A 57,671-nucleotide genomic window follows, 5' to 3' on the forward strand; every position below is an offset into this window, starting at 1 on the left:
ACAGGATAAATTTGAAATGGGCTACAAAACAAATGATTTCCGCGTGGGTGTAGCTTATAAATTTTAATTTTTTGCAGAATTAAACAATTCAAAAGTCTCATTTTCGAATGAGGCTTTTATTTTTCAGATATGCGCTGGAAAATATTCTTCACTCAAAAGAGCTACTATTTTATTCGAACAATACGTTGATTTATAAATATAATTTACTTTTTGTCATGTTGAGTGAGAGATCCAAGGATCATAAGATTTTCTCATTTTAAACCTATACCATGTTGACCAATCAAAACCGCGTCTTTTGTACGTCAAAAGGAGGGAGAGCAGTGAGATAAACAACATTAAAGAAAGAATAAAAATGCCTCTTATGAATCATCTTAAGTGCCAAAAGCTGTCGCTACATTGGGGATTGGCAAAGTCTGAGATTTGATACTAGCTTGCTTTTCCATAAACGTAAAGATGGTGATGCTAAATGGACTTATCATTACATCATTCATAGGTGCCGTCGGGAAATGAGTTTGGGTGCTGTAAAAGATGCTTTTTTAAACCAACACATAAATTGGCAACTTAATGGTGTTTTGTTTTATTTGAAAGACCTCTGATACAATCGACTTTTCTGTTTTGCGTTATCGTAAAATATTTTATTTAATAACAAAAAGATCGCAAAAAAATTCTAAAGCACATAAAACTACATCCGCAATATAACTCAATAATAATAAAAATTCATATTATAATTTTTATTATTAGATATTTTATGTGATATTATAAATAATAATTTATAATAATAAAATAATTATAAAGAGTATTATAAATTTATTTATAGGAAAAAATAGATAGCAAATTAGGAATTTATCGAGACATAAAAAACATTATTACCTATATCTGTTATCGAAATATAATCTATTATTTTTTATATTTTTTTTAAATGTACGATAATAAATATCGAGTGAAATAGTAAGGGATTATTTCAAATCTATTTACGATAAATCAATCAACATTATTTGTTTATAAATCACAAGTAGGTTGGGTTATTTAAATTATATACTTTAGTTATTATTTGGCTTTTTTAGTCATCTATTTTCAGGTATAGAAGCTGAATGAGCTTCTCTATTATTCTATAAAATATCATCATTGTAATATTATAAGGATTTTACGCATTAGATGCTTTTGGAGGAGTGTATGATGAAATTTAAAGCAGGGTTTATGTGTAGAGCTTTGTGAAGTAAATCACATGCGCAATTAGCAACTGGAACCCGTGCGACAAGAATCCGGATTATTTATAAATCAGATGGGGTAGAATTTTCGTCCTTTAGGGCGGGAAGGAAGAAAACCAATAAGCTTGTAAAAAGCTCGTTACATAAGTGGGGCAGCAGATGGAATCCTCTGAGAAAAATTGATCTATTAACAGAGAAGGTGAAACTTTGTCTTTTAAGGAGAAAAAGGGAAATAAGAATTATGATTTCCAAAGGGATATGAAATAAAAATATTTTCGTTTTTGGTTGTTTTGGCAACTATGAAGGTGTTTAAAGATTAATTGTTTCAGTACATGCAATCTCGTTTTTGGGGTTGATAATGCTATAACGTTGTAATTGGCAATGCCATTGATTTTGTAAGCGTTCAATGGAAAATAAATTAAAGCCTGCGGGTGGTTTTTTATCACCAAAAGCTTGTGATGCGGAAGGAACACCAACAATAGGAATTTTTTTAATTGGTCCTTCAATGTAATTCAATGTGGGTAAATGAGTATGTCCGTGAAGAATAAGTTCACAACCGTGATATTTGATAACGTTTAGAAAACGTTTTATATCCCGTAGTTTTTTATGCCAAGACGTTGCATTGGGAAAAGGGGGATGGTGAATCATGACGACACGAAAAAGGTTGCGCTGTGCTGCTTCTTTTAAAAAGAGCGGTAAAGTTTGCGCTTGCATTTTACCAAAATAACCAGAAGCTTGAAAAGGCAGTGTCGCAATGGCTGAAGAAGCTGCTATGATGGCAACATCTTTGCGAATGCGCATATAAGGAAAGACGCTTTTTTGAGGGATGTCACCTGTAATCCAAGGTTTAAAGAGAGTGCATGCTTTTTGGAAAGCGCCGCGGACATAGGCATCGTGATTTCCAAATGTCAAAGAAATATCTTGAGGTTGTCCTAAGTTAAGTAGCCAACGACGTGCTTGTTCAAATTCCTTATCGAGAGCAAGATTTACAAGATCACCAGAGATCACAAGGTGATCAGGTTTTGTTTTGTTCAAGGCATCTATTAAAGTTTCTAGGACGTCTGTTGCCATCTGATTCTTACGTTTTTTTTGCCAATTCAGATAACCGGTAAGACGTTTCCCAGAAAGTTCGAAGAGGGAAGGTTGCGGGAGAGGTGAAAGATGTACATCCGATATATGGGCAAGATAAAACATAAAAGCTCGTAGAGTATTAAAAACGATTTAAAGAATAAACATAAGATAAGTTAGTGCTTAAAGGCAAGAAAGATTGTAAAATAAAAATTAGCTTGCAAAAAAGAACGCCTCAAGCGGAATGTTCCAAATAGAATATCCCCAATAGAATATCATTGTGTTGTACATTCACATATTTGTAAAAAAAACATTTCTCAATGCGTTTGAGCTAATTTCACGACCGGTATTCGATGCTATAATAGAAAGCTTCTGTGAAGTATATAGGGCTTACTGTACACTACCATCTCTACGCTTATACAAGGTGCAAATAAAAACCATCATACTATTTTCCCCCAATTTTGTGAAAATCCTTGCTTTAAGAGGATTCATAAGAGGTATTTCATTCTTTTCTTCGATGGTTTCTATCCATACAGCATCTCTTCTAATAATACGCAAGAGAATGTTTTTTATTTTTTTAATATGAGGATATTTGAAATAAGGAGAATTATACTGTATTTTTAGTTATAAATCAATACGTTATCTAATTATAAAAGACAAGTAAATACGTAAAAAGATAAGCTGAATTTTAAAACTATTATACGAAATCTCAAACCTTTTCACGTCCTTCATAATACCACATGCTGCTCAACAGTAAAAGGCAAGCAAGCAATGCAAAAAAACCAGAAAATATCGAAAAATAAAAGGTATTGATTAAACGGGTTTCTGTTGCTTCTTTCAGAACAATTGAATGTGCTGGGGAAGAGGACGGACTTGTTTTTGATTGAATCAGCTTGAATGGAGGAAGATGAATGTTTTCTTTTCCCTCAGGGTGTAAACGTCCGATGTAGCCGCCTGTGTGCTTAATAATGGGGGCTAGTTTTTCTTGTGTTGAAGTCAAGTCAAACAACTCAAGATTATCGAGCATCCCTACAGAAGAAAGTATTGTTAAATCGCCATTTTTAATGGTAAAAATTCCTGTCTCATCAGTGGTCACAGTTGCAGTAAAAAGGCCTTCTTGATCTTTGGTCAGAGTAATATTTTCTTTTTTTCCAGAGGGAAAGATTATTTCAGCGGGTTCTGGATGGTCTTTTAGAGTTTGGCGGCGAATTGTTAAATGATGATGGCTGCTGGTCGCACTTAATTTTTCTTCTTCAAGTTCTGGTTCTTTCATGAGCCAATGAGCAATTCGTCGATAAAGAGCAGCATAAGGACCGCCGCCTTCGAAACCTCGAGCCCAAAGCCAACTTTCATCAGAAAGCAACATGCCTACACGTCCTTTATCAACATGAGAGAGAAGTAAAAGTGGTTGCTCATCGGCTCCTTTCATGAGGGCGATTCCGTTATTTATGTTTTGAATAGCAATTTGTCTCAACCATTGCCCCCATTGGGAAGCTGGAAGGTTAAGTGTTGCAAGACCTCTTGTGACAGGATGGCGCTCACCTTCTTTGGTTAATGTGGGGCGAAAAGGTTTTTCAATAATAGTTCCATTAGGTAATGCCGGTAAAATGCTTATTAAAGGTGTTTTCGCAAGTGAGTTTTTTTGGGCAAATTCAGGTCCTGTTACCATCAACAATGCACCCCCCTTTTGTACATATTGGGCGATATAATCGTAATAGATTAAGGGGAGAACAGTAGAGTGCTGGTAGCCATCAAGGATGATGAGATCAAAGTTATTAATTTCTTCAACAAAGAGTTTTCTTGTGGGAAAGACCACTAAGGATAATTGGCTTGAGGGCGTATTATCTGCTTTGGTGGGAGGACGCAAAATAGTAAAGTGAACAAGATCAATATTGGAGTCACCTTTCAAAAGGTCTCGCCATGTCCGTTCTCCATTATAAGGAGCACCTGAAATAAGAAGAACGCGTAAATTTTCTCTGATTCCTTCAATAATTGTTATGGCGCGGTTGTTTTCAAAGCTTAGTTCACCTTTGTGTGGATCGGTTATAACTTGGATAATATTTTTTTCAGCATGAGGAAGGGTAATTTCAGTTTGAAAAATCACGCCAGGAGTCACAGAATAATGGCCAATGTCTTGTCCATTGATGCTTAGTGTAATATTTGCTTTCTGTGGTATTGTTTTTTTGGTGGGGCCTTTATCTTCTACCAAAATGGAGAGCGTTTGTGGTTTGTTGACAAGGGCAAATCGTGGAGGAGAGATAAACTTAATTTGGCGATCAAATTCATCTGAGTGCCCTGTAATCAGAGCATTGAGAGGGGCTTCATGATGAAGGTCTGATAGGTCAGGAATGTCATGCACTTGTCCATCGGTGATAAAAATGGTTCCTGCATAACGAGAGAGCGGTACATCAGATACTGCTTGTGTTAAAGCCTCAAACAAATTCGTTGAGGGCGCATACTGATTATCAGCAAGTTTTCCAGCTTCAATAAAGCGTGGTTCAAATTGTGGATAATGCGCCAATGCTTGAGTTAATTGCGCGCGCGCTTCATCACTGTCGTTTGTACGTGTTCCAAATGTTTGGCTTTTGCTGCGGTCAATAACAATTCCCACTGTGCTTTTCAGTGGTTCGCGCTGTTCTTTTATGATCATTGGATTGAGCAAAGCAAGGATGAGGGCGCTTAATGCCATCAGACGAAATAAAGAACCTTGCCGTTGCGTAACAAGACCAACAACGACAAAAAGAATCGATATTCCATTTAAGAACAGAATCCAAATGAGTGGTAAAAAAGGCTGAAAAGTGAAAAATGATATCATTGCCTTCTTTCTCTTTTAAAGCGTTCCAAGAGTGCTGGAACATGAACTTGATCCGCTTTATAGTTTCCTGTAAGAACATAAAGGACAATATTTAAACCTGCACGAAATGCCCATAGACGTTGCATGGGATCATTGGGAACAAGGGGATATTTCCATGTCCCTTTTTCATCGAGTGCCCAAGCACCGGCAAAGTTATTGGCAGTAATGAGAAGAGAACTTACATTATCGCCGCTGGCAAGAGAATTTTTATTTTTTTTGTTTGTTGAGGAGGATTCAATCCATAAAGGTGAACCACGGTAGAGACCTGGAAAATCTGGCATAATATAAAAAGAACGTGCAACAACATGATCTGTTGATGCTGGCTCAATGGATGGAATATTTAACTCTTTTAAGATATCTCGTAATCTTTGCGTTTCTGGAGTGGCATCTCCTTCAAGATTAAGATTGCTCTTTATCTGATCGCGCGTGTCAAATAAAATTGTTCCCCCATGTTTCATAAAGTTATTTATTTTTTCAAGGCTTTTGGGGGTTGGTATAGGACTTTTAACATCAATTGGCCAGTAAATAAGAGGATAAAAAGAGAGTTCATCTTTATCGAGATCAAGTGCTGTAACAGAGCCGAGGGTAAGCATTGTGCGCTCTGCGATAAATTGACTTAACGCTTCTAGACCACTTTTACTCGTTGTATCAATTTCATGATTATTGGTTATAACATAGGCAAGATGTGTTGCGCCGGCAGCTTGTACACTATCATGATGGTTTTCTTTCGTTTGTGCATGAAGAGTTGGATCATATGAAAACAAGGCAATAAGACTTATAAAGGGGAGGAGAAACATATTACGCCGTTTCATGAAAGAAAAAATATCTCCCATCCATAAAATGAGAAAATTGTCAAAGGCGAATAATAAGATGGCTAATCCTAAAAGTGGACCAATAAGATTTTTTTCTTTTGTATCGTAAGATAAAGGGCTTTTATTAAGAGAAGTTGGCAATGATGATTGTTTCATCAAGTGCGACGAATGAGTTAAGAGATTGAGTGCATAAAAATTGTTTTTGACACCATAAAGTCCTGGGGGAGTATGGTAGGAAGGATGGGGTGGATTTTGAGAGTCAAAGATCAAAGGAACAACATCAGAGGGTGGTACTTGTAATTGTCCGTCAACGGCTATAGTTCGCCAAGGGCTTTGTACCACGGTTCTTTTTTCTCTGTGTGTTAGGTTTGTATTTTCGTTAGAACCTAATGTGATTAATTTTTGCAGCATTTGTGCAAAAAAGCCAGAAAGAGGAAGATTAGACCATGTTGGGTCAGGAGCAACATGAATGAGAATGAGGGTTCCTTTACCACGTTTTGCTGCGGTAATAAGAGGAGTTCCGTCCGAAAGGCTAAGCCACGTTTTTTCAAAAAGATCTGGGGTTGGTTCTGCGAGGATTTGGCGCGAGACAGTAACATCTTTTGGAAAAGGAAGATCAAAGAAAAAGCTATTTTTTGCAAAAGGGGCAAGCTTTTGTGGTTTTGTCCAAGACATAATACTTCCAAGGGAACGTTGACCTGGGCGTAGTGGTATCGGAAGAAGGTTATCGTAATGTTCTGCGCCACTGAGTTTTTCTCCTGCAAAGCGGATGAGTGTTCCCCCTTTATTCACAAAATCAGAAAGTTTTTTTTCTGCTTTTGGGGGTATGTTAACAATGTCACCCATAATCAAAACAGATGGATTTTGTTTAAGCAAATGATCAATATCCGTTGAAAGTTCTCTTCCACCGGCTGTTATAAGCTGTGTATGACCTTGTAAGGCTTTGATAATGTAATAAAATGGAGCAAGTAAAGGCTGTGCCATTTCATTGGTATCTGGTGAGAGAAGAGCAACACGGCTTATCCTGTTATGGCTGTCTACCAAGAAGGTTGCAGCAGCATGGTTTTGATTGTTTATTTTTATCCAAGCGATATCATTGCGTAGTTCAAGTGGTACATTAAAAGGAACAAGTGCTGTTGTTTCTCCTTCAGAGAAATTGTTCGTAAATTGACCGAGAAGTTGATTATTTGAATCGTAGAGGCTGAGTATAGCGGGAGTGTTGTTGTGTGTTGTTGAGCGGATAATACGCGCGCCCATGTTTCCATTGTTATTTTCTATGGATGTTATGCCGGTTAAATCGGAAATATCAGTCAAATACCACAAGAAGTTTCTAGGTTTTAATTCTTCAAGATGAGCAAAAGCTTGCTCATCTTCATTTGTTCGTAATCCATCACTCAAATAAGCAATATCAAGAGGTTTTCCTTTGGTTATTTCGCTGAGTTTTTTGAAGGCATGCACACGGTTGACAGGCCAAGGACGCGGTTGCAAATGCATTAAATGCTGTTTTATAATCTTGGCTGGTTGGGGCTCTATATTGGAGATATCATTTTCAGCCGTTGCAACAAGATAAATATTTTTTTGCTGTTTTTCTGCCTGTGCAAGAAGCATTTCAGTGATAGAGATGCGCTTTTTCCATTCTTTTACAGAAGCCCAACCATTATCAATAATGAGTGCAAGGGGTTGAGACCCAGAAAAGCTGATTGGTTTTTGATTCCAAGTGGGGCGTGCTAGAGCTATGATAACGAGTGCCGCTATGGTTAAACGCAACAAGAGCAACCACCAAGGTGTATGTTTTGCTGTTTCTTGTTGATGAGTTGGTTTGGGTAAGAAGCGAAAAGGGGGAAAAAGCTCTTTGCGCGGAGATGGAGGAGTTATCCGTAACAGCCACCAAATGACCGGTAGGAACAAAAGCCCTAGTAACAGAAAGGGAGCAGCAAAACTCAAAGTGCCCTCCTTTTTTGCAATGGAGAGTCGCTCATTGTATTTGCAAGATGAAAAATGGTCTCTGTTAAAGGTTGATCCGTTGTACTAACGTGATAAGACCATCCTTGGCGTGCGCAAAAATTTACCAATTCTTGTCGCCTTGCGTGATATAGTTTACAATAGCTCTTACGAAGATCTTCTGCTTTAGTGGAAACATGTTTCTCTTTCGTTTCAGGATCCAAAAATTCTGTGTGACCTGTGTAGGGAAAGCTTTCTTCTGCGGGATCAGAAATTTCAATTAAATGAGCTGTCACCTGTTTTGTAGTTAAAACGGTTAAATGTTGGATGATTTTTTCAGGATAGTCGAGAAAATCACTCATTATAACGACATGTGAAAAGCGTGTAATCGTTGAAAAATCCGGAAATGAATTTTCATCTGAATGATTTTCTAAAGCAAAGGCTATTCGTTCTACGACATTGGATGTCATTGTGGGAGACATTAAGTTGGGAATAGCAATATGTTCGCCACTGCGTGCAAGAAGGGATGCCAAGGTAAGGGTAAGAATAATGGCATGATTACCTTTAGAGATTTTAGAAAAGCGCGAACAGTAATGCATTGATGCGCTCTGATCAGGACAAAGCCAAACGGTTTGTGTCATTTGCCATTCGTTTTCGCGCAGATACGTATTTTCATCACGCGCTGAGCGACGCCAATCAATGCGGGTAATGGATTCTCCTTCCATATAGGGACGAAATTGCCAAAAGTTTTCCCCATTACCGCTTTTACGTTGTCTGTGCCATCCGGTTATCAGTGTATTAGCGATATGACGCGCTTGCAAAAGGAAATATGGCATTTTGCCAGTATCCTTATGCAGTTCATTTGCCAGCGACAATGGAGGCTTTTGTAAAACTTTTTTGCCAAGTGCCATTCAAAGAGCATCTTTCACAAGGTTATTGATAATATCTTTTACGGTTATATCTTCAGCACGGGCAGAAAAATTAAGAGCCATGCGGTGTTGTAATACGGGATAGGCTAATGCTTCAACATCATCAAGTGAAGGGGCTAAGCGTCCATAATAAAGAGCACGGGCGCGAACACAAAGTGAAAGGGCTTGTGATGCCCGTGGACCAGGTCCCCAAGAAACATAAGTATTAGCAAGGCTATTGTCTTTATGAGGGCGAGATGAGCGGACAATTTTTAAAATAGCTTCAATCACATTTTCTGAAAGAGGCATTTTGCGAACGATATTTTGAATTTTTTGCAATTTTTTGCCGGATAAAATTGGTTTTGCATTTGTTTTTTTTTCTTTTGTTGTTTCTAAAATAATCCGTCGCTCTGTTGTGAGGTCAGGATAGTCAATATCGATTTGCATCAAAAAGCGATCCAGTTGTGCTTCAGGAAGTGGGTATGTCCCTTCTTGTTCGAGAGGGTTTTGCGTTGCAAGAACATGAAAAGGTTGTGGCAAATCATAACGGGTACCTGCAACAGTGACATGATATTCTTGCATAGCTTGTAAAAGGGCTGACTGTGTCCGTGGGGAAGCACGATTGATTTCATCGGCCATGAGAAGTTGCGTAAAAATAGGACCTTGAATGTATCGAAAAGAACGTTTACCGTCTTTATCGGAATCCATAATTTCAGAACCAATAATATCCGATGGCATTAAGTCAGGAGTGAATTGGATGCGTTTTTCATCAAGTCCTAAGACTGTTCCCAATGTTTCAACAAGACGTGTTTTTGCAAGTCCTGGAGCACCGACAAGAAGGGCGTGACCACCAGCAAAAATAGCGATTAAAGCATATTCGATTACCTGATTTTGCCCAAAAATAACTTTGTCAATTTCTTGTTGTAAAATATCCAATTCTTTGTGTGTCGTATCAATATCATCAATAATGACTTGAGCCTCATGATTGATATTGACCTTTTTTATAAAATTGGATGATGGATCATGTTGACTCATATTTCTTCCTTAAGGCGTTTGTCGCAAAAATGGTAATTTTCTCTGCATGATAATGGATATCTTATTGTTTGTAACAGAAAATGAGAAGAAATGAAGTATCATATGCCGTTTTTTTTCATATTCGTATAGAAGAGAAAAGTTTCTTTGGAAGAATAGACGTGCTTTATAAGGGATGTCTTAAAAATTTTGTTTTATGAAGAGAGTTCTTTAAAGCAGTGAAGACAACTTTTTTGAAAGGTTAAAGGGTGAATATAAGACAGAACTTCAAACAGGTTGCGTGGTTACAACAAAGTGATATTCAAACACTTCTTCGTGTTTTGTCTGAGGAGGGGGAAGAGGCGCGTATTGTAGGGGGAGCAGTGCGCAATCAACTGCTAGGGCAGCCTATTAGTGATATTGATATTGCAACAACCTGTTTGCCGCAACAGGTTATTGCACGTGTAGAAGAAGCAGGATTTAAAGCTATTCCTACAGGGATTGCTTTTGGTACAATAACAGTAATTGCTCATTCATGTTCTTATGAGGTTACAACGCTTCGCTGCGATATTGAAACAGATGGTCGTCATGCAAAAGTGGCATTTGGTCGTGATTGGAAAAAAGATGCTGAACGGCGGGATTTTACGATAAATGCACTTTATTGTGATGCTGCTGGAAACCTTTATGATGATGTGGGAGGTTTGAGTGATATTGCTAGCCGAACAGTTCGTTTTATTGGGGTTGCAGAAGATCGTATTTGCGAAGATTATTTGCGTATTTTACGGTTTTTTCGCTTTTTTGCGTGGTATGGAGCAGGGCGACCTGATGTGCAAGGATTGAAGGCATGTGTTCGTTTAAAACACGGTTTAAAAAAACTTTCTTCTGAACGTATTTGGGCAGAAATGAAAAAGCTTCTTGCGGCGTTTGATCCAACGCGTGCTCTTTTATGGATGCGACAAAGCAGAGTTTTGGCACTCATTTTTCCTGAAACAGAACGATGGGGCATTGATGCAATTCACGCATTGGTGAAGACAGAACAGACTCTTGGTTGGAAAGTTGATCCATTATTACGGCTAGAAAGCCTTCTTCCTCCTGACCCCATACGTCTTCATGAAATGGCACAGCGCTTGCATTTTTCCCATAAAGAAAGAACGCGATTAAAAGAATGGGCAGAGTTAGAAATAATAAACCAAAACTGTTCTGATCATTTTGTGCAAAAACTGATTTATTTTCATGGACGACAGCCAGTTTTAGATCAATTATCGTTGTCTGTCGCTGCATCACATCTTGATCATCTGGAAAAAAGTGATGCTTTGCAAAAAGCAGAGGGTTATGTCAAGCTTCATCAACTTGCCAAAAAATGGCAGATTCCAACTTTTCCTATTAATGGTAACGATTTAATAAAGAAAGGTTTTACGAAAGGTGTACTTTTAGGAAAAAAGCTTAAAGAGCTAGAAATGATATGGGTTGAAAGCGGATTTTTAATGGATCGTCATGCACTATTAGAAAAAATTGATTTATAATATATCTGTTTACAAACCCACTGTTGTTTATATTTTTTAAGTCAACATATTAATTTATAATAGTAATTTTTCATGTGAAACAAGAGCTCCAAATATTGTAAGGTTATTTCAAACCTGTTCATATTAATCAATCAAAATTATTGCCTTAGATGTCACAAGTGAGGAAAAATGATTACAGAGAGGAAAAATGTCTCTTATGAACCATCTCAAAGATAAGGATTCTCGAAAATGAGAACGAATAAAGAGAATAGTGATAGCTGTTTGTACTTTGTATGAGCATGAAGAGGGGGATGTCTAATGGATTTTTACTAGGAGGAGTATTTAATCATTTATAGGTGGTGATATGAAATGGATATGATGGGCACTAAGAAATGTTTATTTTATCAGCACTTAATTGTTGGAAAATGATAGGCATTATACGCTCTAACTGTTTTTTATATATTGTATATTGTTTTTCGTAATAATTTATGTTTTTTTACAGGAATTCTGTAAGTTATTCCAAAAGTATTATTGAAACGTATGCGCTTTTAATTACTTATTATACGCTATAAAAAATATTTTTTAATTATTTAAAACCATATTTTATGTATTTTTATCGTTCTATTAAAAATTTTAGTGGAATTGCTGTGTTTTATAGATTACAGGTTCTTTCATGATAACCAATTTGGCGTAATGCTTCTCCTGTTGTTATGGCTACGCTCATGGCGAGATTTAGAGAGCGTGCCTGTGGTTGCATGGGAATTTTCAATGTGTAATCGGCCGCTTCATGAACATAATCGGGAACGCCAGCTGTTTCACGACCAAAAAGTAAAACATCATTTCTTTGATAGCATATCTGCGTATAGCATGTTTTTGCTTTTGTACTTAAAAGCAACAGGCGGCGGTTTAAGTGTTTCATGGAGCTTATAAAATGTTGCCAATCAATGTGTCGTTCTAAGGAAGCATATTCGAGATAATCCAATCCTGCGCGTTTGAGATTACGATCCGACAGATTAAAGCCTGCAGGTTCAATAATGTGCACATGTAAACCAAAGCAAGCGCTAAGACGTAAAATCGTTCCAGTATTACCAGCAATATCAGGTTGGAAAAGAGCTATATGAAGTGTCATGTTCTCTGTAATATGATTTTTCTTTCGACTTTGTAAAGAAGCACCACAATTTATTCGAAAAATATGCTTTGAGAAATACATGTTTTTACGGTTAATTTTTATTCCCTTTAAATTTCAGGGAAAAAGTTATGTATACAGGTCTGTTTGGGATAAGAGAGAAGCTCCCTATTAGAGACTTCCTTTTATTGAGCGATCCATGAAATGGATTGGCTCATTATGTTGAAAAGTGGGGTATTTAATGAGGTTAGATCATCCATTTTAATTAAAATCAACAAAATATGCTTTTTATGCAAAAACAGAAGCAAAAAAAAATACTCATGCAACCAGTTGGAATTGAGGAAGGGAGAGATGCTGTAAATGTGTTAAAGAAATAACCGATAAGCTCAACTTATTTACTGAGATATGATCATAACAAGACAATGTTTCTTTCTTTAGAAGTGTTTATTTACATGCTATCTCTGATTTTCACGGGTGGGGGAGTAATTTTGATTGATTAATATGAATAGGTTTGAAATGAAAGAAACTTACGGTGTTTCAGGATTTCATTCACTCTGTAAAACGATGAATTATCATTATAAAACAGTTTTTGTATAAACCATACAAATGGCGGAGTTTTTTACGGGGATGTTTTCATGGTTGAGGTAACTGAATGATCAAGCATTGTACAATGGGAGAGGGTATGGTAAAAGAATGTTTTAGCAAAGTGTCTCTTTAAGTTAAGTCCATGGGTGAGCAAACGAGGCGGGATTTTCTGTTTTTGGTAACAGCTGTTGCAGGAGCAGTTGGAATGGGAGCGGTTGCGTGGCCTTTTATCCGTCAGTTGCGTCCAGATGAAGCTGTTTTGGCATCTTCCTCTGTTGAGGTTGATCTTTCTGGTATTGAAGAGGGGATGTCGGTAACGGTAAAGTGGCGAGGACAGCCTGTTGTTATTCGAAATCGTACGGCAAAAGAAATTGCTGATGCGCGCGCTACTGAATTGAGACTTCTAAAAGATCGTCAAGCGCGCAATCCTAATCTTGAAGGTGAAAAAGAAGCAACAGATTTTGCGCGTTCAGCAGGTAAAGGACGTGAAAATTGGCTGATTGTTATTAATCTTTGTACGCATCTAGGCTGTGTAACACTTGGGCAATCGGGTAAATTTGGAGGATGGTTGTGTCCCTGTCATGGGTCTGTTTATGATACCGCTGGAAGAGTGCGGTCAGGCCCCGCTAACTATAATTTGGCTATTCCACCTTACCAATTTCTTTCTGATACTTTGCTCAAAATAGGATAAGGTCATGACAAGGTTTCCTCCTTATTGTCCTAAAAATGCTCTTGCTCGTTGGTTTGATAAGCGTTTTCCTTTTCCTCGTTTTTTTTATAATACATTTGTAATTTTTCCTGTTCCGCGTAATCTTAATTACTTTTACACATTTGGCGGTATTTTAACCATTATGCTTTTATCACAGCTCTTGACTGGTATTGTCTTGGCTATGCATTATGTTCCAGATATTCATTTGGCTTTTGAAACTAGTGAACGATTTCGGCGTGAAGGGCAGTTTGGTTGGCTTTTTCGTCCATGGCATTGTGTAGGCTCTTCGTTTTTTTTTATTGCTGTTTATATCCATTTGGCACGTGGACTTTATTATGGTTCTTATAAAAACATGCGAGAAATGGTATGGGTTACAGGTATTTTTATTTATATCATCATGATGGCAATAGCATTTTTTGGTTATGTGCTTGTTTGGGGGATGATGTCTATTTCAGCGGCTTCAGTGATTGCAGGGCTTTTTAAAACGATACCTTTGGTGGGGATATGGTTGCATGAGACACTTCTGGGTGGTTATGGCGTAGGACAACCAACGTTGAATCGTTTTTATGTTTTCCATTATGTTTTATCATTTATTTTGCTTCTTTTTGTGGGGCTGCATATTTGGGCAATCCATTGTGTTGGGCAAGGTAATCCAACGGGTCTTGCTATACAATCAGATAAGGAAACAGTTCCATTTTCGCCTTATGCGCTTATCAAAGATATTTTTGCTATTACTGTTTTTCTGATCTTCTTTGCCTGGTTTTTGTTTTATATGCCCGATTATATGGGGCAGGCTGAAAATTATAGTGTGGCAGATCCTTTAAAGGTACCTCTTCGTGTGGTTCCAGAATGGTATTTTTTGCCTTTTTATGCGATGCTTCGTGCTATAACTTTTGATATTGGTATTTTCCCTTCAACTTTTGTGGGCTTTGTTTTATTCGTCAGTTCGATTTGCATTTTAATTTTTGTGCCATGGTTAGACCGTTCTAAAATATGTTCAGCAAGATATCGACCTGTTTATAAAATTTTCTTTTGGGCGTTGGTTATTGATGTCGTTTTTCTTGGTTGGTTGGGGTCAAGAGAAATAAGTGATAAAATTCTTTTATGGACACAATTGGCTACTGTTTATTATTTTATATTTTTTTTGGTTATTTTGCCGATTTTGCCAGCGTTTGAAAAAAATTGTTCTCTTCCTTCTTCAATTATGCAAGATTTAAAACAGAAAAAGAGACTATGGTAAATGTTTTTGTCGGACTGATTTTTATTGTTGCTATGAGCTTTTCTGCTCAGAGTTTAGCGAGTGATGACTCTGATCAGGAAGAGGGATTTATTTCTTTTCCTTTACAAGTTCCTAAAAAACAAGAATGGAGTTTTTCAGGTCCATTTGGGCTTTATGATAAGGCGCAATTGAGGCGCGGATTAAAGGTTTATAAACAAGTTTGTTCCAGCTGCCATGGGCTAAAATATGTGGCTTTTCGCAATTTAAAAGCTCTAGGGTATGATCAAGAACAGATTAAAGCTTTGGCGGGGCAATATGAAGTGCGCGATGGCCCTAATCGAGAAGGAAAATTTTTTAAACGTGCTGGGGTTGCAACGGATTATTTTCCTTCTCCCTTTTCACATGAAGAAGAAGAAAGATTTATTTTGAATAGTGCTTATCCTCCAGATTTGTCATTGATGGCACGTGCACGTGGGGTATCTTTGCCGTTTCCTGCTTTAATTACTGATGTATTAACTCATTATGATACAGCTGGTCCAGATTATATTACAGCTCTTTTAACAGGATATCAGAAGGCACCGAAGGAGATAAAAATTGCGAATGGTTATTGGTATAATCCTTATTTTATTGCCGGTAATTCTTTAACGATGGCTCCTCCTTTGAGTAATGGTATGGTTGCTTATGAAGATGGAACTCCAGAAATCATTGAACATTATGCGCGCGATGTTTCTGCTTTTTTGATGTGGGCTGCCGATCCTCATATGGAAATTCGTAAAAAAACCGGTTTTCGTGTTATTTTATTTTTAATCATTTTTGCAGGGCTTGTTTATATTTTTAAAAATCGTATTTGGTGTGGTTTAGAAAAAGAGTTAGAGAAAGAAATAAAAGACGAAATAAAGAGAAAAGGGTAAAGCGACAAGACTCGAAAGAGTATAGAGTATAAAGAGCATAAGGAACAAATCTTTTTATGATGCATTGAGGTTTTATAAAGTAAAAGCAAAGTAAAAATGGAGATGTTAAAATGAAAAAAATTGCATGTACTACTCTTATGTCAATTTTGATGGTTTCTAGTACTTATGCTCAGTCTTTTGAAGTGCCTTCAAAACCTGAAATGATCTCTTCGACGGGTATTGTACAGGTGGGGATAGATAAGTCTGTGCGTTATGTGACACCTTTAGCAACGGATTTTGTAGCTTCCAGTCTTATAGGCGCCAATGTATATAATATAGAAGATGAAAATATTGGTGAAGTAAAAGATATTATTTTACGTGAAAATAATATTGCAGGATTTGTTATTGCTGTTGGTGGTTTTCTTGGTATAGGCGAGAGTTATGTGGTCGTTTCTCCAGAAACAATCCAGATGACAAATGATTATGGTAAATGGAAACTCATTACAAATGCGACAAAAGATTCTTTAAAGGACGCTCCAACATTTAAATACGAAGGGCGTTGGACACGCTAATTTTATATTTTTATTCTTTAATGGATAAAACTGTTGCTATCATAATCATATGCTAGCAACAGTCTTTTTGTTCTAAAAACACTTGAGAGCTTTTGCGACAAGATTCCAGGGAGCTATTACCAAAGTTTTCAAGATAAACTATTAAGACAGAGTGAAGATTTAAGTATTATGTTTAAATAACATGATATCGCCATCTTGCACAATGTATTCTTTTCCTTCATCGCGGGCTTTTCCTGCTTCTTTTGCACCGCTTTCTCCACCCAGAGCAATATAGTCATTGTAGCTGATGGTTTGGGCACGAATGAAACCGCGCTCAAAATCTGAGTGAATAACGCCAGCTGCTTGGGGAGCTTTTGTACCACGCGTAATTGTCCATGCTCGTGTTTCCTTAGGCCCACAGGTGAAGTAAGTAATGAGATCAAGTAAATGGTAACCAGCGCGAATGAGGCGATTGAGACTCGGTTCAAAGAGTCCTAAAGCATTGAGATATTCTGATGCTTCAGCATCACTCAGTTGTGTGATTTCCGCTTCGATAGAAGCAGAAATGATAATGCTTTGCGCATTTTGCTCTGTTGCCATTTTTTCAACTGTTTGGGTAAAGCTATTTCCATGAGCGGCGTCATTTTCGCTTACATTACAAACATAAAGTACAGGCTTGGAGGTTAAAAGATTCAAGCTTTTAAGAATGTGGTGTTCATCGGAAGAGATATCTTTGAGCAATAACCGGACAGGGTTTCCCTGTTGCAGTATGTTTAATGCTTTTTCCATAATAGGCAAAATTGTGAGAGCTTCTTTGTCTTTTCCGGTTGCTCGTTTACGAATTTGTATGATTCGTCTCTCAAGACTTTCAAGATCCGCAAGCATGAGTTCGGTTTCAACCGTTGTTGCATCACTAACAGGATCAATACGTCCCTCTACATGGGTAATATCTTCATTTTGAAAACAGCGTAAAACGTGGACAATGGCATCGACTTCGCGAATATTGGCTAAAAATTTGTTTCCTAAACCTTCGCCTTTTGAAGCTCCTCGCACAAGCCCCGCAATATCGACGAAGTTAATGCGTGTAGGAATCATTTCTTTTGAACCAGCGATTGATGCAATTTTTTCCATTCGTAAATCTGGAACAGCAACTTCACCGGTATTGGGTTCAATGGTACAGAAAGGATAATTGGCAGCCTGTGCAGTGGCTGTTTTTGTTAATGCATTAAAAAGAGTTGATTTCCCAACATTAGGTAATCCGACAATACCGCATTTAAAGCCCATGAGAGTCTTTCTTTTCGTTTGATTTTATAGTCAAGATAAAGCTTCTTTTTTATAGCATATTTTCAGAAGAGTTATAGTCCTTGCCTTGCGATAAGTGAGAAAAAAGTATAAAGTAGCAGGTATCTGCTTTTTTTACCTTAGTTCTTCTTATCTTAATTCTCTCCTTAGTTTCAAGGATAAGAAAACTTCGAATTAATGTTAATATTGTGCTAAGTTTTTCATGGTATGCAAATCTGCATAAATAATTAATCGGAGAAAATAGAAGAGTGTTATCTCGTTGTGCCTTTTTAATTGCAGCACTTTTGGCTTTGGCTGGATGTGCTACACATCAGTCAGATATGTCATCGGTTTCTTTTCAACAAGTTCGATACATTCCACCAGAAATACAGGCTTTGTATGGTCCTGTAACGAATGAGACTTATTCGTTACCTGCTGTTGATCTTACGACAATTGATCCAAAATATTGGCGACAAGAAGTGATTTATTATACATCTTATCCAGCTGGAACATTGGTTGTAGATACGCAAGAGTGTTTTCTTTACCTTATTGGTGAAAATGGAAAAGCTTTGCGTTATGGGATTGGGGTCGGTAAGGAAGGTTTAGCATTTGAAGGTGAGGGGGTTATACAGCGCAAGCGTCGGTGGCCAAATTGGGCTCCTACTGCAGCTATGATGGCTCGAGAACCAGAACGTTATGGACATCTTGGGAAAGGAATGCCACCAGGACCCGATAATCCATTAGGTGCGCGGGCACTTTATTTGTTCAAAAATGGGAAAGATACACTTTTCCGTATTCATGGTTCACACGAATCGTGGTCAATTGGGCGTGCTATTTCAAGTGGGTGCATTCGTTTGCTTAATCAAGATATTATCGATCTTTATGATCGTGTTCCCGTTGGTTCGCGTGTTGTGGTATTGCAAAACAATAGGAGTATTCCTACAGTTTATAGTCAACAATCAAATGGCTATGATCCGCTACAGTCGACCATTCAGCCAAATGAATTTTTTTAATTTTGGGGAGAAGATTGGAGAGAGCTGTTTAAGTGTTTTGGTTTTCTGTTCAATCTTCTCTTTTTCTTAAAAGAGAAAATAAGCCTTTCTTTTTCAAAAGTGCATACAAGCTTGTATTCTGATTCTATTTTTTAGCTTCTCACGTTGCCAACAGATTTTTCCTTTGAGAAAGTTTATAAGAGGATTTTTTTTAAGAGTTCTTATCCATATTCTTCACGCGACTGGGACACTCAAGCCAATGGTTTTGATTGTTTTTTATCGTTTGTGAAACTTCATTCATAAAGAGGGATTTCTCATCTTTTATAAGGAGAGCAATATTTTTTGCAATTGCCTCTAAGAGAGGGGATAACCATTCTTGATCAGATTTGGTGAAATTTCCCAGAACATGCTGATGAACAAGTTCTTTGCTTCCAGGATGACCAATTCCTATGCGTATACGACAATAATCAGTACCACAATGGGCATCAATAGACTTAATGCCATTATGCCCATTATTTCCTCCACCAATTTTTATACGAACTTTTCCCGGTGACAGGTCTAACTCATCATAAATGATGATCAAATTCTTCAAATCTAATTTATAAAATCGCAAAGCTTCGCCAATAGCTTGACCAGAAAGATTCATGAAAGTTTGTGGTTTTATAAGAAAAATTTTCTCATTACTTATTAAACCATTGGAGATTTCTGCTTGAAACTTCTTTGACCATGGAGAAAAAGAGAAGGACTGAAAAATGGCATCAACAGCCATAAAACCGATATTATGGCGGTTATTTTGATATTGTAAACCAGGATTGCCAAGACCAGCAATAAGCCACATGTGTATCTTCAGTCAAAGTATGAGTAAGGGTAATGTCTCATAAATTAAGGCGGAAAAAATTCCCGCCTTTTGAGTTTTATGAAGTTTCCGTGTTTTCTTCATCATTTTCTTGCTCAGAAGTTTCATCGCTGACATCCATGCCAGCAGGAGCTGCAATAGTTGCAATGGTAAAGTCTCGATCTTGGATGATGGGAGTCACATCTTTTGGCAGTTGCACTGCTGAAATGTGAATAGAATCACCAATAGAGTAGCTGGAGAGATCAATTTCAATAGCTTCAGGAATAGCACTTGCTGGAGCTGTACATTCAATTTCGTGCCGAACAATATTGAGGACACCACCCTTTTTAAGTCCAGGTGCCGTATCTTCATTGAGGAAGTGGACAGGAATATTCACTTCTACAACGGATTTTGCTGAAATGCGTAAAAAGTCTACATGGAGGGGAAAGTCACGCACGGGATCTAATTGATAATCTTTTGGCAAAACCATAATTTTTTGCTTGTCAAGAATAATCGTTGCAATGGTGGTACGAAAGCCACCGGCATGAATTTTGTAGAAAATTTCTTTATAGGGAACTGTTATTGCCAAGGGTGGTTGTTTTTCACCATAAATGACAGCAGGAATAAGACCGTTGCGGCGAAGTTCACGGGAGGACCCCTTACCAACCCGCTCGCGTTTTTCGGCCTTAAGAGTGTAGCTTTTACTCATAATTTAAGTCCTTTTTACATGATTGGAGATCCTTCAAAAACAGTAATAGTTTTTGCATGGATATGAAGATATGCGCTAACCAACAGCGATCACTCCATTCTACGTTGCCTCCAAGGGTGTCTACGCAGAAGTTTGTTCTATAGTTCAAACTATTCATAGATGCAAGAGTTGTGGGAAAAATCGATGATTTCTACCGTTAAAAAGGAGGAAATGTTACAAATTGCGGTGTGGATGGAGAATCAACCAATATGTGCTGGCACTGATATGTTCCAAATCAAACACTGGAGATGTTATGAAGGTTGAGATTGCCTTGGGTGAGATGTCAGAGAATCGTGCTTTGCATAAATCGATGCCAGCACTTCTTGACTTAGAAGAATTATTGGCGACACGTCTTCTTGTACAAGGTAATTCCGGTTCAGGGAAATCACATCTTTTACGCCGTCTTTTGGAGCAAAGTGCTAAGTGGGTGCAGCATTGTGTAATTGATCCAGAAGGCGATTTTGTAACTTTGGCAGATAAATTTGGTCATGTTATTGTAGAGGCTCAACGTAGTGAATTAGAGTTGACTCGTATTGCCCATCGCATTCGACAACATCGAGTTTCAGTGGTATTTAATCTTGAAGGCTTGGATACTGAACAACAGATGCGTGCTGTAGGGGCTTTCCTTGGGGCACTTTTTGATGTGGAACGTGATTATTGGTATCCTATGCTTGTCGTTGTCGATGAAGCGCAATTGTTTGCTCCAACTGCAGCAGGAGAAGTTTCTGATGAAGCGCGTAAAATTTCTTTGAGCGCTATGACCAATCTTATGTGTCGAGGACGTAAACGTGGTCTTGCTGGTGTTATTGCGACACAACGTTTGGCTAAGCTTGCCAAAAATGTTGCTGCTGAAGCTTCAAACTTTTTAATAGGGCGGACTTTTTTAGATATTGATATGGTGCGCGCTGCTGATCTTTTGGGAATGGAGCGTCGCCAAGCGGAAATGTTTAGAGATCTTGAACGGGGAAATTTTATAGCTTTAGGCCCTGCTTTATCACGACGTCCCTTACCAATCATTATCGGTTCTGTTGAAACTTTGGCACGCTCTTCTAGTCCTAAATTAATGCCACTTCCAACAGAGCGGGATGATGTGCAAGAGCTCGTTTTTACTGCTTCACCAGAGGAAATTTTAACGCCATTTAAACAAACACGAGAGCCGATGAGGGAAAAATCAATGCACGAGATGTTAGAGGAGGTAGTGCATAAAAAACAAGAGCTGTTGGAAGAAAACCTGAGTTTATTTCCTGAACTTTCTGATGTTGAGCGTGACGGCCAAGCAGAACATATTATTCGGGAAATTCTTGAGGATTCTGAGGCTTTTTATCGTTCAACAGCGGTGCTTTATCAAGATTTTTCAGTTCGTTGCCGTATCCATGGTATGTCAAAGGTTCCTTTTAATCTTTCACAATTTCGGCGTAAATTGGCTATTGCTCAGGCTTTTGTTGATGAACAAACGGCTGTCAGTGAACATTGGAAACATATTTTGCAGATATCAGAAAGTTTGGAAGAAGATGTTCAAGGAGTCTTCTTGAATGTGGCACAGGCCGCATTAGGGGGAAAGCCATGTCCATCTGATGCATTTTTAGCACGTCTTTATGGAACTCATTCTTTAAGCCGTGCACGCCGACTTTTAACCTACTTTGAAGAGCGTGGACTTATTGTTATTCACACGCATTTTAGTGGTCAACGTATTGTTGCATTTCCTGATCTTGGTGTTGAAACAGCACCGGGAGACCCCAAGGAACCACTTTAACCAAATAAGCTGGAAACCGATTGTTCTGCTGCTGTCCTTGCAATTGCTTCTCCAATAAGGTCGGCAATGGGCAAAACACGAATATTATGGGTTTTCTCAATAGCTTGTGTTGGCATAATTGAATCTGTAATAACCAATTCTTTCATCTCTGAATTGGCAATTCGTTCGATTGCATTACCAGAAAGAACACCGTGCGTGATATAAGCCGTGACACTATTGGCACCATGTTTAAGCAGAGCACTTGCTGCATTGCATAAAGTTCCACCTGAATCAACAATATCATCAAGCAGAAGGCAATCTTTTCCCGATACATCTCCAATGATATTCATAACTTCTGATTCACCGGGGCTTTCGCGACGTTTATCCACAATAGCGAGCAAACTGTTCAAGCGCTTGGCGAGCGCGCGCGCGCGAACCACACCACCCACATCAGGTGAAACAACGATAACATTTTCAAGAGAATAATGCACTTTGACATCGCGAGAAATGACAGGAACAGCATAGAGATTATCTGTAGGGATATCAAAAAAACCTTGAATTTGTCCTGCATGAAGGTCCAATGTTAAAACACGATGGGCCCCTGCTTCCGTAATTAGGTTGGCAACAAGTTTTGCAGAAATAGGAGTCCGTGGTCCTGGTTTTCTATCTTGGCGGGCATAGCCAAAATAGGGGATAACAGCTGTAATACGACGTGCAGAAGAACGACGAAGGGCATCAATCATGATGAGCAATTCCATCAAATGATCATTTGCGGGATAGGATGTAGATTGCAAAACAAAAACATCTTGACCACGTACATTTTCATGCAGTTCTACAAAAATTTCTTGATCAGCAAAGCGCTTTACAGTTGCTTTGCCTAAGGGGATGTTCAAATAATTTGCAACATCTTCAGCTAGGCGTGGATTAGAATTTCCGCAGAAAAGTTTCATAGTAGAACCTCTGAATTATCATGGTGAGAATGCGACACGGTTTTTAATTTCTTTTTATTAAATTGCAAGAGAACAATTACAAAAGCCTTACAATTTTATCGATTATTATTAAAGAGCTATGCAGTATGGTTTCTCTTTTTCCAAAAGTTTGTTACTTTTAGAGCAAAGTTTTTTCTCCATGCGGCAAAGAAATACATATTGATTAATCTTTTTGGTTATTACTTTATAAAAATGCTTTCAATATGGGGAATGTTTCATATTTAAGATGAATGAAGGGGAGTAATAAAAAGAAGTATCATCTTGCCTTCAATTATTATAACCAAACATTGAAAATGATCACAGCGAAGGCAATCATATTTTATGTGCTGGTAGATAATTTCGTGAAAAAAGCAAAGTCCAATGGGATTTATTTTTACATTTGGGTAAAAAGTTTAGTTTTGCAGTTTTGGTATTATTCTCAAGCATAAAAGGGGCTCATCTTTTGTTTTTCAGCATAATAGCAGAAATTTGCCGTCCGTAATCGGGTTCGTTGCGGTGTATTGCACGGCGATAGGAGAAAAAACGCTGTTCATCTTGATAGGTACAAAGCTCTACACAAGAAGCATTAACGCCTGCTTCTTTGAGTTGGTTTATAATAAATGCCCATAGATTAAAATAAAAGCGATTTATTTTGTCTGTTTTTAAAAAATATTTTTGGTATTTGCTGTGGTAATCAATAAATTGGTCGTAAAATTCATTTGTTACTTCGTAGTGATAAGGGCCAATACAAGGTCCAAGGACTGCTGTTATTGATTGTCTTTTGGCTCCTTGTGTTTCCATAACAGCAATTGTTTTCTCGATAATTCCATTTAAGCTTCCACGCCAGCCAGCATGAGTTGCAGCGATGACTCCAGCTTGTGGATCAGCAAACAGAATGGGTCCGCAATCTGCTGTAAGAACCCCAATAACGAGTTCTGGGGTGGTCGTAACCAGAGCATCAGCTTGAGGAGGTGCACCGATAGTTGCTTGATGAGCTACGACAACGTTACAGGAGTGTATTTGATTGACTGTGACTAAATTTTGCGCCTCAATAGAAAAATAATTAGCGATCAAAAGACGATTCTGTACAATATATTCAAGCTGATCATTTGAACCTTTCCCAACATTAAGACTATGATAAAGATTTTTTGAAACACCACCTTGACGTGTAAAAAATCCATGTTTTATCCCATGGGTGTGTAAAGTAGAAAGATTTTTTGCAAGAATGGGATGAGGGATAGATTTCATAAAAGTTCCTTATGGAGATTATTTGAAATGAGGATGGAGATGTTCATATTTGTCAATGAATATTTCAGATACTGATGTGCTTATTGACAAAAGCGCCGATCATCAAAATTGAGGAGGTATGGAGATGTTTTTATCACTGAAATGTAAAACTTTAAATAATTTTCCCATCTGATCTGGACCAGCGAGCCGTTCGATGTCTTGGCGGATTTTGTCTTGCAAAGGAGCACTTTTGCCAACTCCAAGCTGGTTTGCGCGCTCCAGTAGCCCCATTTTAAAAAGAAATTCTCCTTGGTCTAAGATTTCAGCAAAACAGCCCTGTTCAAGAGCTATGTTTTTTAAAAAAGAAAAATCAACATGGGATGTTAAATCATGTTCACCAGGGGCATCAAAAACATCACGAAATCTATGTTTTGAGAGTGCTTGCAAGGTATCGCCAAAGGCAAGCTCACAAGCACCATAGTCGATAAGTAAAGCAGAACCTGTCACTTGCACTAAATGGTGGCTGATTTGTTGCATGAATTGATGCCGTAAAGGGGCATGTTCAAAAATTGTTCCGTCAGGCACTTTAGAACAATAGGTTTGTAGACAAGAAGAGGGAAGTTTATGCGGGGCAGCAATAAAGATGAAATCTCCATTTTGATTGACTGTAATGCAGCGCTCTTTCCATTCTCCATTGACTTTAATATATTGGTTGATAGGGAGTGTATCGAGAAATTCATTAGCAATGAGGAAGAGAGGTTTTGAAGGAATTTGATTAAAATTTTCAATGCTATGGATTTGTTTTTGATAAGAGCAAAGGCGCTTTTTTTGTTCTTTTGCAAGTTTTTTGCTTATTTCGATCAGAAAAATTTCAGCAGCATTAAATGCTCTTGTAGAAAGCTTTTGGATGGTTCGCAAAATGTCATCCATCAAAATTCCACGTCCTGGACCTATCTCAGCGAGGATAAAAGGATGAGGACAACCTTGAGCTTTCCAGCTCGCAAGAGTCCAAATGCCAATCATCTCTCCAAATAATTGGCTTATTTCAGGTGCTGTAATGAAATCACCATCACGTCCAAAAGGTGTTTGTGTTTGATAATAACCAAACTGAGGATCTGTAAGTGCCAACGTCATATATTGGCTAACAGTGATTGGTCCATTAAGGACAATAATTTCTTTAATTTTTTCTTTTAGATTGGCCATTTTCTGTCGATTTATGTTTAAAGGCGTGGAGAAGAAGATAACCCCCTAAAAGAAGCATGGGAAGAGATAAAGCCATGCCATAGGTAAAACCAGTAGAATGGAAAAGAGTCGAAAACCATTCTGGATCTTCTTGAGGCGCACGGTAAACTTCAGAAATGCTGCGTGCTACTGCGTAGCCTATAATAAATGTTCCTGATACAGCACCGGGACGCTTTAATGCTTTGAACCCAAAAATAAGAAGACACAGGATGATGAAGAGAAGAAATCCTTCCATAAATGCTTCGTAAAGCTGGCTTGGATGGCGCGGTAAATAGTAAGGATCGAGAGGAAAACAAACAGCCCAAGGATGTGTAGTGATATTGCCCCATAACTCTTGGTTGATGAAGTTGCAGATTCGTACAATGCCGATACCAATAGGAGCACCTGCAGCAATGATATCAAACATGGCTCGTATGTTAATATAATTTTTACGGGCAAACCAAATCATAGCAATGATAATACCAATAAGTCCGCCATGAAAGGACATTCCCCCATCCCATACGGCAATGATAGCACTTGGATGGTTAAAATAGTAAATGGGATCCCATACAAGAACTTGTCCTAAACGCCCTCCGATAACAACACTTATGGCAGACCAGACAACAAAATCTCCGATCTTTTCTTTATCCATAGGAGGGTGGTCTCTATACCATAGAGATGTTTTTTTTAATAATTTTTGCGCATACCACCAAGCAAAAAGAATACCCAGTACGTAACCAAGTCCATACCAATGAAGTGCTATGGGACCTAGCTGGATAATGACAGGATCAAGGAAAGACGGAAAAGCAATGGCTGGACAAGACAGATTGTTCATGAGTTAAGCATTTTACATTATACGAGATGAATATGAAGTGACTCTGATGGTCAGAAATGACAGATGAATGCACAATGGTCAAGTCAGTAGGGAGGCTAGTCAGAAAGGGAGATAGATTTCCACTGATTTATCGCGGTAAAAAATATGGTGATAAAGGAATATTAAAAAATCTTAAACAAAATCGTTATGAAAAGTCTACATAGTATGTAAAATATAGAGTAAAAGGAACAAATTACAGTATCTAAATGTTATGAGAATACGCTATAATGCGTGCGTCAATAATTAAAATTTAAGGAAAAATGTTATGCGTAATGGATCAAATCGTATTCTTGATGAATTAGCAAAATTAGCAACGGATGCTGCTGACGTTGCGCAAGGCATACGACGTGAAGCTGGAACAGCTTTTCGTGTGCAGGCTGAAAAGATAGCAAACAAACTTGATCTTGTTTCTCGCGAAGAGTTTGAGACTTTTAAGGAGATGGTGCTGAAAATCCATGCTGATAATGCTGATTTGAAAAGGCGCCTTGATGATTTAAAGAAAGATGATTAAAAAAACGCAGACACAAAAAAGTAAAATAGTTTCTTAAAAAAAGAATCTTCAAAAAATATCCCCAATTTTTCAATGTGATGCGTGAAACTAAAAAATGCTTAATCTTGAGTCTGTTAGAGCGGAGCATTTGTTTATTTTTGATTTTTTTTTGGGTAAAATACATTTTTTTGAATCAGGGGGGCTGGCGCTATGAAATTGTATCAATACACTGAAAAGACTTGATGATTCGTTTTATGACTATCAGGTTGCCCTAAACAGCGCGATTGTGTTCTGGGTGTTTGTGTACTGTCGATGTTTTTATGTGTATTTGTTTGGTGTAAAGGTTCTGATTGTAGCAAAATATTGTTACAGTTTAGACGGTTTATATTCTGTTGACAATGTTTTAAGATGATTGAGGATTGTGATGAGGCTTGCATTTTGCGCCACAGAAAGAAAAGAGCACCCTGTTGACTTTATCGAACAGATTGCCTGTGAATATGATTGGTCGTTTGAGCGGGATGCACAAGATGAAATTAGCGTTTGTGTGGAAGGAAAACGCGCAAACTATCGTCTTGCTTTTTCATGGATGGAAGAGCATGAAGCACTTCATTTAGCTTGTTCGTTTGATCTCTCTACTAAAAATGCTCGAACAGCTGAAATACAGCGCTTATTGCTAGCAATTAATGAAAAGTTGTTGTTGGGACATTTTGATTACTGGCAAAGGAATAATTCAGTTATTTATCGACAAGGTCTTCTTTTGGCTGGTGGGATGCATCCATCTCATATACAGGTTGAAACATTGTTGATACATGCACTTAAAGCCTGTGAAAGCCATTATGTTGCATTTCAGATGGTTGCTTTGTCGGGAGAAAGTGCTTACAAGGCACTACAGTACACTTTGTTTGAAACTGTAGGGAATGCCTAAAATATACAGTCTGTTATTTTTACAGACGGTTTGCGGAAATATTGCTCATAGGGGGACATCAAGAATAGCGCGCACTCCCCCGAGTGGGCTCTCATCTAATTGTATATTGCCACCATGGCTGCGTGCTATGTCTTGAGCAATAGAAAGACCAAGTCCTGTTCCACTTGCATCTTGATTTCGCGCTTTATCAAGTCGAAAGAATGGCTTAAAAACTTCTGTGCGCATATTTTCATGAATTCCAGGTCCATTATCATCGATTATCAATATAAAAGATTCTTGTTGAGAGTTAGCGGTTAGTTTAACAGTCGTGCCGTAACAAAATGCATTTGTTACAAGATTGCTGACTAAGCGTGTGAAAGCACGGGGACGTACTTGTATTTCTGTAGGACCTTCAATGGTGTAAGAAAATTGACGTTTGTGAAGACGAGCATCGGTGGAGAATTTTTGCATAAGAGCATTTAAATCAAAAGTCTTGACACTTTCACTTCCTTCACCCCGAGCAAAAGCAAGATAATCTTCTAACATATTTTGCATGTCACTTACATCTTGCTCAAGCGGTTTAATATCAAAGTCAGTATTTACTAATGCCAGCTGAAGTTTAAAGCGTGTAAGAATGGTTCTTAAATCATGACTTACTCCTGAGAGCATCATGGTACGTTGTTCAATTTGGCGTTCAATACGTTCACGCATGCGTAAAAAAGCGATGCCTGCACGACGGACTTCATCAGCTCCTTGTGGTTGAAAACCTTTTGGTAAAGGACGACCGCGTCCAAAGCTTTCTGCTGCTTCAGCCAATTGTTGAATCGGTTTGATTTGATTGCGCAAAAAGTAAATTGCTATCAGCAATAAAACAAGAGCTGTTCCTACCATCCAGCTTAAAAAAATAGCAGTATTGGAAGCATAGGCTTGGCTGCGTGGAGCAAAGACGCGTAAGATGTTGTGACCAAGGTGGATACGGATTTCAACAAGATCAGAATCTCCTACGGTATCGATCCAGAAGGGACGGTTAATTTGGCGGGTGATTTCTTCACTTAAAAAATAGTCAAGAATTGCAAAAAATGGCTTAGGTCCTGGAGGGGGTAAGGAGGTAGGAGATAGAATAGAAATATTTAATCCCATACGTTGTTGTGCAATACGCTTGATATCTTCATAGTTATCTTGTTGGGGATATGTTTCAAGAATATCAATAATGGCTGAAATATCATGCACGACAGCTGTTGAAAGACGCTCGGTTACCATTTGCCAATGGCGTTCCATAAAGACATAAGCAATGACCGTTTGCAGAAGCACCATGGGAGCGATAATAATGATTAAAGAGCGAGCATAAAGCCGTTTAGGCATTTTTTTCGTTAACCATCGAAGAAAAAATCTTAAAGGTTTGATCATTCTTGTGCCTATTCAATAGAGAGTTTATACCCTATTCCTCGCACGGTTTGGAGCCATATAGGCAGTGCTGGATTTTTTTCGATCTTACGACGAAGGCGGTTGATCTGCACATCAATGGCACGTTCACTTATATTGCTGTCATCTGTCGCGAATTTATGGCGCGGAATTGTATCGCCTGCATTTTCGGCAAACATGACCATCATTTCTTGTTCTTTATCTGTTAATTTAATAATTTCTCCTCCTTTTTTGAGTTCGCGTCGTGAAATTGAAAATATATAAGGACCAAAAACGATTTGCTCAATTTTAGGTTGGCTAAGGGGAAAACCACGTCGTAAAATGGCGTTGATGCGAAGGAGAAGTTCACGAGGGTCAAACGGCTTAGACAGATAATCATCGGCCCCTGCTTCTAATCCACGGATACGATTGTCTATTTCTGATAAAGCTGTTAGCATCAAGATAGGAACATCTTTTGTTTGGCGGAGTGAATGAGTGAGATCAATACCGTTTTCGCTAGGCATCATGACATCAACAATAAGAAGATCAAAATCTAAACTTGCCAACAGTCGTCTTGCTTCATTCGCATTGGCTGAAACTGAAACACGAAATCCATTTTTAATGAGAAACTGAAATAAAAGATTGCGAATACGAGTATCGTCATCAATCACAAGAAGGTGAGGGGCATCGTCACACAAAACTTGAACGTGATTGGTCATTCTTAAAAAAACCTTGATAAAAATTTAGTTTACACAAAATGCAAGTTTACATAAGTTGTATAAAGCTGTCGAGCAGCACCTTTACCTTAAAGGAGAGAAAGTTTTATTTATAAATTTAAAAAAGTTACTTTTGAAAAGGATATTATGGGTAGTCTTAATATACATATTATTCCCGTTACGACATTCCAACAAAATTGCACTTTGCTTTTTGATAGTGAATGTAAAACGGGGGTTCTCGTTGATCCTGGTGGTGATTGGCCGCGGATTCAAGACGTAATCGAAAAGAATGGTGTTATTGTTGAGGCTATTTGGGTAACACATGGTCATTTTGATCATGTAGGAGCAGCAATGCAAGCGAAAGAAGCGCTTAATGTAAAAATTATCGGTTCACATCGCGATGATAAGCCTGTGATGGATGCTGTGAGCGAAAGCGCAAAAAATTATGGCATCACTGATGCTTGCATCTGTATTCCTGACAAATGGTTAGAAGATGGTGAGTGTGTTCATTTTGCTGGACATGTGTTTAAGGTTTTTCACACCCCAGGACATTCCCCTGGTCATGTTATTTATTTCAATGAAAAAGAGCGCTTAGCCCTCTTGGGTGATGTTCTTTTTCGTGGTTCTATTGGACGTACGGACTTCCCCTTCTGTTCCTATGAAAAATTGATGCAATCTCTTCGAGAAAAAGTTTTACCCTTAGGCGATGATGTTTGTTTTATTTGTGGGCATGGTCCCAAAAGTAGCATAGGCTATGAGCGCCAAAATAATCCTTTTCTTCAAGATTTTAATATATGAGCAAACAAAAAAACGCTTTGAAGCGTTTTTTTGTGCCATTTAAGGCTTTTTAGTAGGGCGGAACAGAAGTTAATTTATTGGGGCATAACAAACGTGTTCCAAACCATTACGGTCTCGGAAAGTTCCTGTTTTAGGGTTGAAAGAACGGTATTTTTTCTTGCAATAGTTAAGCCAATCAGATTCCCATGATTGTTGTACTGGCTCATATTCCACCGTTTGCGGAGCTTCATAAATTATCTGTTCTTGTGGAACCTGTTGATGTACAATTTGATGCTGTGGTGCGGTTTGATAAACAACTTGTGGCTGTTCTGATTTTTTTAAAATTTTGCCGAGAAGTGCACCTGCTGCAAGAGCAAGAATGCCTATTGCTAAAGCTTCTCCTGAGTTATTTATATTAATACTACTGTGTTTTGTCTTTTTGCGCTCGACATAATGATATGTCTTGTGTTCAACATGATGGTGTTGTTGTGCTCCCCATTTATGGCTAACATAATGACGCTTGTGGGGATTATCAAAAGAGCGATGTTCACTATGAGAAAAATGGGAGCTAAAATTGTGAGCTGGTAAACCAGCCTCCCTCCTCATATCATAGCTATGATACCATGCCATATCTGCAAGCGTTGGATTTAATGGCATCAAAACGGTTGCAGTAGACATTGCTGATAATACCGCTAATCTGAAGAGTTTTTTCATAATGATGCTCCTTGTGTAAATTCGTATTTTTCACATCCTACACGTTTCAAACTGAATAGAGCCTGAACAATTTTGGACTTTATTGTGACAAAAAAATAAAAATTCATTTAGTTAAAACATTGCCGGTACAGTAAAATAAAATCATGACAAAATTTTGATTTCAATTAATGTAATATTCTTAAGGTTAATTCAGCAGCTTGTATTGAGAGCAGAAGATTTTTTACTATTGGTTATAAATTCTTTATTGATGAGTACTTTTTTATTAATTGATACAATATGAATTAAACAATAGGTGTATGAATAAAAGTTATCGTTTTTTATTATAGGCTTATGGTGCTAAGATAAAATCTTATTTGTGTGATAGAATACAGTCCTGTTTGGCTACTCTCTTGTGAGGTTAAATATTGAGTTCGATATCAGATTATAACTGTATAAGATAATATATTGCGGGAACTTTTTTTGATATATGGGAAACATTCTCTTTAATTTTTTTGTGCTCATTTAGGTTTTAGAAGTGTTTTTGGCATGTTTTGATAGTTTTAGGGATTTTTTTATAACGTGGTTTAACAAGAAAAATTGCTAAAGGGGGAACATCAATAATAGCGCGTAAGCCCCCTAGAGGGCTATCATCCAATTGAATATTGCCTCCATGGCTACGTGCTATATCTTGAGCAATAGAAAGGCCGAGTCCTGCTCTACTCGCATCTTGATTTTGTGTTTTATCAAGTTTAAAGAATGGCTTAAAGACTTCTGTGCGCATATTTTTATGAATCCCAGGTCCATTATCATCAATAGTTATGATGAAAGATTCTTGTTGGGATATGGCTGTTAGTTTGACAGTATTAGCATGACAAAATGCTTTTGATACAAGATTGCTGATGAGACGCGTGAAGGCATGGGGGCGTACTTGTATTTGTGTAGGGCTTTCAATGGTGTAGGAAAATTGACGTTTGTGAAGATGCGCATCGGTAGAGAATTTTTGCATAAGAGCATTTAAATCAAAAGTTTTAATACACTCACTTCCTTCACTACGGGCAAAAGCAAGGTAATTTTCTAACATATTTTGCATGTCGCTCACATCTTGCTCAAGCGGCTTAATATCAAAGTCAGTATTTGCTAACGCTAGTTGAAGTTTAAAACGGGTGAGAATGGTTCTTAAATCATGGCTTACACCCGAAAGCATCATGGTGCGTTGTTCGATATAGTTAGAAGAGGGTGAGTGTGTGTATTTTGCTAGACATGAGTTTAGGGTTTTGCATACACTAGGGCATTCCCTTGGTCATGTTATTTATTTCAATGAAGAAGAGCGCTTAGCCCTCTTGGGTGATGTTCTTTTTCGTGGTTCTATTGGACGTACGGACTTCCCCTTCTGTTCCTATGAAAAATTGATACAATCTCTTCGAGAAAAAGTTTTACCCTTAGGCGATGATGTTTATTTTATTTGTGGGTATGGCCCTAAAAGTAGCATAGGCTATGGGCGCCAAAATAATCCTTTTCTTCAAGATTTTAATATATGAGCAAACAAAAAAACGCTTTGAAGCGTTTTTTTGTGCCATTTAAGACTTTTTAGTAGGGCGGAACAGAAGTTAATTTATTGGGGCATAACAAACGTGTTCCAAACCATTACGGTCTCGGAAAGTTCCTGTTTTAGGGTTGAAAGAACGGTATTTTTTCTTACAATAGTTAAGCCAATCAGATTCCCATGATTGTTGTACTGGCTCATATTTCACCATTTGCGGAGCTTCATAAATTATCTGTTCTTGTGGAACCTGTTGATATACAATTTGATTTTGTGGTACTATTTGATAAACAACTTGTGGCTGTTCTGGTTTTTTTAAAACTGTACCAAGAATCGTACCTGTTGCAAGACCAAGAATACCCATTACTACAGCATCTCCTGAGTTTTCTATATGAACATTACGGTGTTTTGTTTTTTTGCGCTCGACGTAATGATACGTTTTGTTTTCAATATAATGATAATGGTGGTGGTGGTGGTGATGGTGTTGTTGTTCCGTCTTACTATGTTTGGCTACAAACCTTTCATGTTCGGCTTTAAATCTTCTTTTGCCGTCTTCAAAACTCTTGTGGAAATCATCAACAAACTTTTGGAAATCATCAGAAAAAAAGCCACGTTTTCTATCAGAACAATGGGAGCGAGAAAAACCGCAAGGCGGGATATCAGCTTTCTTCCTTATTTCCCTTATCGCATCATCTGTTTCTTTACGCATCTTCCTCATCATATCATCTATTTCTCTCGAGATAGAGTCACTACGATTCCATGCCATATTCGCAAGCGTTGCATTTAGCGGCATCAAAACGGTCACAGTTGACATTGCTGATAATACCGCTAACCTGATCACTTTTTTCATAATGATGCTCCTTGTGTAAATTCGTATTTTTCACATCCTACACGTTTCAAACTGAATAGAGCCTGAACAATTTTGGACTTTATTGTGACAAAAAAATAAAAATTCATTTAGTTAAATCTACCACGGAGACAGTACAATAAAATCATAACAGAATTTTGATTTCAATTAATGTACTCTGCTTGAGGTTAATTAATAAATTTGTATTGAGAGTACCAGATTTTTTACTATGGGATATAAAATCTTTATTTATTGGTACTTTTTTATTGTTTGGTACAATATGAATTGAACAATAGGTGTATGAATACAAAGTTATCATTTTTTATCATAGTCTTATGGTTCTATGAGAAAGTCTTATTTTACTTTATTTGTGTTATAGAACAGTGACCTATTTGAATATTTTTTTGTAAGGATCGATAATATTGAGTTAAATATCAGAGTATAACTGTATAAAATAATATATTTTGGAATTTTTTGTAAAATGTTCTTTCTTATGTTGTTTTAGACAAATTGGAGCACCCTTGATGTTGGAGGTTGTCTATTTTTCGGACAATGCTGTTTGCTTTTGAACCTTAGTCTTTTTTAGAAGAGCTGAAGATTATTTTATGCGGTTTGAAATTTCTTACTCCTTCATTGATTGCGTTTTTTTCGTTTTATTGTTGCTTGATTAGGGGTGTTTTTACGAGATTTTCCTTTTTGATTTTCCAAAATACCAGTGTCCATGGTTGGTCCCATGTGTGCAAGGTCTGGTTTGGAGAAAAGACTTTGTTGTAACACGGGCTCATGGGTGGATTGTTCGCTATGATGTGTTAAGGGATTTTCTGCGAGTTCTAGTTCTATCTTTTGTAATTGTTTGATTTCATCGCGAAGTCGCGCTGCTTCTTCAAAATTAAGATCAGCAGCTGCTTCATGCATTAATTTTTCAAGGTGTTTAATATGAGATGCTAAATTGTTGCCAACTATATTTTTTTTCTCGATAACATCAGGGATATTTGTACGAACATGGTTGTTTTCATCGCCTAAATTGAGAATATCTCCGATATTTTTTTTGATACTTTTCGGTGTGATATGGTGTTCTTCATTATAGGCTATTTGTTTTTGTCGACGTCTTTGTGTCTCCTGTAAGGCTCGTTCTATGGAACCAGTGATCGTATCTGCATAGAGGATAACACGGCCATCTACGTTACGTGCAGCACGTCCGATTGTTTGTATGAGGGAAGTTTCAGAGCGCAAAAAGCCCTCTTTATCGGCATCTAGAATGGCAACAAAACCACATTCTGGAATATCTAAGCCTTCTCGGAGCAAGTTGATACCGATGAGGACATCAAAGGTGCCAAGCCGAAGATCGCGTAGAATTTCAATGCGTTCTAATGTATCAATGTCAGAATGCATGTAGCGTACACGAATGTCTTGTTCGTGGAGATATTCAGTTAAGTCCTCAGCCATACGCTTTGTGAGAACTGTCACCAATGTACGGTAGCCTTTTTGAATTGTTTTACGAATTTCATTCACAACATCATCGACTTGATTTTTGGCTGGACGAACCTCTGTTGGTGGGTCAACAAGCCCTGTTGGGCGAATAACTTGTTCCGCAAAAGTGCCGTGAGATTGTTCTATTTCCCAGCGTCCAGGTGTTGCGGAGACAGCAATCGTTTGTGGGCGCATAGCATCCCATTCTTCAAAGCGCAAAGGACGGTTATCCATACAAGAAGGGAGGCGAAAACCATATTCTGCTAGTGTTGCTTTTCTACGAAAGTCACCTCGGTACATGCCCCCAATTTGGGGAATGGTTACGTGGCTTTCATCGATAAAAACAAGAGCATTATTTGGAATGTATTCGAACAAGGTTGGTGGTGGTTCTCCGGGTTTTCGTCCTGTTAAATAACGTGAATAATTTTCTATTCCGGCGCATGAGCCGGTGGTTTCTAACATTTCTAAATCAAAAATTGTACGTTGTTCTAAACGTTGTGCTTCTAAAAGACGTCCAGCTGCGTTCAACTCATCGAGGCGTTGAACGAGTTCCATTTTGATGGCTTTCATTGCTTGATTGAGTGTTGGTCGCGGTATTACATAGTGTGAATTGGCATAAATTTTAATCGATTGAAGATCGCCTGTTTTTTGTCCGGTGAGAGGATCGAATTCCGTAATTGTTTCCACTTCATCGCCAAAGAGCGAAATACGCCAAGCACGATCTTCGAGGTGGGCAGGGAAAATTTCGATTGTATCCCCTCGTACACGAAAGGAACCACGAATGAAATTGATATCTTGTCGATAATACTGTTGAGAGACTAAATCAGCCAAGAGTGTTCGTTGATTGAGTTTGTCCCCTTTTGCTATTTGGAAGGTCATGGCCGTATAGGTTTCTACGGAACCAATTCCGTAGATGCAGGAGACAGAGGCGACGATAATAACGTCATCACGCTCTAAGACGGCGCGTGTTGCAGCATGACGCATCCGGTCGATTTGTTCATTAATTGAGGATTCTTTTTCAATATAGGTATCAGAGCGTGCAACGTAGGCTTCTGGCTGATAATAGTCATAATAGGAAACAAAATATTCGACGGCATTATGGGGAAAAAAACTTTTAAATTCACCGTAAAGCTGCGCTGCTAGAGTTTTATTTGGTGCTAAGATTAAAGCTGGACGCTGTGTTTTTTCAATGATATTGGCCATTGTATAGGTTTTTCCTGAGCCGGTAACACCTAAAAGCACTTGTGTACGTTCATCTTTTTGAATTCCCTCAACCAGAGTTTTTATGGCTTGAGGTTGATCTCCCGCGGGTTTAAAAGATGTTTCGAGTTGAAATGGAATACCACCTTCAGACTTTTCAGGACGAACAGGGCGGTGAGGTGTCCATAACGCGCCATTCTTAAAAAGAGGATTACCTGAAGCAATGAGAGCAGAAAGAGCTTCTACTGTTGCAGTAACACCATTTTTCATTGTTGTATCCTTTGATAGAAAAGTGTTGGTGATTTTAAAGAAAATACTAATTTTACAAATTTATTACGACAACAGCAAAACGTTATTGAACAGATTTATTTTGGTTTATTAGAGCTTTCATTAGGATATTGATCAAGTTTTTCATGAGAAGAGTTCTTTGAAGTATTTCTTTGGAGGGGGTATATTTGTGGTTGTTCGTGGACACTATTGCATTTTTGCCATGATGATATTCAAGAGGGCATAAGTTATTATGGCTGTTATGGAGAATAATCGGTATGTTTGGGCACTAAAGACATTGTATATGTGTGATAAAGATCGTTTCCATCTTTAAATGAAAGATAACGAGATGACACCCAACCTATTTGAGTGTTATATCGGATATGGCACCAATTTCCTTCACAGTTTTTAACAAAAACCAATTCTCCAGCAGAGATTAAGCCGCAAAGCGCATACTGAGTGCTGGGACCTGTTCTAAAATTAAGATTTCTCGTAACAAAAGCATCTGCTGCCTCTGATATTGTTGTGGCTAAAAAGAAAGAGCCAAACATAAAAAAAATGACGATTTTTTTCATTTTTCTGTAAAGAATTTCTTTAGAGATTTTCTATCCTTCTCTCTTCATATCCCATATGATTTCTTTTACTAGATTATGATAAAACAGAAAAAAATACAATTCTTTCTTCTTTAGGACACTTTTAAAGAGAAGAGTGAAGTTTAACGTTTTAAACACCAAAATGAGATGTTTTAATCACTATTTGTGCATGTTTTGTTTCCTTTATTTATTTTTGTATGGAAAACAGCGATACTGTACTATATAATAAAAAAGATCGTAGTTTTCGGATTCCAAAAGTAATTTTGGAAGCCGTTTTTTGTATTTTTATTAAACCTTCCGTGTAATAGAAAGGGACGGATTATGGAAAAAGTTCCGATGACTACAGCTGGTTTTGAGAGTCTTAAAGAAGAGTTGCGTTGGCGTCAACAACAGGAGCGTCCGCGAATTATTGAAGCAATTTCTGAAGCGCGTGCGCATGGTGATTTATCCGAAAATGCTGAGTATCACGCAGCTAAAGAAGCGCAAAGTCATAATGAGGGGCGTATAAATGAGCTTGAAGATTATATCGCGCGAGCAGAAGTTATAGATGTCTCGCGTCTTTCAGGTGACAAAATAAAATTTGGCGCAACCATTAAACTCTTGGATGAGGACACTGAAGAAAAAAAAGTGTATCAGATCGTAGGAGATCAAGAAGCTGATGTAAAGGTTGGTAAAATCTCTATTTCTTCGCCTATCGCACGTGCACTTATTGGCAAGCAAGAAGGTGATGTGATTGAGGTGAATGCACCAGGTGGTGCGCATAATTATGAGATCATTAAGGTTCAGTACATCTAAATAACATATGGATTATTATGCGTGTATCTTTGGACGAAACTGAGGTTATTGCGCCTCACTTTAAAAGGCGTTTGTCGGGAGTAACATCTACGATTATTCAGCTTATTCCAATGCAACGCGAACAGGGTATGCGTATATCCACTTTGGGGTTTGGTTTACCACAAACTTTACCGGCTCTTGCCTTTAGGGACCTTTTCGGACTTTGGAAAAGTCCGAAAGGGAAGCCATTTCGTATTTGGCATGCACGACGCAATATTGAGATGCTTTGTGGGATCTTTTTACGCGATGTTTTGCGAATGAAGCTTAAACTCATCTTTACTTCGGCTTCACAACGTCATCATAAGCCTTTTACCAAATGGTTGATTCGCTGTATGGATAGGGTTATAGCTACCAGTACACGTACGGGCGCTTATCTAGAAGTGCCTCATAAGGTTATTATGCATGGGGTGGATGTGAGGCGTTTTACTCCACCACAGACTTTTGATGATTGCTTTTCTTCGACAGGATTTCCAGGAAAATATGCGGTAGGATGTTTTGGGCGTCTGCGCTACTCAAAGGGAACAGATTTATTTGTTGATGCCATGATAGCATTATTGCCTGATTACCCCGAATGGACAGCACTTATCGCTGGTCGTACGACAGAGCAATATTATCATTTTGAAAAAGAGTTACGCCAAAAGATTGCTAAAGCTGGTCTGGATGATCGCATTATTTTTCTTGGTGAGATTCTGGACATCCCTTTGTGGTATCGTCGTTTAACACTTTATGTTGCACCTTCTCGTACAGAAGGTTTCGGTTTAACGCCATTAGAAGCAATGGCATCACAGGTTGCGGTTGTAACGAGTGATGCTGGAGCTTATAAAGAATTGGTTGTAGAAGCGACAGGAACAGTTGTAAAAGCAGGAGATGGTTCGGCTTTAACCGCAGCAATTGAACCTTATTTTTCTGATGTGGAAAAAACATTGGCAGCCGGAAAGAAAGCTTTAACCCATGTTCGTACTCACTTTCCTTTGGAAAAAGAGGCAAGCAAGATTGAAAGTGTTTACAAAGAACTGTTTGCGGAAAAAACACTTTGATATGATATCAAAAATCTTCTTGAGGGATGATAAAAAGTATTTTCCTTAAGGGTTTCTCATAGTCATCAAGAAAACAGCTCAATGATATAGCTGTTATTTTACAAAATTTATATTGTCTTTAGTAGAACGCTATAAGAAGTTCTCAAAATTTTGGATAAAAGATTAAAAATGTATACGCTTGAGAGCGATATGTAGTTTATGATAAAGCATACTAGGAGAGAGGAAAGCTACTTTTATTCATTGATGTTTTAGAATAAGAAGAAAATAATGCTTTAACTCAAGTCTGGGGATTTATGCACTATCTTATACGGTGTCGTACTGATATTGTTCGTTTTGTAAGACTTAAATAGATAGCAAAAAAACGTTTTCTTGTCTTAAAAAGATAATGATGCTATCTCCATGGATAAAATAGTCGTACATATTTTCAATAAATTCATGATAAGATGGATTTAAGATTAATATATATATGATTTTTATAGATAATTTACCTTTTCAATTTGAATAAGAGCTTTGAGTAGCGTAAGATTTTCTTATGTCAAATCTGTTGATATTAAATCAAGGAGAGCTATCCTCTAGCACATCACAATCGGAAGAAGGCATGTGGTGGATCAAAACTATTGAAGACAAGGTGTAAAGAGATTTCTTATAAATTGTCTGAAATGCAGGCTGTTACGACATTAACAGAAAAAAAATAATATGGTGGTACTAATTTATATCTTATTTTGTAGTACCGACTTGCACCTTATTATTATTTAAGTAAAAATGATGGTGCCCATTTTATATCTTTCATGAAGGCTGTCGTGGAATGGGGGTGATGAGTACTGTGAGATGTTTTTTTATAAGCTTGTGAGCTCGTAATATAATAGCATTTTTTTCTATAAGGAGGTAACTCTATTAAAGAGAAAAAACACTTTTATCAGCAAATATTCATATTTTTTGCATGAGAGATTATTCGTAAAAAAGAATGTTCTATGCGTCCACTTTATTTGATAAAGAAGATCAATAAAGTGAAGTTTTATATGTTATGGCTTTGAAAATATTGGTATTTGATTGTTTTTGTTAAATTATTTTTATATCATTGATATGATGATTTGTATGAAATTTTAGAAAATCTTCAGTGGATTGAGTAAGGGGTGAATATTATGATGCATACTGTTCACACCTTTTTATCTTGTAAATTTTTATCATGGTAGAATAAAATACTCTCTGCATTAGAATTGTTCACGCCAGAAAGCGGGAATAAAAAGGACGAATATTGTTATGATTTCAAGGCGTCCAGCTAACATTAGAAAACTTAAAATCCATAAAGCATGGTCGTTGATTGTAGAGAAATTACCAGTGGGGCCAATAATATCTCCAAAGCCTGGACCAACATTTGAAAGTGCGGTTAAGACCCCCGTAAAGGCAGAGGTAAAGTCAAGACCGGTTGTAAGCAAAAGTGCAGTGCCGATAACAAGGCAAAACATATAAAGACAGACAAAAAACAAAACGGCTTGAGCAACATCATTTGATATATTTGAGTGATCGTAGCGCGCTTTTACAACGACATTAGGAGAAAGAAGTTTTTCTATATTTGTTTGTGTAATACGCCAAAGAATAATGAGGCGATTGATTTTCATGCCACCAGAAGTAGAACCAGCACATCCGCCTGTAAAAGAAACAATGAAGAAAATTCCAAGCGCAAACGGTCCCCAAAGTTGATAATCTTCAGCGCTATAACCTGTGGTGCTAATAATGGATGAAAGGTGAAAAATGACATCAAGGAAAATCAAGTGGAACGCGCGATGATCATAAAACCGTAGCCATGCCGCTAAAGCAAAGCTGAAAAGGAGAACGATATGGAGAAAAACAATCACTTGTGGGTCAAGGAAGCGTTTGGAGTGTCCAGGAAGGACTAATTTAACATAAAGTACGAAGGGTAAAGCAGAAAGCAACATGAAGATTGTTGAAATAATTAAGATGGCTGGTTTATCAGAAAAATAGCCAAAAGAAGCATCATGCGTTGAAAAACCAGCTGTTGCTACTGTACTCATTGCATGGTTAATGGCATCAAATAAATTCATGCCTGCAGCAAAATAAGAAAGCATACAAGCCAATGTTAACCCAACATAAGCGATGATAATTCCGTTAGCAATTTGGTTGATGCGAGGCAATATTTTTTCAGATTTATCAGATGATTCCATATGAAAAAGTCGCACGCCACCCACACGCAGTGAAGGCAAAATTAAGAGGGCTAAACCGATAAAACCAATGCCCCCAATCCAGCATATAAGAGAACGCCATAATAAAATACTTCGCGATAAATTATCAAGATCAGAAAGGACTGTGGAGCCTGTTGTTGTAATTCCAGAAACAGATTCAAAAATGGCTCCTGCTAGAGAAATGGGAAGAGGAGAAAGATAAAGAGGTAAGGCACCTACGATGCTTCCTGTAAGCCAAAGACAAACAGTGAGCATAAAGCCAAGCCGTGCTGAAAAGCGACAAGTAGCTCCCTTAGTTGCTAAAAGAATCAGTGTTGCTAACATGGTGGTTATGGCACAAGAATAGAGAAAGCTTATCCAATTACGATTGTTGTCGTGCAAATCCACAAAAATTGGCAAAAGCATTGCTCCTCCCATGATTAAGGCAAAACGTGCACAGACATTGATAATAAATTGAAAAATGATCGTTCCCTATCTTTGTATCTCTTTTTATTATGGTTTTGTGCTCATAAGAAGTTACATTTTTCTCTTTATAGGATAAGGATTAATTCTTAACATTAGCGTGCCTTGATGAATTAGTAATCAGACCTTTTCATAAAACTTGAAAAGAAGTATACATAACATAATTAGGGCTCTTGAAAAATATTTTTTTAAAAGGCTGCATTCCGTTATCATTTATAGAATAATTAATTTATAATAAAGTGAAGGGGATTTAATGGTGCAATCGCATATTCGTCTGCTGATTATTGGCTCAGGTCCGGCTGGTTATACAGCGGCGATCTATGCAGCAAGAGCAATGCTTAAGCCGGTTTTGGTGACGGGCTTGCAGCAGGGTGGACAATTAACAATTACAACTGATGTTGAGAATTATCCAGGTTTTGCAGATCCCATTCAAGGACCATGGTTGATGGAACAAATGGCAAAACAAGCTGAGAATATGGGGACAAAAATTGTCTATGATACAATTATAAAGGCTGATTTGTTGAAGTATCCTTTTGTCTTATATGGGGATTCAGGAACACAATATTCTTGTGATGCACTGATTATTGCAACAGGAGCTCAAGCACGCTGGCTTGGTTTAGAAAGTGAACAGACCTTTATGGGCGGAGGTGTTTCCGCTTGTGCTACATGTGATGGCTTTTTTTATCGTGATAAGGACGTTATTGTCGTGGGAGGAGGAAATACGGCTGTTGAAGAAGCACTTTATTTATCGCATTTGGCTAAGAGTGTAAGCGTGGTTCACAGGCGGGGGCAGTTTCGGGCAGAAAAAATTTTGCAAGATAGGTTGCTGGCTTGTAATAATGTGCGTGTTTTTTGGGATCATGTGGTTGAAGAAATTCTGGGGCTGCCAGCTCAAGATTCAATGGGCGCTGTTGTAACAGGGGCACGTCTGAAAAATGTTAAGACAGGTCATGAGATGAAAGTGAATGCAGAGGGCATATTTATTGCCATTGGGCATGATCCTGCTGTTTCTCTGTTTGAAGGACAGCTGAAACAAAAACGAGGCGGCTATTTATGGACAGCACCGGACTCAACAGCAACAAGCATTGCTGGTGTTTTTGCTGCTGGGGATGTGACAGATGAAACATTCCGCCAAGCTGTAACAGCTGCGGGAAGAGGATGTATGGCAGCGTTGGAAGCAGAACGGTTTTTGGATATATCTAAGCGTTAGTAACTCATTGAGAAAATAGAGAATATAGAGGTAGAATTAATTGTGGCGCCACCGTTGGATTGGGATAAGTTAAGAGTTTTTCACGCTGCAGCAGAAGCGGGATCTTTTACGCATGCTGCTCAAAAACTTCATTTATCTCAATCAGCCGTTTCACGACAGGTTTCGGCTTTAGAACAAGAGGTTGGGGTATCCTTATTTCAACGTCATGCGCGTGGTTTGATTCTTACAGAACAGGGAGAAACTCTTTATCGTACAGCTCATGATGTTTTGATGAAGCTTGAAAGTGTGCGTTTGCAATTAAGTGAAAGCTATGCAAAACCAACGGGGCACTTGCGTGTGACCTCGACCTTTGGAATGGGGGCAGGGTGGATTGCAGAGCGTATGCCAGAATTTCTTAGTCTTTATCCTGATATGCAGGTTCAGCTTTTGCTTTCCGATGAAGAGCTTGATTTGACAATGTGTCATGCGGATTGTGCTGTTCGCTTACATCAACCCAAACAACCTGATCTTATACAAAGAAAACTCTTTACAATTCATATGCATGTTTATGCTTCGGAAAAGTATATTGCAAATTATGGAAAGCCGGAAAAATTATCTGATCTCGATGAGCATCGTATTATTTCGTTCGGTGAACCTGTTCCACCTTATTTGTCTGGTTTAAATTGGTTGGAAAAGGCTGGTAGAAGTGATGGATCATTGCGCGTTTCAGTTCTACAAATCAACAATATCATCTCAATAAAGAATGCGCTTATGCGTGATCTTGGGATTGCTGTGCTTCCTGATTATATCGTCAATAATGATGAGCATTTGGTGCGTCTTTTTCCTGATATGGTTGATATTCCTTCTTTTGATACTTTTTTTTGTTATCCTTATAATTTAAAGAATTTGGCAAGGTTAAATGCTTTTCGAGATTATATTTTTTTAAAAGCTCGTCAGTGGTCTTTTTAATATTAATGTCTTAATTTATAAGGAACAATTAGCTGTTTTGCAACTTGAGACTCCCGTAATATTCTTTCGTTTCAAATTTGCTCATATTGAATCAATTAAAATTATTCGTTGCACATTAAAAGTGGAGGGAGTCTGCGCGGGTAGATATTTTTGAAAAAAGGGATAAATGTTTTTTTACAAATGCTAGCAAACGTGAGAGCTATTATATAATGGACAATCGTGTGATGGTGTAGCTTACATTTTTATATTTAATTAAAGAGAGTGCTACATAATGGAGACAAATTTAAAGCTATGTGTTTATTGCATAGCAGATACGCTTAAGTCTTTATTGTGCTTTTTCTTATAAAATGACATAGAATGCTATCTCTTGATTATGTTGCCTCCCAGTGCGTTTTCTTGAGTGTTCCCTTACGAAGATCTATCAGATTGATTTTATCTCTGAAGATTTTCCAAATTTGCCGGACAATGTGTCCGGCTTTTTTTTTATTATTTTTGAAAGAGTCCTTAGAAATTGCAATATATGGGAAGATGATAAGGCAAAAATTTCGAAACTTGTGGATATCCAACAATTTTTTAAGAATACTAAAATTCAATGAGGAGTTTAAGAGAGATTTATCCTGTTATACCATAAAAGTCTGTCTTTTAGGGGTGTGATATAAAATATTTAAAACCTTATACATGAAGTGCTTTTTATTAGAGTGTGAGGTGAATATTTAAGGCAGGTCTTGTTCATAAAGCCTATGAAGTAAATCAAGTAGTTATTAGATAGAACTTAAAGGAAACTGGATTGCTTACACAACGATGGGAGGTGGCTTCTTCTTCATTTTAGGACGAAGAAGAAGCCGAGAAATAGAAGAGATTTTATTGTAAGGGCCTTTGATTATAAGGGCAATTGTGTTTAAAAGCGCTCGGTCTTTTTTAGAGTTATAAATTGAATGGAGAAAGCAGAATAGGTTTTTCATCTCTTATGATAATAGACCGATTCATTTATTTGATAGCTAGATTTTTTTGATCTTTATCTACAGCCTCTATTTTTGCTGAATCGATAGATTTAGACCATGACACAGTTTCCGATATTTTCTCGGATATACTGACATTCGGTAAAAACAATCACAAGAGATGATATTTAAAAATTTTAAATTAGACTGTTGCAAAAGCGCTGTATACGTATACAAGCTTCTTCAAGTAATTCTTCTGATGTTGCATAAGAAATACGAAAAGCTGATCCAAGTCCAAAAGCAGATCCTTGGACGACAGCAACAGCTTCTGTTTCTAGAAGCGCTATGGCGAAGTCCTCATCATTGGTAATACATTGGCCGTTAGGTGTTTTCTTTCCAATAATTCCGGAGCAAGAAGGATAAACATAAAAAGCACCCTCAGGCGTTGGACAGTGAATGCCAGGAGCTTGATTTAGCATGGAGACAACGAGATCACGGCGTGTTTGAAAAATACTTTTATTTTTAGCAATAAAGTCTTGTGGCCCGTTGAGTGCTTCAACCGCAGCCCATTGTGAAATGACACTTGTTCCAGATGTTTGCTGTCCTTGAATGGTATCCATGGCTTTAATTAATTCTTGTGGTCCGCCTGCATAGCCGATTCTCCATCCCGTCATCGCATAGGCTTTAGAAACACCATTCATTGTGAGTGTACGCTCATAAAGCGCTGGTTCTACTTGAGCTGGAGTAACAAAGGTAAAACCCTCATATGTGAGATGTTCATATATATCATCGGAAAGGATATAAACATGAGGATATTTTACTAAAACATCTGTGAGTTTTTTCAATTCATTATGTGTATAAGCAGCACCTGATGGATTTGAAGGAGAGTTAAAGATGAACCATTTGGTTTTGGGGGTAATGGCAGCTTCTAGCTCTTGGGGTTGGAGTTTATAAGAAAATTCGGCTTTCGTTTCTAAAAAGACAGGCTTACCATCGTTGAGTGCGACCATTTCTGGATAACTAACCCAATAAGGGGATGGAATGATGACCTCATCTCCTTTATTCAAAGTTGCCATGAATGCATTAAAGAGAATTTGTTTTCCACCGGTACCAACAATAATTTGTTCTGGTTGGTAAAGAAGGTTATTTTCTCTTTTAAACTTTGCAGAAATTGCTTGGCGCAATTCTGGAATTCCAGATATGGGAGGGTATTTTGTTTCTCCTCTTCGAATAGCTTCAATAGCCGCGTTTTTGATGTTGTCTGGGGTATCAAAGTCTGGCTCTCCAGCACTTAAAGCAATAACATTGCGCCCTAATGCTTTTAAATGGCGGGCCTTTTGAGAAGCAGCTATTGTTGCAGAAGGTTTGATAAGAGACAGTTTGTCGGCAATAAAAGCCATAATTTTAAATCCTTATATTATATCAACAAATGGTTATTGCTTTAAGGATATTCTATAAGAGATTATATTGTATGCAATAAAAAACTTCTAAAATACTCTTACACGGGCTTTATATTCTTCTTTTTTGAGATTTCACAAGATAATCTCTTTGTAGATTTTATGAAAGTTTTGAGGAAGTATAAGGGAGGTTTGATAAATTGTGCAAAGGAGATAAGCAGTCTTTTATGTTAACAAGGTAAAATGATGCTTTATACAAAATAAAAAAAATCTTCGTCATTACAGACGAAGATTTTTAAGTAAAATATTGCAGAATTTAAACTTTAAAGGGCTGCAAGGTTACCAGCGGCAAATTTTCCTGAACGACGATCTTGAAGAACATCATAAGAAATTTTTTGCCCTTCATTAAGACTGTTTAGACCAGAACGCTCGACAGCAGAAATGTGTACAAATACATCTGCACTACCATCACTAGGTTGAATGAATCCGAAACCTTTTGTTGTATTAAACCACTTAACTGTTCCTGTAGACATAGGAAACTCCTTAGAATATATAATTATATTGAGTATTGAAGCTTTCATTTCTTCAATACGGTTGTAGATCGAAATTAGGTGGGAGAAGTTTCGTCGAAAGTGCAGATTGCACAGGAAAGAAAGTCACGTAACCGAAAATTCGATGAAACCTCTATAAAAGTTTTTGGAACAAAAAGCAAGTCTTAATCAATTTTTATATAAAGAAAAAATAAGAAAACAGTGTACATTTTGTTAAGTAGAAAAATTCAACTGAAATAACTTTGTAGTGAACGTACTTCAAGGCGCCTTTTTTTGAGTGCTTTGATCGCTTCTACAACGGCTTCGGCTCCAGCTATTGTTGTATAATAGGGAACATTTTGCATGAGGGCTGCATAACGTAATGATTTTGAGTCTGAGATGGCACTGGCCGTGCTAGTTGTATTAAAAATCAATTGAATTTTGCGATTACGAATAGCGTCTTCAATATGGGGGTGTCCCTCTAGAACTTTGTTAATTTTTTTTGCTTCAACGTGGTGTTCGGTGAGAAATTTTTGTGTTCCACTTGTGGCGACAACAGAAAAGCCAAGCTCAGTTAAACGTTTTACAGGATTTAAGATGCGTTTTTTATCTTCATCTCTTACAGAAACGAACAAAGTTCCCTCTTTAGGGAGTTTTACACCAGCTCCAAGTTGGGCTTTAGCAAAAGCAAGCGAAAATTCATAGTCAAGTCCCATAACTTCACCGGTTGAGCGCATTTCTGGACCAAGAAGTGTATCAACACCTGAAAAACGAGCAAAAGGAAATACTGCTTCCTTGACGGCAATATGTTGTTTTTTTTGCAAAGAAGGTAATCCACCATAAGCCTGAAGAGCATCATGAAGCGTTTCTCCTGCCATAATACGTGCAGCCATTTTAGCAATAGGGCGACCAATCGTTTTTGCAACAAATGGGACAGTACGTGAAGCACGGGGATTAACTTCTAAGACATAAATGGTGTCATCTTTTATAGCATATTGTACATTCATTAAGCCGCGAACATGAAGTGCTTGTGCTAATGCTTTGGTTTGGCGCTCTAATTCAGTAACTATTTTATTTGAGAGCGTATGGACTGGTAGAGAACATGCTGAATCACCAGAGTGGATACCAGCTTCTTCAATATGTTCCATAATACCAACGATTAGTGTTTCGTTACCATCACATAGACAATCAACATCTACTTCAATTGCTTCTGTTAAATAGGTATCAAAGAGAAGCGGATTTTTACCAAGCAATATATTGATTTGTCCTGTTGTGTCGTTAGGATAACGGACTTTGATATCTTCTGAAATTAATTCAGGGACACTTTCAAGTAAATAATTTTGTAAGCTACGTTCATCACGAATAATTTGCATAGCACGTCCTCCTAAAACATAAGAGGGACGTACAACCAAAGGGAAGCCTAGTTCGTGGGCAATGAGGCGTGCTTGTTCAATGGAGTGGGCAATACCATTTTGAGGTTGTGTTAAATTAAGTTTAAATAACAGTTTTTGAAAGCGGTCTCTATCTTCTGCTAAGTCGATAGCGTCAGGTGAAGTACCTAGGATGGGGATATTGTGTTTTTCTAGAGCGCTTGCCAATTTCAAGGGTGTTTGTCCGCCAAATTGGACGATGACTCCAACCAAATCTCCTTTTTCCTGTTCTGCTTCTAAAATAGCGATAACGTCTTCTGTTGTTAAAGATTCAAAGTAAAGGCGATCAGAGGTATCATAGTCGGTTGAAACTGTTTCAGGATTACAGTTAATCATAATCGCTTCAAATCCTGCATCACGCAGTGCAAAAGCAGCGTGGCAGCAACAGTAATCAAATTCAATACCTTGCCCAATGCGGTTTGGTCCACCGCCTAAAATAGCAATTTTTTTGCGTTCAGAAACGTGTGCTTCCGAGTGCTCTACACCTGCAAAGGGAACTTCATATGTTGAATACATATAGGCTGTAGGAGAAGAAAATTCAGCGGCACAAGTATCAATCCGTTTGAAGACGTGTTTAACATTCAGTGATTTACGTAAAGCTGCGATATAATCGGGTTCTTTCCCTGTAAGGGAGGCTAATCGCGCATCTGAAAAGCCCATAGCTTTTAACATACGTAAATTATCTGCATCTTGGGGTAATCCATGAATGCGGATACGCTGCTCCATTTCAATGATGGAGGCTATTTGTTCTAAAAACCACGGATCAATTTTGCTAATTTGGTGAATCTCATTTAAGGGTAAGCCTGTGCGCATGGCTTGAGCAATATAGCGTAGACGATCAGGGCTTGGTATGGCAATGGCTGAGCGTATAGAACTTTTTTCATCACCTTCAGCATGCTCTGGAATCACAATTTCATCAAGACCCGTAAGCCCTGTTTCAAGTCCACGGAGTGCTTTTTGTAACGATTCTTGAAAAGTGCGTCCAATTGCCATGACTTCTCCTACAGATTTCATCGCAGTTGTGAGGACAGGTGATGAACCGGGAAATTTTTCGAACGCAAAACGAGGAATTTTTGTCACAATATAGTCAATAGAAGGTTCAAATGATGCTGGTGTTGCACCACCCGTGATATCATTTTTTAATTCATCAAGTGTATAACCAACAGCCAGTTTAGCCGCTACTTTGGCAATGGGAAACCCCGTTGCTTTTGAGGCAAGCGCTGAAGAGCGAGAAACACGCGGATTCATTTCAATAACAATGAGGCGCCCATTTTCAGGATTGACAGCAAACTGTACATTGGATCCCCCCGTTTCAACACCAATTTCGCGCAAAACAGCAATCGAAGCATTACGCATACATTGATATTCTTTATCGGTTAAGGTGAGAGCAGGTGCTACAGTGATCGAATCACCGGTATGAATCCCCATTGGATCAATGTTTTCAATAGAACAAACGATGATACAGTTGTCGTTCTTATCACGAACAACTTCCATCTCATATTCTTTCCACCCTAAAACACTTTCTTCAATTAATACTTCTGTTGTTGGTGAAGCTTCAAGCCCACGTTCAATAATTTCATAGAATTCAGAGCGGTTATAAGCGATTCCACCACCAGTTCCACCAAGGGTGAATGAAGGACGAATAATAGCTGGAAGCCCAACAACATCAAGAGCTTGAACTGCTTTTGCTGTTGCATGAGCGATATAATGTTGTTTGCGATCAGCTTCGGTATGTCGCCAGTTGCGCTCAAGTTCTTCGAGTGCTTTGTCAAGCGCAGCACCAGAAAGCTTTGCTTTAAGTTCAGCACACGTTTTTGCGTGTTGTTGGCGATTTTCTTCTTTCAGTTCTGTTGCATTGGCTAACATAGAGCGTGGCGTTTTCAAACCGATTTTTGCCATCGCTTGGCGGAATAAAGCACGATCTTCAGCTTTATCAATAGCATCAGCATTGGCTCCTATCATTTCAACATGGTAGCGGTCTAAAATACCCATACGCTTTAATGATAAAGCAGTATTGAGGGCTGTTTGTCCTCCCATAGTGGGCAAAAGGGCATCGGGACGCTCGTGAGCAATAATTTTGGCAACTATTTCAGGAGTAATGGGCTCTATATAAGTTGCATCAGCTAGATCTGGATCTGTCATAATCGTGGCAGGATTAGAATTTACCAAAATAATTCGGTAACCTTCTTCTTTTAATGCTTTACAGGCTTGAGTGCCTGAATAATCAAATTCACATGCCTGACCAATGATAATAGGTCCTGCTCCGATGATAAGAATAGATTTTATATCTGTGCGTTTGGGCATGACTTTTTCCTATGACAAATATCTGTGTGCGATTGTTGCGGGCAAAATATTTTAGTTCTGAGGCTACCGTCATTTTATAAGTTAAGTGACAAAGAAAGTAAGCATTAAAATACCTTTTCCATGCTTTTTTTCATAAAATTGAAGATAAATTTCTTTTTTGAGTTGAGTCATCTCGTCAGTTTATCAAAAGTATGACCTTTGATAAAAAATAATAACAGTGCTCCAACAAATTAGAATATTCAAGCATACTGTGGAGCATAAAAAGCCGGAACATCTTTCCAATCCATTGCCGGCATACTTTCTTTGTGTTTTATGACGTTTTTTGCTTAAGAGAGCACGCGCTTTTTCTGTTGCTTGTAAAACATAAGCTATTATTTATGGTTCGATGGGATTTCGTAAAATAAAATGGGAAGCTTATCGTGTTGTTCCGTAAAATACTGCCGTTTAGAGTTGTGATATAAGGTATGAAAATTTACCACATTAAGGTGTTTTTGTTAGAGTGTATGATAGAATTCAGAGCAGGATTTGTCTGTAGAGAGCTTATGAAATAAACCATATCAAATGGGTTCAGTTGGAATCTGTTATATAAAAAGCAAGATTGTTGATAGATCCGGTTCTGGTCGAAGTTTCCGTTTTAGGGTAGGAAGACAGTCAATCTATGTATCTTTCCATTTCATAAAAGGGTGAGAGTGTATTTTAATACAATGGCTAAGGATATAATTTCAGAATGATTTTGTTTGTTTTTAAAAGATAGTGAATACTCTCCCTTTACTTTATGGATGATGTTCAAAACTTTTTAAAATATAAAGAAGGCTAAAATGCTGAATATTTCCCAAACGAGAGTATTCTGTCTGAAAGATGTATCAATAGGAAAGCTTTTGGTGGCTAGGTCTCAAAAAGGGATTTGTCATATAGCGTTAGGAGACACTATAGAGCAATTATTACAGGAGTTTACGATACGCTTTGGTGATGCACAACAAGTTGTAGGTGACAATACATTTAAGAGAGAAGTTGCTCATATTATAGCCATGATAGAAACACCTAAGCTGGTAAAAAAATATAATTTTCCCTTAGATATAAATGGTACAGTTTTTCAACGACAAGTATGGGCAGTATTATGTGATATACCATGTGGTGAAACAATTTCATATGAGATCTTAGCGTGCCGTATTGGTATGCAGAAAGCTTTTCGTGCCGTTGCTCATGCCTGTGCACGTAACGAATTGGCTATTATCATTCCGTGTCATCGTGTTGTGCGTAAAAATGGTTTTATTTCAGGGTATCGTTGGGGGGAAAAACGGAAACAGATTTTACTACAACGGGAACAAAATGGAAAAATTTAACTTTGTGTGATGGGCATTATAATCGTTACAGTTGTTCCTTTCATTTCTTTTGAAGTAATTTCAAGTTTTCCTTTGTGGAGTTCTAGCAAGGAGCGTGAAATGGCTAATCCAAGACCTGAGCCCGTATGAGATTTAGTGAGCTGATTTTCGACTTGTTCAAAAGGTTGCCCAAGTTTTTTAATTGCTGATTGGGGAATACCAACGCCTGTATCTGTAATTTTAAAAATAAGGTTATTTTTTTTCTTGAAAGCGCAGACGTCAATATTTCCGCCAGAAGGCGTAAATTTAACGGCATTAGAGATGAGATTAAGGAAAATCTGTTTCATTGCACGACCATCAACTTCAGCATGAAGTTCTGGGGTAATGTTTGTTGTAACAACAATATTTTTTTCTTGAGCTTGAGGTGTTAGTGTTCGTACTGCTTCACTAATGATGGGCTCAAGATCGGTATTTTTACAATCAAGCGTAAATCTTCCTGCTTCGATTTTTGACATATCAAGGATGTCATTGATAAGGGTTAGAAGATGGGTTCCTGAATTGTAAATATCATGCATATATTCCTTATAGCGTTGTGAACCAAGAGGACCAAAAGTCGATTGCAACATGATATCTGAAAAACCAAGAATAGCATTCAGAGGCGTGCGCAATTCATGAGACATATTGGCTAAAAATTCTGATTTAGCCTTATTAGCACTTTCGGCGCGTTCTTTTTCTGCTTTCAAACTTTTATTAAGTTTTTCAACTTCTGTTGCGCGTTGTTGAGCACTCCCTCGCGCGCGCTTGAGTTCTTGAATGAAAGAAAAAAGACGCCTTTCACTGTCTTCAAATTTTTCCTGTTGTTGTTTAAGCTCAGAAATGTCAGTACCAATACAAACCAATCCTCCATCTTGGGTTCGTCGTTCGTTAATTTTGAGCCAACAACCATCTGCCGTTTGGCGAATACTGGTTAAGTTACCAGTACCATCATCTTTAAGGGGATATTCACTGAGTGCAGGGCGTGCCATGGCTTCGACCGTTGCACGTTGGATACCTGATTGGAGAATTTGTTTAGGAATAGCGGCATATTCGCAAAATTTGCTGTTGGACATGACTAAACGTCCTTCAGCATCCCACAAGACGAAAGATTCTGAAATGTTTTCAATCGCATCACGGATACGAAGGTCGGCTTGCGCTGTTTGTTCAGCCAATTGTTGCTGTTCACTAATATCGAAGGAAATACCAACCAAATGGGGTTCTTCTTCTTCAGTAACTTCGGCACGAATGCGCATCCATACATAATGACCATCAGCATGACGCATAGGAACGTTAATATCGATATGCTTCTTTTTACCGCTCATTAATTCCTGAGCAAGATCAAAAAAATTCGCATCATTTGGATTGATAATGGCGCTAATTTGGGAAATTGAGAGCAGTGCATCTTGAGGGACATAGCCGAGCATTTCGTACATTGCTCGTGACCAGTAGACACGTCCACTTGCCATATTCCAATCCCATAGTCCACAGCGTCCACGCATCATTGCCATATCAATACGGTTTTGAATTTTTTCTGAAACAAGATCTGTTTTGCGTGCTCGTACAATTTGGTTGTAATAAGCATAAAGAAGAGCGAGGATAACGCCACTAGTTCCAATAAACATGGTTATATTTAACGAGAGAGCTTTCCGCCATTCCATGTAAATATGTTGCATTTTTTCACTGATGAATACCCCATATTGTCCATTTTCTGTTTGCTGAAAGGAAGCGAGAGCAGGAATATCTTTTCCTATTGTAATTTTCATGATTCCAGCATGTTTTCCTAGAGCTTGTAAAGCAATGCTTTCAGAGATAAAATCCTGTAAGGGTTTTCCTAAGACAATCTCGGAACTTGATGAAGCTAGGACATTGCCTTTTTGATCGACAATAGCAATAACAGCGCTGGTTTTTATAAGACCTTTGTTACGAAAATTAGTCAGGATATTTTGTAAATGATTATGAGAAAGAACAGCAGTTTTTCCTTGTCGAGTGGCTGCAAGTAAGTCACGGTCAATCGTATTGGTAATATGAGAAGCTAAGAGAGTGATGGTAGAATGCGTGTTTTTATCAATTGTGTTGCGCCAATCATAGATTGATAGGAAACGGATCGCTGCTAGCGTAACAAGAAATGCAAGAATTACAAATGGGAGTGAACGTCGCAGCCAAGGTTCAATAAAAAGAAGTTTTTGATAGGCAGGACCAGAAAACAGATTGGTACGCTCTGTCCGCTCCTTGCGACTTTGAGCGCTTGATTTTGAATCAGCATACACCTCCCTTGGCGCATTATATGCGTCCAATTTAGCCATCTCGCGTTCCTTTAATTCTGGAATAATGTGATTTAAAAACTGCTTCGATATTCATAGTAACCCCATCGAGTGCAATGAATCAAAACAGGAGTCTTCTGTCCAGTCTTTTTTTTAAAAAAATAATTTTACTTTTATAATTTTGGAATATGAAAAGAAAAAAGCACTTTAAACGTGACCTATAAACAGGCTTAGATTACCTGTTTATAGGTTTAATGATGATCGAATAGTTTATAGAATTTATTTTAAAAAATATTATAGCATATTGATTTAAAATAATTTTTTGTTTTAAGTGAGCAGACGATTAATGATATCAGCAACATCGCTTGATAATTTTGGCGCAACAGCAATCATTTTTAATTCAGTTTCAAGTTTTTGTTGTCGAATAGGTTCTAATTGTCGCCAAGAGCGCATCATTGTTAATAATCGTGAAGCAAGCTGTGGATTTTTTTTGTCAATTTCCAAAATGACTTGGCAAAGAAAATGATAAGACGCTCCATCCATCCTATTAAAGCCCGTGAGATTGTTAGAGGCAAAAACACCGATTAGGGAACGTACACGATTAGGATTATCTTGTGAAAAAAGCGGATGTTGCATGAGCTTTTGAACATTCTCGAGTGTTGATGTTCCAGCAACCATTGCTTGAATAGAAAACCATTTATCCATGACCAAAGGGTCATGCCGATAGCGGTTTTCAAAATCATTTAAGGCATTTTGTGCCTGCTCACTTTCATTAAAACGCTTCACGAGAACAGCGATACTAGCCATACGGTCAGTCATATTATCAGCTGTTGCATATTGTATAGCAGCTCGATTTGGATTGGCTTCAGCAATGGAAAGGTAATCCAGTATGATATTCTTTAATGCTCGTTTTCCAGCTTGTGCAGTGTTTGGTGAATAGGGCTCTTGGGTTTGCATTTGTCCATAGAATTTTGTTAAGAGCTCTTGATGAGTTTGTGCAAGTGAAGCTAAAAACTGATTGCGGATATAATGAATACGATCTGGGTCAATATTTTTACCGATTGTATGAGCAAGCTCAACTTCACTAGGTAAATTTAAACAGAAGGCACGAAATTCAGGCTCTAAGGTTTCATCTGTTATGATCGTTTCAATCAGCTTTAGCAAAGCAGAAGAGAGAGTTGCTTTTTCTTGTGTTTTATCTTGAATGCTTTGAATCAAAGCTTGCGTCATTAAATGATTAAGAGATTGCCAGCGATTGATGTGATTGTCATCATGTTGTGCAAGAAAAATAAGTTCTCTTTCATTGAATGGAGTGTGTAGAATGATTGGTGCTGAAAAGTCCCGCAGCAGTGATAAAACGGGTTTTTCACGCAGTCCCTTTAATGTAAACGTTTGGCTTTCCTTGGATAAAAGCATAACATCTGATTGAATATCTGTATCTGCTTCATAGGTGAGGTTTTCTCCGTTAGGTCCTAACAAGCCAAATACGATAGGGATAAGCATGGGCTTTTTTGTATTTTGTTGTGGGGTTGCGGGAATATGTTGCTTTGCATGAATTGTTAAAACACCATCGCTATAATGACTATCGATTTCTACATTGGGTGTTCCTGCCTGTTCATACCATAGCATGAATTGGGAGAAGTCTTGACCAGACACTTCAGCAAAACAGGTAATAAAATCTTCAATTGTACAAGCTTGTCCATCATGACGTTGAAAATAAAGATCAGTGCCTTTACGAAACAGAGTAGGACCTAAAATAGTTCGTATCATGCGAACAACTTCAGCACCTTTTTCATAAACAGTTGTGGTGTAAAAATTATTAATTTGGCTATATTGACGAGGACGTACAGGATGCGCAAGAGGTCCTGCGTCTTCTGCAAATTGCGTTGCTTTTAATGCTTTTACATTTTCAATTCTCTGTAGGCTGCGTACATTTTGATCTGATGAAAATTCCTGATCACGATAAACAGTGAATCCTTCTTTTAAACAGAGTTGAAACCAATCGCGACAGGTAACACGATTACCGCTCCAATTATGGAAATATTCATGTGCAATGACACGTTCAACATTTCTATAATCCTGATCGGTTGCTGTTTCAGGATCGACAAGAACATATTTATCATTAAAAACGTTAAGGCCTTTGTTTTCCATTGCTCCCATGTTAAAGTCGGACACAGCAACAATATTGAAAATATCAAGATCATATTCGCGTCCGAAACATTGTTCATCCCAACGCATGGAACGTTTAAGAGCATCCATTGCATAGGTTGCGCGTTCGGTTTTTCCTTTTTCTACATAGATACCAAGCTCGATACGTCGTCCAGATACAGTTGTAAAATGGTCTTCTAACTTATCAAGATCTCCACCTACTAAAGCAAAGAGATAAGATGGTTTGGGATAAGGATCTTCCCAAATGGCAAAATGGCGATTATTCTCTAAAGTTCCTGTTTCCACCAGATTACCATTGGAAAGCAAGATTGGGATTGTTTGGGAATCTGCTTCAATTTTCACTCTATAGGTAGAAAGAACATCTGGGCGGTCGTAAAAATAAGTAATACGACGAAAACCTTCCGATTCGCATTGTGAGCAATAAACACCATTTGAAAGGTAAAGCCCCATAAGTTGGCGGTTGCTTTCAGGATTCAGTTCTGTAACCAATTTCAATGTAAAAGGAGCCGTTGGTGGCGTTGTAATTTCTAAACGTGAAGGCGTCACTTTATAAGTGTTTGGGGCTAATATCTCATCATTAATAGAAACGGAAATTAAAGTAAGATCATCACCAGAAAGAACAAGAGGTGTTAATTCTTTTGTATCGTGACGGGATTCAATAGACAATATGGCTGTAACATAGGTTTTTGTCGGTGCCAATTGGAAAGAAAGTTGTGTTTTAGGGATAACGTAAGGGGTTGGTTGGTAGTCTTCCAAACGATAAATAGATGTTATTGGCTGTTTCATAGTTTTTTCCCATTTGTATTTTAAGAGTTAAAGAAGGGTGTGTTAATTTTAGAAGCAAGATAGGATTAAAGAATTACAAAAGGCTGTCGAGGCGATTTTTTACTTCTAAGAAGTCTATCCATGTAAGCTTCTTTTGACTAGGGGTTCTAAGAAGGTAGGCTGGGTGGAAAGTTGGCATAACAGGTATTTTTATATTATCCTCGCTTTCATAGATATGCCATTTCCCTCTTGTTCGGATAATTCCATTTTGAGATCCAGTAAGAAACTGTGCAGCAACACCTCCCAGTGCTATAAGAACACGAGGACGCGCTAAATAAATGTGCCGTTCAATAAAAGGGCGGCACAAGGCAACTTCTCTTGGTGTTGGTGTACGATTTCCTGGTGGACGCCAAGGAATAGTGTTGGCAATGTAAACATTATTTCTTGTTAAGCCAATTGATGCGAGGATTTTATTAAGCAACATCCCGGCTTTTCCCACAAAAGGAATTCCTTGTATATCCTCGTCTCGTCCTGGTGCTTCGCCTATAAGCATTAGGGGGCTTCCTGCTGTTCCATCTGAAAAACAGGTATTTTTTGCTGTCAATTTTAATGAACAGCCATTAAATGCAAGGAGAGCAGATTTTAATTCATCAAGTGTCTTGGCACT

The 57,671-nt window shown here is 37.9% G+C and carries 42 protein-coding genes and 2 pseudogenes (2 of these 44 cut by a window edge); 17 read left to right on the plus strand and 27 right to left on the minus strand.

What is annotated here, in order from left to right; translation table 11 throughout:
* Window positions 1-67, plus strand: partial view of an outer membrane protein gene (locus ACFILN_RS01605; RefSeq protein ID WP_375654400.1) — the 3' end only. Its footprint begins 758 nt before the window's first position; 67 of the gene's 825 nt are visible here — the last part of the coding sequence; its start codon lies off the left edge, out of view; it ends in the stop codon at window positions 65-67.
* 1,450 nt (window positions 68-1,517) lie between these two features.
* Here ACFILN_RS01605 and ACFILN_RS01610 read toward each other — a convergent pair.
* The 5 genes from ACFILN_RS01610 to ACFILN_RS01630 all read right to left on the minus strand — a co-directional run bounded on the left by ACFILN_RS01610 (window position 1,518) and on the right by ACFILN_RS01630 (window position 9,826).
* Window positions 1,518-2,402 (minus strand): metallophosphoesterase family protein, encoded by an 885-nt coding sequence (locus tag ACFILN_RS01610; protein WP_375670715.1) that lies wholly within the window; start codon window positions 2,400-2,402, stop codon window positions 1,518-1,520.
* Window positions 2,403-2,985: 583 nt separating this feature from the next.
* Entirely contained in the window at window positions 2,986-5,091 is a 2,106-nt protein-coding gene (locus ACFILN_RS01615) for a glutamine amidotransferase (RefSeq protein WP_375670717.1), read from the minus strand.
* Window positions 5,088-7,886 (minus strand): DUF4159 domain-containing protein, encoded by a 2,799-nt coding sequence (locus ACFILN_RS01620; protein WP_375670719.1) that lies wholly within the window; start codon window positions 7,884-7,886, stop codon window positions 5,088-5,090. Before ACFILN_RS01620 ends, ACFILN_RS01615 begins: the two co-directional genes overlap by 4 nt.
* Window positions 7,883-8,794 carry a DUF58 domain-containing protein gene (locus ACFILN_RS01625; RefSeq protein ID WP_273791245.1) on the minus strand — a complete coding sequence of 304 codons (912 nt, stop codon included), beginning with the start codon at window positions 8,792-8,794 and terminating at the stop codon, window positions 7,883-7,885. Before ACFILN_RS01625 ends, ACFILN_RS01620 begins: the two co-directional genes overlap by 4 nt.
* Window positions 8,795-9,826, minus strand: coding sequence for an AAA family ATPase (locus tag ACFILN_RS01630; protein WP_375630849.1), 1,032 nt, complete (start codon window positions 9,824-9,826; stop codon window positions 8,795-8,797).
* Between the two features lie 245 nt (window positions 9,827-10,071).
* Between ACFILN_RS01630 and ACFILN_RS01635 the strand changes: the two genes are divergently transcribed.
* A complete protein-coding gene (locus tag ACFILN_RS01635) occupies window positions 10,072-11,325 on the plus strand; it encodes a CCA tRNA nucleotidyltransferase (protein WP_375663383.1) in 1,254 nt (417 codons plus the stop codon).
* A 631-nt stretch (window positions 11,326-11,956) separates the two neighbouring features.
* Here the strand turns inward: ACFILN_RS01635 and ACFILN_RS01640 are convergent.
* A complete protein-coding gene (locus ACFILN_RS01640) occupies window positions 11,957-12,433 on the minus strand; it encodes a tRNA (cytidine(34)-2'-O)-methyltransferase (protein ID WP_273791242.1) in 477 nt (158 codons plus the stop codon).
* A 724-nt stretch (window positions 12,434-13,157) separates the two neighbouring features.
* Here ACFILN_RS01640 and petA point away from each other — a divergent pair.
* From petA to ACFILN_RS01660, 4 genes are all read left to right on the plus strand, one after another.
* Entirely contained in the window at window positions 13,158-13,706 is a 549-nt protein-coding gene (gene petA / locus ACFILN_RS01645; protein WP_273791241.1) for a ubiquinol-cytochrome c reductase iron-sulfur subunit, read from the plus strand.
* Window positions 13,707-13,710: 4 nt separating this feature from the next.
* A complete protein-coding gene (locus ACFILN_RS01650; RefSeq protein WP_375670721.1) occupies window positions 13,711-14,964 on the plus strand; it encodes a cytochrome bc complex cytochrome b subunit in 1,254 nt (417 codons plus the stop codon).
* Window positions 14,958-15,854 carry a cytochrome c1 gene (locus ACFILN_RS01655; protein WP_375657741.1) on the plus strand — a complete coding sequence of 299 codons (897 nt, stop codon included), beginning with the start codon at window positions 14,958-14,960 and terminating at the stop codon, window positions 15,852-15,854. The genes ACFILN_RS01650 and ACFILN_RS01655 overlap by 7 nt, the downstream gene beginning before the upstream one ends.
* 110 nt (window positions 15,855-15,964) lie before the next feature.
* Window positions 15,965-16,405: a PRC-barrel domain-containing protein gene (locus ACFILN_RS01660; RefSeq protein WP_273791238.1), complete on the plus strand. Its 441-nt coding sequence runs from the start codon at window positions 15,965-15,967 to the stop codon at window positions 16,403-16,405.
* Window positions 16,406-16,564: 159 nt separating this feature from the next.
* Here ACFILN_RS01660 and ychF read toward each other — a convergent pair whose 3' ends face one another.
* The gene (ychF, locus tag ACFILN_RS01665) at window positions 16,565-17,668 is read right to left on the minus strand and encodes a redox-regulated ATPase YchF (protein WP_375630839.1); all 1,104 of its coding nucleotides are present in this window, start codon (window positions 17,666-17,668) and stop codon (window positions 16,565-16,567) included.
* Window positions 17,669-17,934: 266 nt separating this feature from the next.
* Between ychF and ACFILN_RS01670 the strand changes: the two genes are divergently transcribed.
* The gene (locus tag ACFILN_RS01670; protein WP_375670723.1) at window positions 17,935-18,678 is read left to right on the plus strand and encodes a L,D-transpeptidase; all 744 of its coding nucleotides are present in this window, start codon (window positions 17,935-17,937) and stop codon (window positions 18,676-18,678) included.
* A 190-nt stretch (window positions 18,679-18,868) separates the two neighbouring features.
* Here ACFILN_RS01670 and pth read toward each other — a convergent pair whose 3' ends face one another.
* Together pth and ACFILN_RS01680 are read right to left on the minus strand one after the other, a co-directional pair.
* The gene (pth, locus tag ACFILN_RS01675; protein WP_375670725.1) at window positions 18,869-19,495 is read right to left on the minus strand and encodes an aminoacyl-tRNA hydrolase; all 627 of its coding nucleotides are present in this window, start codon (window positions 19,493-19,495) and stop codon (window positions 18,869-18,871) included.
* A 76-nt stretch (window positions 19,496-19,571) separates the two neighbouring features.
* The gene (locus ACFILN_RS01680; protein WP_273791234.1) at window positions 19,572-20,201 is read right to left on the minus strand and encodes a 50S ribosomal protein L25/general stress protein Ctc; all 630 of its coding nucleotides are present in this window, start codon (window positions 20,199-20,201) and stop codon (window positions 19,572-19,574) included.
* Window positions 20,202-20,493: 292 nt separating this feature from the next.
* On the opposite strand from ACFILN_RS01680, the gene ACFILN_RS01685 reads away from it, so the two are divergent.
* Window positions 20,494-21,993, plus strand: coding sequence for an ATP-binding protein (locus ACFILN_RS01685; protein ID WP_273791233.1), 1,500 nt, complete (start codon window positions 20,494-20,496; stop codon window positions 21,991-21,993).
* Here ACFILN_RS01685 and ACFILN_RS01690 read toward each other — a convergent pair.
* From ACFILN_RS01690 to lgt, 4 genes are all read right to left on the minus strand, one after another.
* Window positions 21,990-22,922: a ribose-phosphate pyrophosphokinase gene (locus ACFILN_RS01690; RefSeq protein WP_273791232.1), complete on the minus strand. Its 933-nt coding sequence runs from the start codon at window positions 22,920-22,922 to the stop codon at window positions 21,990-21,992. The genes ACFILN_RS01685 and ACFILN_RS01690 overlap by 4 nt on opposite strands.
* A 474-nt stretch (window positions 22,923-23,396) precedes the next feature.
* Window positions 23,397-24,188 carry a peptidoglycan editing factor PgeF gene (gene pgeF, locus ACFILN_RS01695; RefSeq protein ID WP_375620697.1) on the minus strand — a complete coding sequence of 264 codons (792 nt, stop codon included), beginning with the start codon at window positions 24,186-24,188 and terminating at the stop codon, window positions 23,397-23,399.
* 102 nt (window positions 24,189-24,290) lie between these two features.
* Window positions 24,291-25,370, minus strand: coding sequence for a class I SAM-dependent methyltransferase (locus ACFILN_RS01700; protein WP_375670727.1), 1,080 nt, complete (start codon window positions 25,368-25,370; stop codon window positions 24,291-24,293).
* Window positions 25,345-26,223 carry a prolipoprotein diacylglyceryl transferase gene (gene lgt / locus ACFILN_RS01705; protein WP_375670729.1) on the minus strand — a complete coding sequence of 293 codons (879 nt, stop codon included), beginning with the start codon at window positions 26,221-26,223 and terminating at the stop codon, window positions 25,345-25,347. Before lgt ends, ACFILN_RS01700 begins: the two co-directional genes overlap by 26 nt.
* A 304-nt stretch (window positions 26,224-26,527) precedes the next feature.
* On the opposite strand from lgt, the gene ACFILN_RS01710 reads away from it, so the two are divergent.
* Both ACFILN_RS01710 and ACFILN_RS01715 read left to right on the plus strand, forming a co-directional pair.
* Window positions 26,528-26,773, plus strand: a complete 246-nt coding sequence (locus ACFILN_RS01710) for an accessory factor UbiK family protein (RefSeq protein WP_273791228.1) — start codon at window positions 26,528-26,530, stop codon at window positions 26,771-26,773.
* Window positions 26,774-27,176: 403 nt separating this feature from the next.
* Entirely contained in the window at window positions 27,177-27,677 is a 501-nt protein-coding gene (locus ACFILN_RS01715; RefSeq protein WP_375629408.1) for a YbjN domain-containing protein, read from the plus strand.
* A gap of 45 nt (window positions 27,678-27,722) precedes the next feature.
* On the opposite strand, the gene ACFILN_RS01720 is transcribed toward ACFILN_RS01715, so the two are convergent.
* Window positions 27,723-29,063: an ATP-binding protein gene (locus ACFILN_RS01720; protein WP_375637402.1), complete on the minus strand. Its 1,341-nt coding sequence runs from the start codon at window positions 29,061-29,063 to the stop codon at window positions 27,723-27,725.
* Between the two features lie 8 nt (window positions 29,064-29,071).
* Complete coding sequence (locus ACFILN_RS01725) at window positions 29,072-29,776, minus strand: response regulator (RefSeq protein WP_273791226.1); 705 nt, start codon at window positions 29,774-29,776, stop codon at window positions 29,072-29,074.
* Between the two features lie 144 nt (window positions 29,777-29,920).
* Here ACFILN_RS01725 and ACFILN_RS01730 point away from each other — a divergent pair, with 144 nt between their 5' ends.
* Window positions 29,921-30,571, plus strand: a complete 651-nt coding sequence (locus ACFILN_RS01730) for an MBL fold metallo-hydrolase (RefSeq protein WP_273791225.1) — start codon at window positions 29,921-29,923, stop codon at window positions 30,569-30,571.
* 69 nt (window positions 30,572-30,640) lie between these two features.
* On the opposite strand, the gene ACFILN_RS01735 is transcribed toward ACFILN_RS01730, so the two are convergent.
* Together ACFILN_RS01735 and ACFILN_RS01740 are read right to left on the minus strand one after the other, a co-directional pair.
* Window positions 30,641-31,264: a BA14K family protein gene (locus tag ACFILN_RS01735; RefSeq protein WP_375670732.1), complete on the minus strand. Its 624-nt coding sequence runs from the start codon at window positions 31,262-31,264 to the stop codon at window positions 30,641-30,643.
* Window positions 31,265-31,850: 586 nt separating this feature from the next.
* Window positions 31,851-32,465: pseudogene (locus ACFILN_RS01740) on the minus strand (sensor histidine kinase); the annotation flags it as partial.
* Window positions 32,466-32,469: 4 nt separating this feature from the next.
* On the opposite strand from ACFILN_RS01740, the pseudogene ACFILN_RS01745 reads away from it, so the two are divergent.
* Window positions 32,470-32,781: pseudogene (locus ACFILN_RS01745) on the plus strand (MBL fold metallo-hydrolase); the annotation flags it as partial.
* A gap of 69 nt (window positions 32,782-32,850) precedes the next feature.
* On the opposite strand, the gene ACFILN_RS01750 reads toward ACFILN_RS01745, so the two are convergent.
* The 3 genes from ACFILN_RS01750 to ACFILN_RS01760 all read right to left on the minus strand — a co-directional run bounded on the left by ACFILN_RS01750 (window position 32,851) and on the right by ACFILN_RS01760 (window position 37,142).
* Window positions 32,851-33,633: a BA14K family protein gene (locus ACFILN_RS01750; protein WP_273791223.1), complete on the minus strand. Its 783-nt coding sequence runs from the start codon at window positions 33,631-33,633 to the stop codon at window positions 32,851-32,853.
* 627 nt (window positions 33,634-34,260) lie between these two features.
* Window positions 34,261-36,570 carry an excinuclease ABC subunit UvrB gene (gene uvrB, locus ACFILN_RS01755; protein WP_273791222.1) on the minus strand — a complete coding sequence of 770 codons (2,310 nt, stop codon included), beginning with the start codon at window positions 36,568-36,570 and terminating at the stop codon, window positions 34,261-34,263.
* A gap of 257 nt (window positions 36,571-36,827) precedes the next feature.
* A complete protein-coding gene (locus tag ACFILN_RS01760) occupies window positions 36,828-37,142 on the minus strand; it encodes an SH3 domain-containing protein (protein ID WP_375630822.1) in 315 nt (104 codons plus the stop codon).
* Between the two features lie 339 nt (window positions 37,143-37,481).
* Here ACFILN_RS01760 and greA point away from each other — a divergent pair, with 339 nt between their 5' ends.
* Entirely contained in the window at window positions 37,482-37,955 is a 474-nt protein-coding gene (gene greA / locus ACFILN_RS01765; protein WP_007347010.1) for a transcription elongation factor GreA, read from the plus strand.
* A 17-nt stretch (window positions 37,956-37,972) separates the two neighbouring features.
* On the plus strand, window positions 37,973-39,031 hold the full coding sequence (locus ACFILN_RS01770; protein WP_273791220.1) for a glycosyltransferase family 4 protein: 1,059 nt from the start codon (window positions 37,973-37,975) through the stop codon (window positions 39,029-39,031).
* Window positions 39,032-40,242: 1,211 nt separating this feature from the next.
* Here the strand turns inward: ACFILN_RS01770 and ACFILN_RS01775 are convergent.
* The gene (locus ACFILN_RS01775; protein ID WP_273791219.1) at window positions 40,243-41,637 is read right to left on the minus strand and encodes a TrkH family potassium uptake protein; all 1,395 of its coding nucleotides are present in this window, start codon (window positions 41,635-41,637) and stop codon (window positions 40,243-40,245) included.
* A gap of 310 nt (window positions 41,638-41,947) precedes the next feature.
* Between ACFILN_RS01775 and trxB the strand changes: the two genes are divergently transcribed.
* Together trxB and ACFILN_RS01785 are read left to right on the plus strand one after the other, a co-directional pair.
* Window positions 41,948-42,904: a thioredoxin-disulfide reductase gene (gene trxB, locus ACFILN_RS01780; protein ID WP_375643115.1), complete on the plus strand. Its 957-nt coding sequence runs from the start codon at window positions 41,948-41,950 to the stop codon at window positions 42,902-42,904.
* Between the two features lie 42 nt (window positions 42,905-42,946).
* A complete protein-coding gene (locus tag ACFILN_RS01785; protein WP_273791217.1) occupies window positions 42,947-43,852 on the plus strand; it encodes a LysR family transcriptional regulator in 906 nt (301 codons plus the stop codon).
* A gap of 1,135 nt (window positions 43,853-44,987) precedes the next feature.
* Here ACFILN_RS01785 and ACFILN_RS01790 read toward each other — a convergent pair.
* The 3 genes from ACFILN_RS01790 to carB all read right to left on the minus strand — a co-directional run bounded on the left by ACFILN_RS01790 (window position 44,988) and on the right by carB (window position 50,451).
* On the minus strand, window positions 44,988-46,190 hold the full coding sequence (locus tag ACFILN_RS01790; protein WP_375670734.1) for a pyridoxal phosphate-dependent aminotransferase: 1,203 nt from the start codon (window positions 46,188-46,190) through the stop codon (window positions 44,988-44,990).
* A 320-nt stretch (window positions 46,191-46,510) separates the two neighbouring features.
* Window positions 46,511-46,720 carry a cold-shock protein gene (locus ACFILN_RS01795; protein WP_012754908.1) on the minus strand — a complete coding sequence of 70 codons (210 nt, stop codon included), beginning with the start codon at window positions 46,718-46,720 and terminating at the stop codon, window positions 46,511-46,513.
* A 245-nt stretch (window positions 46,721-46,965) separates the two neighbouring features.
* On the minus strand, window positions 46,966-50,451 hold the full coding sequence (gene carB, locus ACFILN_RS01800) for a carbamoyl-phosphate synthase large subunit (RefSeq protein ID WP_375670736.1): 3,486 nt from the start codon (window positions 50,449-50,451) through the stop codon (window positions 46,966-46,968).
* An 818-nt stretch (window positions 50,452-51,269) separates the two neighbouring features.
* On the opposite strand from carB, the gene ACFILN_RS01805 reads away from it, so the two are divergent.
* On the plus strand, window positions 51,270-51,794 hold the full coding sequence (locus ACFILN_RS01805) for a methylated-DNA--[protein]-cysteine S-methyltransferase (protein ID WP_375670738.1): 525 nt from the start codon (window positions 51,270-51,272) through the stop codon (window positions 51,792-51,794).
* Here the strand turns inward: ACFILN_RS01805 and ACFILN_RS01810 are convergent.
* The 3 genes from ACFILN_RS01810 to ACFILN_RS01820 form a co-directional block, all read right to left on the minus strand.
* On the minus strand, window positions 51,791-54,112 hold the full coding sequence (locus ACFILN_RS01810; RefSeq protein WP_375670740.1) for an ATP-binding protein: 2,322 nt from the start codon (window positions 54,110-54,112) through the stop codon (window positions 51,791-51,793). The two genes, ACFILN_RS01805 and ACFILN_RS01810, sit on opposite strands and share 4 nt — an antisense overlap.
* A 285-nt stretch (window positions 54,113-54,397) precedes the next feature.
* Window positions 54,398-57,025, minus strand: coding sequence for an aminopeptidase N (gene pepN, locus ACFILN_RS01815; protein WP_375660527.1), 2,628 nt, complete (start codon window positions 57,023-57,025; stop codon window positions 54,398-54,400).
* 73 nt (window positions 57,026-57,098) lie between these two features.
* Window positions 57,099-57,671, minus strand: partial view of a uracil-DNA glycosylase family protein gene (locus ACFILN_RS01820; RefSeq protein ID WP_273791211.1) — the 3' portion only. Its footprint extends 267 nt past the window's final position; only the last 573 of its 840 coding nucleotides appear in the window; its start codon lies beyond the right edge, outside the window; it ends in the stop codon at window positions 57,099-57,101.

The organism is Bartonella sp. CL434QHHD, from assembly GCF_042195145.1.
In the GTDB taxonomy this organism is placed as follows: domain Bacteria; phylum Pseudomonadota; class Alphaproteobacteria; order Rhizobiales; family Rhizobiaceae; genus Bartonella.

Bases quoted from the DNA above. Each gene is read 5' to 3' on its own strand.
- ACFILN_RS01610 (WP_375670715.1), bottom strand. From the start codon at position 2,402: ATGTTTTATCTTGCCCATATATCGGATGTACATCTTTCACCTCTCCCG.
- ACFILN_RS01615 (WP_375670717.1), bottom strand. From the start codon at position 5,091: ATGATATCATTTTTCACTTTTCAGCCTTTTTTACCACTCATTTGGATT.
- ACFILN_RS01625 (WP_273791245.1), bottom strand. From the start codon at position 8,794: ATGGCACTTGGCAAAAAAGTTTTACAAAAGCCTCCATTGTCGCTGGCA.
- ACFILN_RS01630 (WP_375630849.1), bottom strand. From the start codon at position 9,826: ATGAGTCAACATGATCCATCATCCAATTTTATAAAAAAGGTCAATATC.
- ACFILN_RS01640 (WP_273791242.1), bottom strand. From the start codon at position 12,433: ATGACACTTCATATAGCTCTTTTCCAACCTGATATTGCTGGTAATACT.
- petA (WP_273791241.1), top strand. From the start codon at position 13,158: ATGGGTGAGCAAACGAGGCGGGATTTTCTGTTTTTGGTAACAGCTGTT.
- ACFILN_RS01650 (WP_375670721.1), top strand. From the start codon at position 13,711: ATGACAAGGTTTCCTCCTTATTGTCCTAAAAATGCTCTTGCTCGTTGG.
- ACFILN_RS01655 (WP_375657741.1), top strand. From the start codon at position 14,958: ATGGTAAATGTTTTTGTCGGACTGATTTTTATTGTTGCTATGAGCTTT.
- ACFILN_RS01660 (WP_273791238.1), top strand. From the start codon at position 15,965: ATGAAAAAAATTGCATGTACTACTCTTATGTCAATTTTGATGGTTTCT.
- ychF (WP_375630839.1), bottom strand. From the start codon at position 17,668: ATGGGCTTTAAATGCGGTATTGTCGGATTACCTAATGTTGGGAAATCA.
- pth (WP_375670725.1), bottom strand. From the start codon at position 19,495: ATGTGGCTTATTGCTGGTCTTGGCAATCCTGGTTTACAATATCAAAAT.
- ACFILN_RS01680 (WP_273791234.1), bottom strand. From the start codon at position 20,201: ATGAGTAAAAGCTACACTCTTAAGGCCGAAAAACGCGAGCGGGTTGGT.
- ACFILN_RS01685 (WP_273791233.1), top strand. From the start codon at position 20,494: ATGAAGGTTGAGATTGCCTTGGGTGAGATGTCAGAGAATCGTGCTTTG.
- ACFILN_RS01690 (WP_273791232.1), bottom strand. From the start codon at position 22,922: ATGAAACTTTTCTGCGGAAATTCTAATCCACGCCTAGCTGAAGATGTT.
- pgeF (WP_375620697.1), bottom strand. From the start codon at position 24,188: ATGAAATCTATCCCTCATCCCATTCTTGCAAAAAATCTTTCTACTTTA.
- ACFILN_RS01700 (WP_375670727.1), bottom strand. From the start codon at position 25,370: ATGGCCAATCTAAAAGAAAAAATTAAAGAAATTATTGTCCTTAATGGA.
- lgt (WP_375670729.1), bottom strand. From the start codon at position 26,223: ATGAACAATCTGTCTTGTCCAGCCATTGCTTTTCCGTCTTTCCTTGAT.
- ACFILN_RS01710 (WP_273791228.1), top strand. From the start codon at position 26,528: ATGCGTAATGGATCAAATCGTATTCTTGATGAATTAGCAAAATTAGCA.
- ACFILN_RS01715 (WP_375629408.1), top strand. From the start codon at position 27,177: ATGAGGCTTGCATTTTGCGCCACAGAAAGAAAAGAGCACCCTGTTGAC.
- ACFILN_RS01720 (WP_375637402.1), bottom strand. From the start codon at position 29,063: ATGATCAAACCTTTAAGATTTTTTCTTCGATGGTTAACGAAAAAAATG.
- ACFILN_RS01725 (WP_273791226.1), bottom strand. From the start codon at position 29,776: ATGACCAATCACGTTCAAGTTTTGTGTGACGATGCCCCTCACCTTCTT.
- ACFILN_RS01730 (WP_273791225.1), top strand. From the start codon at position 29,921: ATGGGTAGTCTTAATATACATATTATTCCCGTTACGACATTCCAACAA.
- ACFILN_RS01735 (WP_375670732.1), bottom strand. From the start codon at position 31,264: ATGAAAAAACTCTTCAGATTAGCGGTATTATCAGCAATGTCTACTGCA.
- ACFILN_RS01750 (WP_273791223.1), bottom strand. From the start codon at position 33,633: ATGAAAAAAGTGATCAGGTTAGCGGTATTATCAGCAATGTCAACTGTG.
- uvrB (WP_273791222.1), bottom strand. From the start codon at position 36,570: ATGAAAAATGGTGTTACTGCAACAGTAGAAGCTCTTTCTGCTCTCATT.
- ACFILN_RS01760 (WP_375630822.1), bottom strand. From the start codon at position 37,142: ATGAAAAAAATCGTCATTTTTTTTATGTTTGGCTCTTTCTTTTTAGCC.
- greA (WP_007347010.1), top strand. From the start codon at position 37,482: ATGGAAAAAGTTCCGATGACTACAGCTGGTTTTGAGAGTCTTAAAGAA.
- ACFILN_RS01770 (WP_273791220.1), top strand. From the start codon at position 37,973: ATGCGTGTATCTTTGGACGAAACTGAGGTTATTGCGCCTCACTTTAAA.
- ACFILN_RS01775 (WP_273791219.1), bottom strand. From the start codon at position 41,637: ATGCTTTTGCCAATTTTTGTGGATTTGCACGACAACAATCGTAATTGG.
- trxB (WP_375643115.1), top strand. From the start codon at position 41,948: ATGGTGCAATCGCATATTCGTCTGCTGATTATTGGCTCAGGTCCGGCT.
- ACFILN_RS01790 (WP_375670734.1), bottom strand. From the start codon at position 46,190: ATGGCTTTTATTGCCGACAAACTGTCTCTTATCAAACCTTCTGCAACA.
- ACFILN_RS01795 (WP_012754908.1), bottom strand. From the start codon at position 46,720: ATGTCTACAGGAACAGTTAAGTGGTTTAATACAACAAAAGGTTTCGGA.
- carB (WP_375670736.1), bottom strand. From the start codon at position 50,451: ATGCCCAAACGCACAGATATAAAATCTATTCTTATCATCGGAGCAGGA.
- ACFILN_RS01805 (WP_375670738.1), top strand. From the start codon at position 51,270: ATGCTGAATATTTCCCAAACGAGAGTATTCTGTCTGAAAGATGTATCA.
- ACFILN_RS01810 (WP_375670740.1), bottom strand. From the start codon at position 54,112: ATGGCTAAATTGGACGCATATAATGCGCCAAGGGAGGTGTATGCTGAT.
- pepN (WP_375660527.1), bottom strand. From the start codon at position 57,025: ATGAAACAGCCAATAACATCTATTTATCGTTTGGAAGACTACCAACCA.